A 55,815-nucleotide genomic window follows, 5' to 3' on the forward strand; every position below is an offset into this window, starting at 1 on the left:
CTCGGCCACGGCTTCCGGCTCGGCCGGCGCCTCAACCTCGGCCACGGGCTCCGGCTCGGCCGGCGTCTCCGCCTTGGCCTCTGCCTCGGCCTCCGCCGCAACCTCAGCCACGGCTTCCGGCTCAGTCGGCGCCTCAACCTCGGCCACGGGCTCCGGCTCGGCCGGCGTCTCCGCCTTGGCCTCTGCCTCGGCCTCCGCCGCAACCTCGGCCACGGCTTCCGGCTCAGCCGGCGCCTCAACCTCGGTCTCCGCCGCAACCTCGGTGACGGCCTCCGCCGATGCCTCCGGCTCGGTCGGTGTCTCCCCCCGGACCTCGATGTCCGGTTCGATCGTTCGTGACGCCTGCTTCGGGACGGTCACATTGTCGAAAGCAGCCGTTACCAGATCGTGTTCGTCGGTGTCCCCCGGGCGGGGTTCCGGGACCACCGCCGGGGTGGCCGGATCCGGTGCTTCCTGCTTCGGCGCCGGTTCCGGCGTCGGCTGCGAGGGGAGCTGGTCTGCACCCTCTGCCTCGGCGGGGCGCGGCTTTCGCGACCGGCCGAATGCGTTCCGCAGGAGAGTGAGAATGCCCATGTGCGCAACCCTTCGCGTGAGTTGATACCCGTCAATCGCTGGCCAGGACGGACACGTAAGGTTAGCGGCCCCAGGTTGCGATCTTGGGGAGGGTCGATGACTCCTGTCGGGCGTACGGCGGGCGAGTTCCGGTCCACTCTCAACTCCCCTCCAGTTCCTCTTGGTTCATCCATCGTTCATTCGGCGGCTGTTCGCGTGCACAACCCCGCCCCTAAGGTCACGTTCACGCCAAGAGATCGCAAGGGGAGAGTAAAGTGCGCAAGCCGCTGCCGATCGTCGACACGCCCGATGCCGCGCATCCTGGTGGGCGATCCGCCCTCACCTGCCGGTTCCGGTGTGGTAACGCCTGTTTCCACGAGGTGCCCAACACCAGCGCGAACGCCTACGTCGGCGATGTCATCGCCGGTGCCCTCAGCCGCCGCAACGCCATGCGGGCCGCCGCAGTCGTCTCCGTCGCCGCCGCGGCCGGGGGTGCCGGCGTCGCGGGGGCCCGGCCCGCTGCCGCCGCATCGCAGGGAGCCTCGGAACACACCTTCAAAGAGACCCCGGCACCGGCCTCCACCTCCGGCGCCCGCGGGCTGCGGTTCCGAGCCGTCGCGCCCGACAACGCCGACACCGTGACCATCCCGGACGGTTACGCCCAGAACGTCGTCGTCCGCTGGGGCGAACCCATCCTGCGCGGCGCGCCCGGCTTCGACCCGGACCGGCAGACCGCCGCCGCCCAGGCCGGCCAGTTCGGGTACAACAACGACTTCCTCGCGCTGCTGCCGGTGCCCGGCGAGCGGGGCAGGCAGCTCCTCGTCGCCAACCACGAGTACACCGACGAAGTGCTGATGTTCCGCGGCTACGACGCCGCCAACCCCACCCGTGAGCAGGTGGAGGTCGCCTGGGCGGCCCACGGGCTGTCCGCGGTCGTCGTCGAGGAGGACCGCGGGAGCGGGAAGCTCACCGCCGTACCCCGGCACCACCTCAACCGGCGGGTCACCGTCACCACCGAGTTCCGGCTGACCGGGCCCGCCGCCGGCAGCGACCTGCTGAAGACCTCCGCCGACCCGACGGGCAGGAAGGTGCTGGGCACCCTCAACAACTGCTCCGGCGGCACCACCCCGTGGGGCACCACCCTCCACGGCGAGGAGAACTTCAACCAGTACTTCGCCAACAGCGGCCGGGCGACGGACAAGCGGTACGGGGTCGGGACGGGGACGACCGAGCGGAAGTGGGAGCGGTTCGACTCCCGGTTCGACGTCGCCAAGGAGCCGAACGAGGTGCACCGCTTCGGATACGTCGTCGAGTTCGACCCGTACGACCCCTCGTCCACGCCCCGCAAGCACACCGCGCTCGGGCGGGTCAAGCACGAGGGCGCGACCGTGCGGCTCACCGACGACGGGCGGCCGGTCGTCTACACCGGGGACGACGAGCGGTTCGACTACTTCTACAAGTTCGCCGGCAGCAAGCGGATGCGGCACGGCAAGGGGCGTTCCGTGCGCGAGCACAATCTCTCCCTGCTCGACGAGGGGACGCTGTACGTCGCCAGGCTCACCGGTGACTCGCCCGCCATCGAGGTCGACGGCACGGGGAAGCTGCCGGGCGACGGGGAGTTCGACGGGAGCGGGGAGTGGATTCCGCTGGTGACCGCGACCGCGGAGGGGGCGGTGTCGCATGTGCCGGGGATGAGCGTCGAGGAGGTGCTCGTCTTCACCCGGCTCGCCGGGGACAAGGTCGGCGCGACCAAGATGGACCGGCCCGAGGACATCGAGCCGAACCCGCGCTCCGGCAAGGTGTACGTCGCCCTCACCAACAACACCAACCGCGGTCTGGCCGGCAACGCCCCCGCCGACGAGGCCAACCCCCGCAACGCCAACAAGCACGGGCACGTCCTGGAGCTGACCGAGCGCTGGAACCGGGCCGACAGCACCCGGTTCGCCTGGTCGCTGTTCCTGGTCGCCGGTGATCCCGAGGATCCCGCGACCTACTTCGCGGGCTTCCCGAAGGACGACGTCAGCCCGATCTCCTGCCCGGACAACGTCGCCTTCGACCCGCACGGCAACCTGTGGATCTCGACGGACGGCGCGCAGCTCGGCCACCACGACGGCCTGTTCGGCGTGGCCACGCGGGGCGACCGGCGCGGTGAGCTGAAGCAGTTCCTGACCATGCCGGTCGGTGCCGAGACCTGCGGTCCGCTGGTGCAGGACCGGCGGGTGCTGGTGGCCGTGCAGCACCCGGGCGAGATCGCCGGCGCGACGGTGGAGAGCCCCGCGAGCACCTGGCCGGACGGCCCCGGGAAGATCGTGCGGCCGGCCGTCGTCGCCGTGTGGCGCAAGGACGGCCGCGACATCGGCGTGTGAGAGAGGAACCGCGGGAGACACTCAGTGCGGGGACGCGATCGCCCGTGCCGCCGCCACCTCCTGGCGCAGGGGTTCCAGGACGCTGTCCGGTGGGCCGGTGAGGTCCGTGCGGACCGCGACCAGGGTGTCCGCCTCGCGGACGCCCTCCGCCAACTCGCGTAGCTGCAGGGCGATCTGGTCCACCTCGGCCCGGGGCGGGGGCGGTGCTCCGTGCCGTACCCGGACCCGGGCCGCCGTCGTCGCGTCGACGATGCGTTCCACGGCGACGACGAGCGGCCACCAGGCGGCGGCGCGGCGGCCGGTGGGCGGCGGCTCGGTCAGGGCGCGCTGGAACTCCGTACGGACGGTGGACAGGTCGCGGTAGAGGCGGCGGCGCATCCGGGCGCGGGCGGCCGGGTCCGCGCCCTCCTCGAAGGCCAGGTCGACATAGTCCGCGGTGTCCGCCACCGCGTCCGCGAGCCGGTCGCCGACCCCGGGTGCGCCAGCTCTCCGGCCAGAGCAGATACCCGGCGACGAGCGCGATGCCGCAGCCCATCAGGGAGTCCAGGAGGCGGGGCAGGAGCAGGCCGGTGCCCTGGTGGTTCAGTACGTCGGAGAGGAGCAGGATCACCGGGGTGACCGCGGCGGTCTGGAAGCCGTAGCCCCGGGGGGTGAGGGCGGGGATCAGCGGGGCCAGGAGCAGCATCACCGGGATGTCCGACCAGCCGCGCGGCACCAGGGTGAGGACCGTCGCCGCCACCACCAGGCCCGCCACCGTGCCCAGCGCGCGCAGCAGCGCCCGGGAGAACACCGAGCCGAAGTCGGGCTTGAGGACGAAGGTGATGGTGAGCGCGACCCAGTAGGAGCGCGGGACCGGGACCAGGGACACCAGTGCCTGCGCGATGCCGATGCACAGGGCGAGACGGATGCCGTAGCGCCAGGAGTTGGCGGACAGCACGACGTTGCGGGCGGCCCGGGCGGTGCGGATGCCGAGGGCGGCGGGGCGGCCGAGGCGGTCGTCGATACCGCGCGGATCGACGTCGGGGGTGGTGGCGACGTCGGCGACGTGCCGCAGGGCGTGGTCGACGGCCCGGGCGGTCTCGCTCTGCGGCTCGGGGAGGTCGAGTCGCGTCGGGCCGGTGTGGCCGGCGTCGATGGCGTCGGCGATCCGGTGGACCGCCGCGGAGATCTCGGGCGGCAGCGGTTTCCCGGCGAGCCGGGCGGCGGGAGCGGCCTCCACCACCGGGGTGATCGCGTTCAGCTGGGCGAGCATGCGCGTGAGCTCCCGGCTGCGGCCGCGGTACCGGGCGCGCCGGGCCAGGACCAGGTCGTACGACTGGTTCAGCGACTGGGTGACGGTGTGCCGGGCACGGTCGTACTCCTCGGCGTCGGACGTGCCGATGGCGGTGAGCTGGTCGGCGACCGTGCGGTAGGTGGCGGCGATCGCCGAGCGTTCCGGTACGCCCGAGCGCAGCGGCCAGGCCAGCAGGGCGAGCAGCAGGACCAGCAGGCCGCCGCCGGTCATCAGGACGGGTGTCAGCCACCAGGCGCCGGGCAGCGGCAGGCCCGCGCCGATCACGGAGTTGAGCAGAAGGAGGAGGCCGGAGACGGAGGAGACCGCGCCGATCGTCGAGATCATCCCGGAGATCAGCGCGATGCCGGTGATGACGACGACCGTCAGCCAGCCCTGGCCGTAGACCAGCGCGCCGAGGGTGACGCCGACGGCGCCGAAGAGCTGGGGGACCGCGATGTTGAGGATCCGCATCCGGTAGGCGTCGGCGGTGTCGCCGATGACCCCGGACAGGGCGCCCATGGAGGCGAGCGCGCCGTACGCGGGCTGTCCGACGGCGAGCCCGACGGCGAGCGGGAGGGCCATGCCGAGGGCGGCGCGGGCGAGGGCGGGCCAGTTGAGAGGTGGGGCCTGCTGGGGCCGGAGGTTCCTTACCAGCCAGTCGGGAGGGGTGAGGCCGATGGGGAACTCGCGGGACATGCGCCCATTATCGGCGCGGGTGCCGGTGAAGTGTGATGTCCACGACGAGGGCGCGGTGGTCGGTGTCGGACAGCCGCAGGAAACGGGCGCCGGTCGCCGAGAAGTCCCGGGAGACCAGGACATGGTCGATCTGGGCGCCGAACACGGCGGCGGTGGGGGCGGGCCAGCTGGCGGTACGGCCGGCGCCGCTGAGCCGGGCGCCGTCCCGCAGCCGGCCGGTGTCGAGGATGCGGCGGAAGGCCGCGTGGTCCTGGGAGGCGTTGAAGTCGCCGGCGAGGACGGTCGGGGTCGTGGTGTCGGCGGCGGCGAAGTCGCGGAGGCGGCCCAGCTCGCGGCGCCAGAGGGCGACCTGGCCGGGGACCGGGGGCATGGGGTGGGCGAGCTGGAGGCGTACGGCGTGACCGTCGACGTCGGCGACGGCACCGGGCATGCCCATCGTGCCGGGGACGCCTTCGGTGGCGCGGAGCGGGAAGCGGGACAGCAGGAGTGAGCCGGTCGAGCCGCCGGCGACGACGGCCGTGCGGTAGGGGTAGCCGGGCTCCTTGTCCAGCGTGGCCTGGCAGGTGTACTCGCACTCCTCCACGAAGACGATGTCCGGCTTCTGGCGGCGGATCTGCGGGACGAGAGAGGGGGTTCCGGCGCCGAACTCGACGTTCGAGGTGAGGACGCGGAAGGTGGCGAGCGGGGTGCCGGCCGGTTCGGCGCCGCTGCCGTACGGCTGGATGAACCAGCCGAGCGCGAGGAGCAGGGCGGCGCCCCAGACCAGACCGGGCCACCAGCGGGCGAGCAGGGTGAGCAGCAGACCGAGCAGGGTGGGGACCAGCAGCCAGGGGAGGAAGGCGAGGAGCTGGGGGACGGGGGTGACGGCGTCGGTGCCGGCGCTACGGCACCCGACGACGAGGGTCACGCCGAGGAGGAACAGGGCGGCCGCCCAGGTCGCGAGCCGGGTTCCGGGGCCGGGCGCCGTCGTCACCCGGCCGAGATTACGACCCTTCGTCCACCCGCGCCAGGAACTCCCCCAGCGCCTGGTTGAACTCCTCCGGGCGTTCCAGGTTCGGCAGGTGGGCCGCCGCGTCGATGATCCGGAGGGTGGCGTCGGGGAGGAGGGCGTGCATGGCCTCGGCGTCGGAGACGGGGGTGTACTCGTCGTCGGTGCCGGTCACCACCAGCGCCGGGACCGTGACCTTCGTCAGCAGGGGGCGGTAGTCGGGGCGTTCGGCCCGGCCGCGCAGGGCCGCCGCCGCGCCCTCGGGGTCGGTGGCCGTCATCATGCGGTGCACGTGGGCCTTCACCTCCGGGCGGGCGTAGGGCGCGACCATCTTCTCCAGGACCTCGTCGGCATAGCCCCGCATGCCCTCGCGGAGCAGGCGGTCGGCCATGGCGTTGCGGGCGAGCCGGCCCTGCGGTGTCTCCGGGGTGGGGAACGTGTCCGCGAGGACCAGGCCCCGCACGCGGTCGGTGCCGAACCGGTCGTAGCACTCCATGGCGATCTGGCCGCCCATCGACAGGCCCACGAGAACGCAGGTCTCCACCTTCAGCGCGTCGAGGAGGTCCTCGAGGTCCGCCGCGAAGCGGGAGAGCGGGGTGCGGCCGGGGGTGACCGGGGAGGCGCCGTAGCCGCGCAGGTCGGGGGCGATGACCCGGCGGGAGGGGCCGAAGGTGGTGCGCTGGGGGTGCCACATCGTGCGGTCGAAGGGGTGGCCGTGGATCAGGAGCAAGGGGGTGCGGGAGGTTTGGGGGTCAATGTCGTCGTATGCGAGGAAGGGGGGCATGTGGACGACCCTAGGCGCCGCCAACTTCTCGGTGCAATAAGATCTTTGCCCTCGGTGCAATGTGGACAGGGGGACGGGGCGTGGACGACTTTCGGGGGATCGCCGACCGGATCGCGCTGGACATCGCGCGGGGGCGGTTGCGGACCGGGCAACGGCTGCCTCCGCAGCGGGCGTTCGCGCGACGGCACGGGATCGCCGCCTCGACCGCCGGGCGGGTGTACGCCGAACTGGTGCGGCGCGGGCTGGTGGTGGGCGAGGTCGGGCGCGGCACCTTCGTCCGGGCCACCGAAGTCACCCCGCAGGGGCGCGCGCTGGTCGAGGACGGCACCGCTCGCGTCAACCTGGAGCTCAACTACCCCTCCGTGCCTGGGCAGTCGGAGTTGCTGGCGCCCGCCCTCGCGCCCCTGCTGCGGCCCGACGCGCTCGGCGACGCGCTGCGCACCGGCGCCGCCGACGGCACCCCGCGGGCCCGGGAGGCCGTCGCCGCGCTGCTCGCCACCGGCGACTGGCGGCCCGAACCCGGCCGCGTCCTCTTCACCGGCAACGCCCGGCAGGCCGTCGCCGCCACCCTGGCCTCGCTGGTCCGGCCGGGCGGCCGGGTCGGGGTCGAGCCGCTGACGTATCCGCTGGTCAAGGAGGTCGCGGCCCGGCTCTCCGTCACGCTCGTCCCGGTGGCGACGGATGAGCAGGGGCCCGTCGTCGAGTCCGTGCGCGCCGCCCACCGGTCCGCCCCGCTCTCCGCCCTCTACCTCCAGCCGACCCTGCACAACCCGACGTCCCTGACCGTGCCGACCGAGCGGCGGCTCCAACTCGCCCGGTGTGTGGACGACTTGGCGCTGCCGGTCGTGGAGGACCGGGTCTGGTCGTTTCTGGGCACCGGCCCCGAGCCGCCGCTCGCCGCGCTCGCGCCCGGCCTCGTCCATGTCGTCGACTCGCTCTCCAAGCGGGTCGCGCCCGGTCTCACCGTCGGGTTCGTCGTCGTACCGCGGGACCGGGTGGACGCGGTGGCGGCGGCCGTACGGTCCGGGGGGTGGGGGCCGGGGGCGTTCGCGCTGGAGGCGGCCGTGCGGTGGATCGGGGACGGGACCGTGGCGCGGCTCGTCGCGGCCAAGCGGACGCAGGCCGGGCGGCGGCAGGGGCTCGTCCGCGAGCTGCTCGACGGGTTCGCCGTACGGGCCGATCCGTGCGGGTACTTCGCCTGGTGGGAGCTGCCCGCGCCCTGGCGGGCGGACGGCTTCGCGGCGGCCGCGGCGGCGCACGGGATCGGGATCACGCCCGGCACCGCCTTCCGCGTCGACCCGAAACGGACCCCGGACGCGGTACGGCTCGGGCTCGCCTCGGCGGGCGAGCCCGAGCTGGTGGGGGCGCTGCGCACGCTCGCGGAACTCGCGGCGCACCGCCCCCTGGGACGTCAGTCCAGCAGTCCGTCGTAGTCGGGGAGCTTGTACGTCGTGTCGGCGTAACCGCCCGACAGGTCGGTGGCGTTGTTGCCGATGTTGGCGACGATGTCGTAGCCGTTCGCCTCGATCGCCTTGCGCTGGGAGGTCTTGAAGTCCGCGATGGACTCGGTCAGCAGCTGTGCGACCGTCCGCGCGTAGAGGCCGTCCACGGGGTAACCGACCGAGGTCAGGTTGGACTTGGTCACCAGGTTGAACAGGTCGCTGCGGGCGCTGACGAAGAACACGCTGACGCCCTTGGCGTGCGCGTCCTGGGCGAGGGGGAGCACCGGCGGGGTGGCGGGGACGGTGATGCCGCCCTCGAAGTAGGTCTCCAGCGAGGTGTTGTCGATGTCGAGGACGATCGCGAGCTTGGCGCCGGAGGTGTTGGCGGCGGCGGCACGGGAGTCGATGTAGCTCTGCGCGGGGCCGGTGACGGCGGCGACGTCGGACAGCCACTGGGCCTCGGTGACGTCGGCGGCCTGCGCCGGCAGGGCGGCGGCGATCGACAGGGCGAGGCCGGCACCGAGGACGACGGTGGCACGGCGCGCGGTGAGACGGATCATCGGGTGGGGGCTCCTCAGCTCACGTCGGCCGCCGGTGTTCCGTACCGGTGGCCGTCGTTCCGCCACGGTGCCCGGCCGGGACGCCCACCGTGTGTCCGCCGCTGGAGCGGCCGGTTACGGGATGGGCATGTTCTGGCCGGCAGGCTGTGAATCCGCCCTGAGGGAAGCGGAATCGGGCGTGTCGGGGGCCGGTTCCTGCTCCCCGCCGCGACGCCGGCGGACGTGTCCGGCGAGCCAGGCCAGCGCGGCCACCGTCAGGCCCAGGCCCAGCAGCAGCCAGGAGACCGTGCGCAGGGTGGACGTCAGGGCGTCGTAGACGGCGGCCGCGGCCGGGTGCGAGACGTCGGACGGCAGACCGGCCAGGGTGAGCCGGCGGCCGACGGTGAGGGCGAGCCCCAGCAGGGCGCCGCCCAGCGCCGTACCCAGCGCGGTCGCCAGCACCGCACGGCGGCGGTGGACGGCGACGGCGACACCGCCGACCGCGAAGACGACGGCCGCGACGGGCAGCCAGAAGCCGGCGACCTCAAGCACGTGGAACCCCTTCCGGAGTCGGTCCAGTTCCGCCGCCGGAAGTACCGCGACGGCCGTGTGCTGGACCGGGATACGGGCCGCGAGCGGCACATGGTCCTGGGTGAGCTGGTCCTTGACCTGGGCGGTGACCGGGGCGAGGTCGACGGTCACGGCCTCCTCACGCTCGTCCTGGAGCGCGCGCAGGACCGCGTCGTGGGTCGCCCGGTTGCCCGCGTCCCAGGCCAGCCGGAACGCCCGGGTCTGGGTGAAGGAGCGGACCGCCTCGCGCACGAAGGGTGCCACCGTGCCCTGCATCGGCCGGCCGACGTCCACCTCGCGCATGATGCCCTCGCCGACGGTGTCCGCCACGGCGTCCCGGACGTCCGGGTCGTCGGCGAGCGGCGCCATCGAGCTGACGTACTGTCCGGTGTCCGCCAGCCCGTAGGCCGCCCAGGCCGCCAGCGCGCCGAACGGCAGCAGCAGACAGGACAGCGCGATCAGCAGGGCCGACAGGGCGATCCGGAGACTTACGGCCCGGGTGCGCCGTACGGGCCGCGCGGGCCCTGGCGGCACTGGGGGCACTGAGGGCACGCTTCCAGGCAAGCCCCTGAGGGCAGGTCAGGCGAGCGGGGTGACTGCATCCGGGGCACGGCGGGGCGTCAGGTCGAGCCGAACGGACGACACGGCGGCCAGGGGCGGGCGGCCGGGCGCCGGAAACCCTTGGGGCGCCGCGCTCCGGTGGAGGGCTGGCCCGAACGGGTGTTTCCTGGTTCTGCGGAGGTCTCCTGCCTGGCGGAGTGGCCGGAGTGGCCGAACGGCCGGAGCGGCTCCGCAGGGGTGCCGCGGGGTGCCCTCGGGCGGCCCGGCGGCCGTGAGGGGAAGCAACCCGTGAGGGAAAAAGGGGAAACGCGTGGGCCCCGGCCGGCACGGCCGGGGCCCACGCGTGGGCGGGTGCGGTCACCGGATGCGATGGCCCACCGCGTCCTCGTGCGTGTAGAACCGGTAGAACATCACGACGAAGGCCACCGCCGCGACCGCCAGGGACATGCCGGTGGAGCGCAGGATCGACTCTCCGCTCTGGCTGTACAGGAACCCGAAGGCGATCCCTATGAACGCCGTCCACATCAGCGCGTGCACCTCCCGCCGCAGCCGCGGGGCGATCGTCAGCACACCGAACAGCACCAGCGCGAAGACGATCGCGGTCACGAAGCCGAACAGCAGGTTCCAGCCGGTGATGGGGCCGCCGCTGCGCCGGTTCGCGGCCGCCCAGTAGCCGTAGATCAGCCCGGTCACGACCGGGAAGGCCACTCTGGCCATGAAGTGGGTGTGCGGGCTGAAGATGTCGGGCGTGGGGCCGCGCCGGGGCATACCGCCGGTCGTGGGTGCCGCTTGAGCCATGAGAGTGCTCCTCTCTCCTCGCCCCCAGGTTCCAGAGCACACCTGCGGGTACCCCCTGGCAAGTCGGCCGTACGAACCGGGTACGACGGCCACGACATGCGGCGGGTCCCGGAGCGTGTTTCCCTGACTGTCGTGACCGACCACCCGGCCCCGCGGCGGTGGCAGGATCTGCCGCGCCGGCAGCCTCTGCAGTGGGCCCGGGGCCGGAGCTTCTCCTGGGCGGCGCCGTTGCTGCTGCTGGCCGGGATCACCGCGGTCGACCTCAACACCACGGAACGGTTCCGGATCATCTCCTGGATCGTGCTGGTCCCCGGGATCGCGGCGGCGATCTGCGGGGTCTGGGCGACGGCCGTGTTCGCGGTGCTGGCGGTCCTCGACTACATCGCCGTGGACAGCGTCTGGCCGCACCAGTACCAGGCCGGGCTGCCCGACTTCATCCTGGTCGCCTTCGCCGGGCTGCTGGCCATACTCGCCTGTGCGGTCCGGGCGGGCAGCGAGCGGCGGCTGCTGCACATGCGGGACATCGCCGAGACGACCCGCCGTACCGTGCTGCGTCCGCTGCCGCCGGGGTGGGCGGGCCTCGACCATGCGGAGGTCTATCTCGCCGCCGACACGGTGGCCCGGGTCGGCGGCGACTTCTACGACATCCAGCCGGGCCCGCACGGCACCCGGGTGCTGGTCGGGGACGTGCAGGGCAAGGGGCTGGGCGCGGTGGAGGCGGCGGCCGCGCTGCTGGGCACGTTCCGTGAGGCCGGCTATCACGAGAAGGACCTGGCGACGGTGGCCGGCCGGCTGGAGACCCGGATGCTCCGCCACCGGGGCCACACGGTCGCGCTGGGCCGCGACGACGGCGACCGGTTCGCCACGGCGGTGCTGCTGGGCTTTCCGCCGGGCGTACGGGACGCGGTGGAGATGGTCAACTTCGGCCACGAGCCGCCGCTGGCGGTGGGGCCGACGGGGGTACGCGCGCTGCCGCAGGGCGACGGACTCCCCCTGGGCATGGCCGAGTTGGCGACGGCCTCCGGCCTCCCGCCGACCCGCACCGTCACCCTCGCCGCCGACGAGACCCTCCTGGTCACCACGGACGGCGTCACCGAGGCGCGGAACGCGGACGGCGAGTTCTACGCGCTGCCCGAGGAGGCCGCCCGGGCCGCCACCTCCGACCCGGCCCTCCTGGTCGCCCACCTCCGCGACGGCGTACTGCGGCACAGCCGGGGCCGCCTCTCCGACGACACCACGATCTTCGCGATCCGCAGAACGGCGACGCCCTGACGGGCAACGGCGAGGCGCGGAACGCGGTGGCCGTCAAGAGGCCCGCGGGCACAGGCCCCCGGCCGGTCGTGCTCTCCCGCCTCCCGGAACACTCCCATCCCACCCCAAACCTCTCCCACACCCTCCGCTTTGCAGGCGCAGCGGTTACCGTGCTGACGTAAGTGGACCTGGGGAACAAAGGGGAGGGCCGATGCCCGGAACCGTGCTGCTGCTCGCGGCCTCGCCGACCGGCAAGGGGTGTCTGGTGGACGCGGCCTCCGTGCTCCCCGTGCTCGCGGCCGTCCCCCCGGCGATACTCTCCGGCACCGACACCGCCAACGTCGTCGAACTCGCCGACCCCCTGGAGCCGCAGGCCGTGCTGACCCGGCTGCGGGCCGCCGCGGCCGCCCCCGGCCCGCTGACCTTGTTCGTCACGGGCCAGCTGCACCTGGACCGCAAGCAGCGGCTGCCGCATCTCGCGCTGGCCCGGACCACGCCCGCCACCGTCCGCTACACCGGCCTGCCCTGGCACTGGATCCGGGAGGAGCTGCGGTTGCGGCCGGCCGGGGCGACCACGCTCGTCCTCGATCTGCACGCCGACCACGAGACCTGGGAGTGGCTGCGTACCGTGCCCCTGGATTCCGGGCGCAACAACGCCGTGCACGGGCGTATCGCACCGCCGCCGGCCCGGCGGGAGGTCGCGGCGCCGTCGTACATGAAGGCCGTGGCGACCGTGCTGCGCAGCGGGCACCGGCCGCCGATGACGCAGTTGCACCAGCAGGTGCTCGCGCGGCTCGGCGCCGAGGCCGCCGGCAGCATTCTGTTCAGCACCCACACCCCGGACAGCGGGGATCCGCACGACGTCATCAGCACGGCCGCGCGGGGCGGGCGGTACGCGGAGGCGGACGGGCTCGCCGCCCGCTGGGAGGAGGCCGCCGCGCGGGCGCACGGGCCGGCTTCCGAGGACGCCCTGCACTGGTCCGAAGTACGGGCCGACCTGGCGATGTTCGCGGGGGACGCGGCGCGCAGCTGCCGTACCTGGCTGACCGTCGCGCACGCCCGGCTGGCCGCCGGGCAGCCGGCCGACGCACCGGCCGTCGAGACGGCCGTGGACCGGGCCCACCACCAGTGGGGCGCCATCAAGGACGCGGCGCGGGCCCGTGAACTCGGGCCCGCGCTCGCGGAGTTGAGACTCAGGGTGCCGGGCCGCCGGGAAGGTGCCCTGGACCATGTCCAGCAGCATCTGCGGCAGCTTCAGACCAGCTGAGTCACCGGTACTAGCTCGTGAAGGTGAAGTACTTCCACGCGCCGTAGGTCGTGGAGTTGACGGTGTCGCCGGACGGGCCGTTGATGTAGTCGGAACGGACCCGGAAGCGCCAGCCGACGTCGTCCTTGTGGCTGCCGGTGAACTCGACCTGGGAGATCCCGCTGGTGGCCAGTGCGAAGTACTTCGAGTCGTCCGAGTACCACGTGCCCTGGTAGTAGACCTGGAAGTCGAACCGCTGCGAACGGCCGGTGTAGTAGGCCATCTTGGTGGTGAACAGCGGGTTCTTGGTCTTGTGGAAGACGTAGTACTTCTGCCCCCACGCGGTCTTCGTCTTGTACTGGCGGGTGACGGTCATGGAGACGCTCACCTTGGCGCCCACCGAACTGGAGACCGACCGCGGCTGCCAGCGGGCGTCGCCCGTGAACTTCGCGGTGACCTTGGTGTCACGCTTGAGGTCCAGAGTGGCGGACAGGTTGCCGTGCGAGTCGACCTTGCCGGACTTGACCAGCTTGTTGGGCTTGTCCGAGCCGAACGGGTCGGCCCAGATCTCCACTGTGCGGTTCTTGTACGTCGTCCCGAGGTGGGCCGTGAACTTCACGTCCTGCCCGTACGCGTACACCTTGCCGTTGTTGTTCAGCGTCAGCGTCGGCTTGGCGCGGGAGACGTCCACGGTGTCCTTGGCGGCGGCGGCCGTGTGGTCGGCGTCGCCCGCGTAGGAGACCTGGTACGTCACCTTGCCGCCGGCCGGCGGGGTGTCGGTGAAGGAGTAGGTGCCGTCGGCCTTGACCGTGACGGCGGGCAGCGCCTTGCCGTTCGGGGACTCCAGGTCGGTGCGGGTGACCGCGAGCTGGGTGCCGGCCGGGAGCGGGGTCGTCGAGGTGACCGTGCCGGTGACGGTGAGCTGCTTGGCGCGGGTCGCCGTCGCCGGGGCGTTCACCGTGACGGTGGTGGCCGCCCGGCCCGGGGTGTCGTACTCGCGCAGGGAGTACACGTCCGCGTCGTTGTACGTCACCGCGAACAGCCGGGAGCCGTCCGGCGTCCAGGCCAGGCCGCCGTCGGCGAGCGTGTCGGCGCCGCTGGACGTGCCCGTGTTGGGGAAGTCGTAGGTGCGCACGGCCTCGCTGCTGCCCGGGTGGAAGATGTAGACGTCCGGGTCGTACCAGGCGAAGCTGCCGCCCGCGACCGTGCCGTCGGGCGCGATGGCGACCGCGTTCGGGTAGGCGGTGCTGGTGTACTTGCCGTCCTCGCTGAGGTCGGAGGTCTTGTACACCTGGTGGTAGTACGGCGCCCCACTGGCCACCACGACGTCCTTGCCGTCGGGGGTGACCTGGAGGTCGTTGACGTTGCTGCCGTCGGTGCGGATGTGGGCCAGCTGGGTCGCGGTGCCCGACGAGACGTCGTAGGAGGTCAGCGAGGCGGGGCTGGTGTCGCGGTCGCCCGCGACCAGGATGTCGGTGCCCGGTGCCGCGTCCAGGACGGGAGCCGAGTACCAGCTGTTGTCCTGGTTGAGGGTGACGTCGTGCTGGTCGTTCGTCAGGTCGACGGAGCCGATGTTGCCCTCGGCGGAATCGCCGTAGCCGAACCACAGTTTGCCGTCCGCGAGGGCGACGCTGCGCGGCTTGTCGCCCACGGCGTAGCGGGCGGTCTCGGCGTCGGTGGCGGTGTCGATGACGGCGACGGCGTCCAGGTCCCGGACGGCCGCGTAGAGGGTGCCGGAGTCGGCGGACAGCTCAAGGCCGGTGACACCGGAGAGGTCGGTGGTGAGCTGCTTGAGCACGTTGCCCGAGTAGTCGGTCACCACGATCTTGCCGTTGCTCGGGTCGCTGATGAAGACCTGCTGGTGGACGCCGTCGACGACGATGTCACCGGTCGACTTGACCGGCAGCGGGGCGCTGGTGTCGGCGAAGGCCGGTGTGGCGGCCAGGGCCGCGGAGCTGAAGAGGACCGCCAGGGTGGTGGCGGCCGTGACGGTGCGGGTGCGCATACGCACGCTGATTCGAACCCCCCGGATCGAACGAAGTGGGTGCCACGGACCGCGGCCCACATGTGTGCGTGTGCAGTGGGCCGCGTGTGGCGGATGCGATGAAGACTAGGACATGCCACTGACAACCAGCACCGGGGTTCCTCCGCCGCGGTTCGGGCCGGGCGTATGCGCCGAAGCCGGCTTCACCTGGGCGAGCCGGTCGTCGAACCGGGAGCGGGAACGAAGTGCCCCCGGCGGGACGGCGGTTGTCCCGTCGGCGGGTGAGAGGGGTCAGCGGGGGGCGTGTTCGGCGGTGGCCGGGGCGGTGGAGCGGGAGCCGTCGTCCGTCGCTCTGGCCGGGCCCGCGTTCGCGGCCGTGATGAGTGCGGCCACCGCGATCACGGCAGCTGCCACACTACGGACGGTGGGGGTCCCCCCGATCGAGCGAAGCCGGGAGTGGGGGAGTGCGGTGGGGCGTGCGGATGTGCGTCCGAGCACGGCGACCTCGCAACGACAGGGGCGGGTTAAGCGTGTTTAATTCGCCGTTTAACCTAGGGGCTTACAGAGCTCAACGGCAAGGGGTCCAGGGGGAGTTGGGGGGAGTGACAGAATGCAGGAACGGGACGATCCGGTGACCGTCGGGCGGCGGGTGCAGCAGCTGCGCACCGAACGGGGGCTGACCCAGCGGCAGCTGGCCGAGCCGGCCTACACACCGGCCTACATCTCCACACTGGAGGCCGGGCGGGTACGGGCCTCCGACGAGGCGCTGCGGCACATCGCCGGGCGGCTCGGCGTCGGCTTCGAGGAGCTGGCCAGCGGGCGCCCCGCCCATCTCGCCACCGACCTCAGGCTGCGGCTCACCGAGGCCCAGCGCACCCTGGCCACCGGCGCGGCCGAGGAGGCCGCCGCCCTGTACGCCGCCCTCTTCGAGGAGGCGGAGGCGCACGGGCTGACGGTCGAGCAGGCCACCGCGCTGCTCGGGATGGGCGAGTGCGCCCTGGACACCGGCGAGCTGGGCCGGGCCCGGGAGTTCTTCGAACGGGCCGAGCTGTGGACGGCCGACGAGCCGCTGCCGGTGCGCGTCCCGGCGATCCGCGGCCGGGCCGTCAGCCACTATCTGGCCGGTGAACTCCGCTACGCCGTCTACCTCCTTGAGACCACGCTCGACGAACTGAACCGCAGCGGGCTGCATGACCCCGACGCGCTCCTGCTCCTCTACGCGTCCGCCATCGGCCCGTACATGGACATGGGCGCCCACGCCCGCGCCGCCCAGGCCGCCGAACTCGCCCTCGCCCTCGCCCCGCAGGCCGGCGACCCCGCGCTGATCGCCCGGATGCACCGCTCCGTCGCCCGCACCCTGCTCGCCGAGGGCCGGGTCGCGGAGGCCGACGCCTCGCTGGCCAAGGCCGCCGAGCTGTACCGCCAGCTCCAGCTCCGCACCGAACTCGCCAACTGCCACTGGATGCGTGGCTACGTCTGCGCCCAGAACGGTGAACTGGAGCGCGCGGAAGGGGAGTTGCGAGAGGCCCTGGCGATGCTGTCGGAGACCCGGGCGGCCCTGTACCGCAGCCAGGCCGCCGTAGAGCTCGCCGACGTACTGCACCGCCGGGACAAGTCCGAGGAGGCCGCCGCACTGCTGAACGACGTGCTCGGCGACTTCTCCTCCGAGCGCGGCGCGGTCCACGCGGCCGCCGCGCACCGCCTGCTCGGCATCATCGCCGAGGACGCCCGGGAGACGGAGGCCGCGGAGGAGCACTACGTCCGCGCCCTGAGCCTGCTGGAGCGGGCGGGCGCGGCCGGCGACCTGGCGGACCTGTGCCGGCTGCTGGGGGATCTGCTGCGCCGCACCGGCCGGGTGGAGGCGGCCCTGGACGCCTACCGCACGGGCCTCGGCCACCGTACGGCCCCCGGCACCACGACCCTGGGCCCGGCACCGGCCCAGCCGCCGCTGTAGGGGCCGCCGCTACCGTCCGGTAGTTGTCGCACGATCGACAGCAGGGCCCACCTGACGGGCGAGTCCCACCTGCGCGGCACACTGACGCCGGGCCGCTGGGCGGACTTCACGGTGTGGGACCGGGACCCGGCGAACGCGGCGGGCGATGCGCTGCGGGACCTGAATCCCGTTCACACTTTCGTGGGCGGGGTCGTAGCGCCCCGTTGGGGGCGCGGGGCTGTATCGATGTGCGGCTCCGCCGCGTGGGCGCGACCAGCCCCCACCGGAGCTGCACCCGACACACAGCCATCTCTGTGCCGATCAACAGCCCGATTCACTAGCGTCCCCCGCGTGCAAGACCAACGGACAGTAGCCGACGGCCTGCGTCTCCTGACACGGGCCGTCGTCCACGTGGTCCTCGGCGGCACCGCCCTCCTCGCCATCGCGACCGTCGCCTCCGTCCTCGGCCCCACCCTCGCCCTGGACCTCTACACCCCACCGGTCGCCGCCTGGTGGACCGTGTTCACGGCGGTCGCCGTCCAGGGCGTCCCCTTCCTCCTCCTCGGCACCGTCGTCTCCGCGGCGATCGGCGCCTTCGTCCCGGCACGGGTGTTCACCCGCCTCCTCCCCCGCAACCCGGCCCTCGCCGTCCCCGTGGCGGGGGCCGCCGGCGTCGTACTCCCGGGCTGCGAGTGCGCCTCCGTCCCGGTGGCCGGCAGCCTGATGCGCCGCGGGGTCGCCCCGGCCGCGGCCCTCGCCTTCCTCCTCTCCGCACCGGCCATCAACCCGGTGGTGCTGGTGGCGACCTCGATCGCGTTCCCCGGCCGGCCCGAGATGGTCCTGGCCCGGCTGCTCGCCTCCCTCGGCACCGCGGTGGTGATGGGCTGGCTGTGGGCACGGTTCGGCCGCGCCGAGTGGCTGCGCCCGCCCCGCCCCGCCCAGGACTCCCACGCCACCGGCGCCCGTGCCTTCGTCACCGGCCTCCAGCACGACTTCCTGCACGCCGGCGGCTTCCTGGTGCTGGGCGCGGCGGCCGCGGCGACCTTCAACATCGCCGTGCCCAGATCGGTCCTGGACGTCTTCACGGGCTCCGCGTGGACGGCCGTCCCCCTCCTCGCCGTGCTCGCCGTCGTGCTGTGCGTGTGCAGCGAGGCCGACGCCTTCGTGGCCGCCTCGCTCAGCGCCTTCCCGGCCACGGCGAGGCTGGCGTTCATGGTGGTGGGCCCGATGGTCGACCTCAAGCTGATCGCCCTCCAGGCGGGCACCTTCGGCCGGGGCTTCGCGCTCCGCTTCTCCTCGGCGACCTGGCTGGTGGCGCTGTCGTCGTCCGTGCTGGTGGGGTGGTGGCTGCTGTGAGCCGTTACGGCGGACCGGTGCTGCTCTGCCTGGTCGGCGCGGCGGTCCTGCGGATCACCCTCTTCGGCGACCTGTACCTCAGGTACGTCCAGGCGTCCCTGCGCCCGTACCTGATCACCTCCGGCATCGCCCTGATCCTGCTGGGCCTCACGACGGCGGTCCTGAAGAGCCTCACGGTTCAGGACGAGGACCACCACCACAACCACGGCCCCCGGATCGCCTGGCTGCTCACCCTCCCCGCTCTCGCCCTGCTCCTCTTCCCGCCGCCCGCGCTCGGCTCGTACAGCGCGGAGCGCGAGGCGGCGCAGCGGGCGGCGCAGGGGGTCGGGGCCTTCCCGGCGCTGCCCGCCGGGAACCCGGTGCCGCTGACGCTCGCCGAGTTCAGCTCACGGGCGATCTACGACAGCGGGCGCTCGCTGACGGGCCGTACCGTCCGCATGACGGGCTTCGTCACGTCCGGCTCCGACGGTGGCACCTGGTATCTCACCCGGCTGATGGTCACCTGCTGCGCCGCCGACGCCACCACCAGCAAGGTGGAGATCAGGGGCGAGGACGCGCCGCTCACCGACACCTGGGTCACCGTCACCGGCATCTGGCACCCCAAGGGCAGGCTGGGCTCGGACGCGGCCTGGCCGCCGGTGCTGGACGCGAAGTCGGCACACACGGTGCGGCAGCCGTCGGACCCGTACGAGACGCCGTAGCCCGTTCGGCTCCGGTGACCGGGTCGTGCCGCCCCGCATGACGGACGGTGGCAACCGTAGGTACCGGCACACGAACCCCCCCCCGGCATTCACCGGCGTACGAAGGGAACCCTCCCGCCCATGCGTATCGATCTGACAGGACGCACCGCACTGGTCACCGGCTCCACGCAGGGGATCGGTGCGGCCATCGCCGTGGGGCTCGCGCGGGCCGGGGCCCGCGTGGGCGTCAACGGCCGTGACGAACGCCGGGTGGCCGACAGCGTGCGGGCGCTTTCCGAGCAGGCCCCCGGCGCCGACCTGGTGCCGGTGGCCGCCGACGTCTCCACCGACGAGGGCGCGGCCCGGGCGACGGAGCTGCTGCCCCGGGTGGACATCCTCGTCAACAACCTGGGGGTCTTCGGGGCCGCCGACCCGTTGGAGCTCAGCGACGACGAATGGCGCCGCTACTTCGAGGTCAACGTGCTCGCCGCCGTACGACTGACGCGGCTGTATCTGCCGGGCATGACCGAACGCGGCTGGGGGCGCGTGCAGTACATCGCCAGCGACTCGGCGGTGGCCATCCCGGCGGAGATGATCCATTACGGGATGTCGAAGACCGCGCTGCTGGCGGTGAGCCGCGGCTTCGCCAAGAAGGCGGCCGGTACGGGCGTGACGGTGAACTCGGTCATCGCGGGCCCCACGCACACCGGCGGTGTCGAGGACTTCGTGTACGGACTCGTGGACCGGGAGCTGCCGTGGGAGGAGGCGCAGCGGAGGTTCATGCGCGAGTACCGGCCGCAGTCCCTGCTGCAACGGCTGATCGAGCCGGAGGAGATCGCCCACATGGTCGTCTACCTCAGCTCCGAGCAGGCGTCGGCGACGACCGGGGGCGCCCTGCGGGTGGACGGCGGTTACGTCGACGCGATCCTGCCCTGACCGTCGGGACCGGGGGCCGGGTGCTACGCCTGTGCCCGGCCCTGTTCCCGTACCTGGGCGAGGCGCCGGACGCCGATGTCGAGGGTCTGTCCGGCGGTGTCCGTCGGGAGGGTGCCGAGGGCGCCGGCGGTGAGGACGATCGCGTCGTCGCCGACGCGGACGACGGCGACGTCGACGGTGAGGGTGGTGGGATCGTCGTCCGGGGAGGGCTGTGCGGTGAGGGTGACCCGCAGCCCCTGCCGGGCCTCGCCGAACTCCGGCAGCCGGGAGTCGGCGACCTGGACGGTCTCGGTCCCGGCCGAGGTGGTCTGCGCGGCGAACTGCCCGCAGACGCCGGGCACCGCCCGCAGCCAGGCCAGGGTCCGGTCCACGTCGGCGGCGCGGCTCGCGTAGACCTGGTAGCGGAGCTGGGCGTCGTCGTCGCCGTCGTCGAGGACGGCGACGGCGTGCGGGCCGGCCGGTTCGAGCAGCTCGTCGGCGTAGAGGGCGTCGAGCAGGCGCTGGCAGTCGGGCTGCCCGGCGACGGCCTTGAGCAGACCGTCGTGCCAGGTGGCGGTGGAGTCGCCGGCCGTCCACGGCACCCCGAGGTCGGCCTCGCCGATCAGCGCCGACTGGGCCTGCCCGGGGGTGAGCGCCGGGGTGCCGGGCGAGGCGGCCGGGCTGGCGGGAGCGGGGGCGGCCCGCTCGGCGGCGGTCGCGTTCGCCGCCGGGGAGGCGCCCGGAGCGGACGTTTCCGGCGGCGGGCCGGCCGTACAGGCGGAGACGGCGAGCAGGCCGGCCACGGCAAGACCGGAGGCGATGACTCTCATGGCGGGGCCTCTCCGGGAACAGGAGCGGTGGGACGCGTGAGATCACGCCATCACCACTGGCGCCCGCCTACCACCGCTCCGGTCCGTCCGGGTGAGCGTCCCCGTTCGCTGACCACCCGACGTCCAGCTACGCCGGGGCCACCCCTCTGTGTTCGGTCCATGCCTGACACGCGTCGACCATGGCCATGAGCCAGTCCGCTTCGGGCTTCCGGCCGACAGCGGCCCGGTACATCCGGAGGTTCGCGGCGGCGAAGGCATCGACCGCCTGCGGGGCCGCCTCACGCCATGCGGTCAATCCCTCTGCCCACTTCTCGGCACGGTCCGGCGTGTGCCCGGCTGCAATGAGCTGGAGCACCAGGAGAGCAGGATCGATGAACCCCGCGCCCCGGGTCGGCCACGCCCAGTCCACGGCCCACACCCGCCGCTTCACGACGAGGAAGTTGCTCGGATTGATGTCCGTGTGGAGAAGCGAGTCACCCCGGAACAACTCGGCCACCGAGCTGTCCGAGGCAAACCGGTCCCATCGCGTCTCGGGCCAGTCCTGGGCGATCCGCGGAAGGGGCAGCCGGCCGATCTCGCCGATTACGTCGACCACCAGGGGCAGGTCAGGCGAGTCGGGAGCGAAGTCGGACGACCGGCCGTCGACCACTTCGAAGCCCAGGACCGACCAGTCTTCGGCTTCCACGTCCCACAGCAGGTGCGGGGAGATGTGCCCGAGGTAGGCGTTGATCCGCCTTTCCCTGATGAGAGACTCCCGCCGGCCGCCCGGCCGGTTGCGCATGGCCTTGACGAAGAAGGGACCCCTGGCGCAGTCGACCACGGCCGTCAGATCCGAGCTGAAGCCGCGCTCGGTCCTGTGGATCCCGGCCACAGGGCCCGTGTGTTCCTCGATCAAGGGGAGGATCGCGGATTCGGCAAGAGCGGCGTCCATGGTCCGTTCAGTTCCTCGGGGTGCACTCACTTCCGGGTGTCCCCGGAGAGCACTCGTCGTCGGTGTCGGGAGTACAGGGTCGGGCGTCGTCGTTGTCCGGGCCGCAGGGGCTGTCGGGGCCGCAGCTGCGGGGAGCCGCCGATGTTGCGCCCCGCTCGAACGGTCGCGTTGGCCTGTGCGATCTCGGGGCCGCCGAGGATAGCGCCCAGGGGCGCATCCTGGACGTTTCCCACGCTCAGCCATGTGGAGAACACGCACGGGGAGACCGAGCCGCTTGGACTGATGGACGCGCGCCCGTCCCCGCATCGCCCGCAGAGGCCGTCCGTGCACGGCTCCTGCCCGTTCGCCCCGCGCCCGAAGGGTCGGATGTGATCGACGCGAACGTTTCGCACGCCCAGGGCCGCCAGCTCCCGCTTCGTCTCCTCTCCGGTGTCGGATGGATCGGGGACGATCACAGACACTCGGATCGGGATGTTCTCCGTCACCGCCTTCACGATGTTCGCTCGGGTGCGGGCGTGACTGTTCCGCCCGGTGACCGCGTTGTGTGCGTTCCTGGCCGTAGTACGACGTGGCCAGGCTGACGTTCTCCCGCCGGAGCAGGCTCCACCAATTCTCGTTCAGGTGGACCATGTTGCTGTACACCTCGACCGCCAGACCGAGCTTCAGCGCGTGCGCGATCAGGGTCGGCGCGTCGGGGTGCATGGTGACCTCACCCCCGGTGAATGCACTCGGGGGACACCGGCCGCGGCGGCTTCGTCGAGCACGCGCGTCTGTGCTCGCCCAGGCCCACGAGCACATCGACGTGTTGGTGTATGCCGCCGTCTTCCTGCATGAAGCGTACCCGCGGCTCAACGACCTGTTGCGAGAGCGAGCTGCCGACGGGTGTGCTGTCCGTGTCGCGATCGGTGATCCGGACAGCGTGAATGTCCAACAGCGCGGCGCGGAGGAGAAGTTCGGCCACGGGATCGAGTCCCGGTGCCGCCTTGCCCTCATGCACTATCGCCCCCTCGCCGGGGTACCCGGCATCGAGGTGCGGACCCACGCCACCACGCTCTACAACTCGATCTATCGTGCGGACGACCAGGTACTGGTCAATGCCCACATCTGGGGCATCAACGCCTACGGTGCTCCCGTGTGGCATCTTCGGCGCAGCGGAGAGGGCGGCCTGTTCGACACCTACGCCGGCAGCTTCGACGCGGTGTGGGAGACCGCGACGCCGGTGACGGAAGGGTGACCATGGCACGGACCGAGTACTACGACGACCCGGCAGCACCGGAGCCGAACAGCTTGGTGGTCGCCGCGTCCGCAGTGGTTACCGACCGCGAAGGACGCATCCTCCTTCAGCGCCGCCGGGACAACGACCTCTGGGCGCTACCCGGCGGCGGCATGGAGATGACCGACTCACTCCCGGGAACGGCCGTCCGCGAGGTGAAGGAGGAAACGGGTCTGGACGTGGAGATCACCGGGCTCGTGGGCACATATACCGACCCTCGCCACATCATCGCCTACTCGGACGGCGAGGTGCGCAGGCAGTTCAACGTCTGCTTCATCGCCCGCATGGTCGGCGGCCGACTCACGATCTCGGACGAGTCCACGGAGTTGCGGTTCGTCCAGCCGGAAGAGATCCCCCAACTGCCGATGCACCACACGCAACGGCTCCGGATCCGTCACTTCCTGGAGCCCCGTGAGCGGCCCTATCTCGGCTGACGACGGCAAGACCGGGGCGGGGGCAGGAGCGCGGGTTGGTCTGGTGTGACGGAAGTCCGCATCCGGCTCGTCCTAGTCGCTGCGAGTCCACGCCTGATGCGCGAGGCCAGGTCGAATCGCTGCTACACCATCGCTCGGAGGTGACGGCAACCCTGACGGCAACGACGGCACACAGGCGCACATGATCGCCAACCTGTGCGAACGGAGTGAGGGGCCGCAGGCAGCCTTCATAGCGTGCTGCCCGCTCCTACGGATCAGAAGGTTGCAGGTCTGCGAGCGAAAACAGGTGCAGTGAACCCTGTGCGGACCACGGCCCCCGCGCGAGGCGGGAGGCGGGAGGCCGGGGGGTACCCCCTCCGCCCCGGGGGGACGGTGTCGAAGGGGGCCCGTGCGAACTGGGGGAGCAGGCTGGAAAACCTTTCGTCAGGTGGCCGGTCTTGTCTTTAGTGTGTCCCGCATGAAGCGCGCCCTGCCGTGTCCGTTCCGTACGACGACGCCGGAGACCGTCCCGGCGCGCTGACATCCGACCTGTCCGAAGCCCCGGGAGAACGTCCCGGGGCTTTGTCGTGTCGCGGACCGTTCGCCTCTTTGACGAAGGAGCTCCGCCATGCAGGACCACCGCCGACTCGGCCGTGAACTCGACCTGTTCGACACCGACCCGCTGATGGGCGCGGGCCTGCCCTACTGGCTGCCCGACGGGGCGGTCGTACGGCACACCCTGGAGGAGTACGTCCGGGACGCGGAGCGGCGGGCCGGGTACCGGCACGTGTACTCGCCCGTCCTCGGCAAACGCGAGCTGTACGAGATCTCCGGGCACTGGTCGCACTACCGCGAGGACATGTACCCGGCCATGCGGGTGGGGGCGGAGGAGGTCGTGCTGCGGCCGAGCCTGTGCCCGCATCACGCGCTGATCTATCGGTCCCGGGCCCGCAGCTACCGGGAACTGCCGCTGCGGATCGCCGAGGTGGGGGCCATGTACCGCGCCGAGCTGTCCGGTGTCCTCGGCGGGCTCACCCGGGTGCGGGCCATCCAGCTCAACGACGCCCATATCTTCTGCACCCTCGACCAGGCCGTCGAGGAGGCCCGCGCCGCCCTGGAGCTGATCGCCCGCGCCTACGCCGACCTCGGCATCAGCGCCGTACGGCACCGGCTCTCGCTGCCCGGCGAGGGCGGGAAGTACGTCGCCGACCCGGAGTTGTGGCAGCGGGCCACCGTGCTGCTGCGGCAGGTGCTGGACGGGGCGGGCGTGGCGTACGAGGAGGCCGAGGGGGAGGCCGCGTTCTACGGCCCGAAGATCGACGTGCAGATCGCGGACGCGGCGGGGCGGGAGTCGACCCTGTCCACCGTGCAGATCGACTTCCACCAGCCGGAGCGGTTCGATCTGCGGTACGTCGGGGCGGACGGCGGCAGGCATCGGCCGGTGATGGTGCACCGGAGCGTGATCGGGAGTGTGGAGCGGGCCGTCGCGCATCTTCTCGACGTGCACGGCGGGGCCTTCCCGGCCTGGCTGGCGCCGGTGCAGCTGCTGGTCCTGCCGGTCGCCGAGGCGCAGCTGGCGCAGGCCGGGGCGCTGGTCGCGGCGGCGGTCGCGGACGGGCTGCGGGCCGAGGCCGCCGGTCCCGAGCGGGGCAGTCTGGGCGCGCGGGTGCGCGACGGCAGGCTCGTGCCGTACCAGGCGGTGATCGGCGAACGCGAGGCCGAGGCGGGGCTGGCGGCCCTGCGGCTGCGGGACGGACGCCGGGTGGGTGCCGTGCCGGTGGCGGAGCTGGTGCGGCGGATCGGGGAGCGGGTGGCGGGGCGGGGGACCGGGCTGTGGGACGAGTCAGGGGCCGGGTGCGGGTGACGGGGGAGGGCGGCCGTCAGGTGAGGGCGGCCGCTGCCTCGCGGAGGTCGGTGAGGGCGGCGCGGGCCAGTTCGGGGAAGGGCTGGTCGTTCGCCGGGGTGATCCACCGGGCGAAGGCCGTGGCGAAGGCGCGGATGCCCAGGTCGGCGGCGAGGCTCGCGGTGGGGTCGGGGACGCCGCGGCGGCGGAGGGCGTCGGTCAGGGTCGCCGCGAGGTCGAGCTCCTTGAAGGCCAGGCGCTCCCGCAGTTCGGTGTGGCCGGCGACGACCGCGCTGAGGCGGGGGCCGAACGCTCGCTGTTCGGGGGTGAAGGACGCGGTCAGGGCGTCCAGGGCCGCGGCGACCGCCTCCAGCGGGGTCGCGGCGGCCGGTGCGGCCTCGGCGCCTTCCGTGAGGAGGCGGCCGTGCACCTCCTGCCCGGCGAACAGCACCTCGCGCTTGTCCGGGAAGTGCCGGAAGAAGGTCGTCTTGGTCAGTCCGGCCCGCTCGGCGATCTGGGCGACGGTGGTGCTGTCGTAACCCTGCTCGCCGAACAGGTCGATCGCGGCCTGCACGAGTCGCTGTCGTGCGTTCGGTTCCCATCGAGCCATGAAGACAGCCTAAGTGATGTGACTCGGTACCGTCACGGTGTACGGTGACGGTACCGAGTCACATCACCTTCTTCTCGTTCCCGGGAGAGCTGTCATGCGTGTCTTCGTCACCGGCGCCGGCGGTCATATCGCCTCCGCCGTCATCCCCGAACTGCTCCGGGCCGGGCACGAGGTCGTCGGCCTCGCCCGGTCCGACGACTCCGCCGCGGCGGTGGCGGCACTGGGCGCCGAGGTGCGCCGCGGTGACCTCGCGGACCTGGACGGGCTGCGGGCGGCAGCGCGCGACGCCGACGCCGTCGTCCATCTCGCCTTCGACCACGCGGCCATGGCCGCCGGGGACATGGCCGGCGCCGCGGCCACCGACCTGGAGGTGACCCGGGCGTTCGGCGAGGTGCTCGCCGGTACCGGCAAGGCCCTCCTGGGGATCGGCATGGGGCGCGACGGCAACGAGCACGTCGCACAGGCCCTCGACGCCAACCCCCGGTCCGCCACCGGGCGCCTGATCGGCGAACTCACCGGACAGGGCGTGCGTACCGTGCTGGTCGGGATACCGCCGGTCGTGCACAGCACCCTGGACCGGAGCGGGTTCCTGCCGATACTGATCCGGATCGCCCGGGCCACGGGGGTCTCCGGCTATGCCGGGGACGGCGGGAACCGGTGGTCCGCCGTGCACACGCTGGACCTCGCCCGGCTCTACCGGCTGGCGCTGGAGCAGGCGCCCGCGGGAGCGCAACTGCACGCCGCGGCCGAGCAGGGCGTCACGGTGCGGGAGATCGCCGAGGTGATCGGGGCGCGGCTGGGGGTTCCGGCCGAGAGCATCCCGGATGAGCGGGCCGCCGGGCACTTCGGGTTCTTCGGTGCGCTGATCACCTACGACATGCCGTTGAACAGTGAGCGGACGCGGGAGCTGCTGGGGTGGGAGCCGAAGGAGGCCGGGCTCGTGGCCGACCTTGAGGAGGAGCACTACTTCAAGGACGCATGAGCCGGGGCAAGGGGCGACCGCCGGTGGGCCGGTGCGGGTCCGCCCGCTGGAACGTTCCGTCCGCCACATAGAGTCAGGGCTGACGGAAGGAGCCCCCCGTGACCGGTCAGCCCATCCCCGTGATCATCGACTGTGACACCGGTGTCGATGACGCCCTCGCCCTGCTGTTCGCCGTTCGGCATCCGGGGATCGATCTGCGGGCGGTGACCTGCGTCGCCGGGAACACCGACGTGGACGGGGTGGTCCGGAACACGCTGACCGTGCTGGAGCGGGCCGGGGCCGGGGACGTTCCCGTCGCGCGGGGGGCCGAGCGGCCGCTCATCGAGGCGGCCCGGTCGGCCCGCCATGTGCACGGCACGGACGGCATGGGGGACCTGGGCCTGCCCGCGCCCGCCCGCCGCCCCGCCGACGTCGACGCCGTCACCCTGCTCCGCCGCGAGATCCTCGCCTCGCCCCGCCCGGTGACCCTCGTCCCGACCGCGCCGCTCACCAACATCGCCCTCCTGCTGCGCACCCACCCCGAGGTCACCGGCAACATCGAGCGGATCGTCTTCATGGGCGGCGCGGTCGCCACCGGGAACGCCACGCCGGTCGCCGAGTTCAACGTCTGGCACGACCCCGAGGCCGCCGCGGTCCTGCTCACCGCCGGAGTGCCGATCACCATGTACGGCCTGGACGTCTTCCAGCGGGTCGTGGTGCCGGGCGCGGAGGTGCGGAGGCTGCGGGCGAGTGCGGAACCCGGCGCCCGGCTCGCCGGTGACCTGCTCGCGCACCGGCCCGCCGCGCCGGACCCGGACGGCGACGACCCGGCCGGCGACGACCCGGCCGGCGGTCTCGGCGACGCCGGCGCGGTCTGCGCCGTCGCCGACCCGGCCGGCCTGACCACCCGCCGGCTCCCGGTCGAGGTCTCCCTGGCCCCGGGACCGACCCGGGGCCAGACCGTCGTCGACCGCCGCCCCCGGCCGGGCGAGGCCGAGATCCACGGCGGCGGCCGGGAACAGGCCCTGGTGGACGTGGCCCTGGACGTGGACGTGGCACGGTACGTGAAGCTGTATCTGGAGACGGTCGTCACCGACTAGGTCGGCGGTGGTGAAGACCGGCGGTGACGACGGCCGAGGGCGACGAAGACCGAAGGCAACGAAGACCGAGGGCCGAAGGCAGTCCCTCGCGGTGTCGGTCTCCTACGACGGCGGCCGGCACTGGACCGGGCTCGCCGTCAGCCACGGCCACGTCACCTACGAGAACCCGGCGAAGGGCAGGACGGTGTCTTTCAAGCACCGGATCGCCGACAGGAAGGGCAACGCGTCGGCGGTCACCGTGTACGACGCGTACGCCGGGAAATGACACCGGCACCCGGAAGCCACGGCTCGGACGTGCGGGAGCGGAACCGTGGCCTCGACCGCCCCTTCGGCCGGGGTCCGGTCCGGCACGTCGAGAACCGCTGAGCCGCGTCCGTACGGGTACGCCCCAGCCGCTCAAGGCGGCTGGGGCGTACCCGTGTGGGTGTGCGGGGCCTCGGGTCAGGCGCGGGTCGCCTTACGGCGTCGGGTGGCGACGACGATCGCCGCGCCGCCGGCCAGCAGCACGGCCGCGCCGCCGGCGATGATCGGGGTGGTGGAGCTGGCGCCGGTGTGGGCGAGGTCGCCGCCACCGCCGGAGTCGGTGCTCGGGGCCGACGCGGGGGCGGTCGTCGACTCGGAGGCGGAGGCCGACGGGGTGGCCGTGCCGGTCGACTCGCTCTCCGAAGGCGACGGGGTCTCCGCGGGCGGCGGGGTGGTCTCCTCGGCCGGGGTCGACTCCGAGGCGGAGGGCGACGGGGACGGGGACGACGACTCGCCGGTCGCGCAGTCCTTCGTGCCGCCGTTCCAGGACGCGATCAGCTTGTCCTTGATGACCGCGTGGTCCGGGCCGGCCGGCAGGTCGCCGTGCTCGAAGCCGTCGTTCGCGTCCTTCTCGCCGTCGAACTTGACCGCGCCCCGGTACAGGTCGATCTGCGCGAAGCAGCCGGCGTCCGGGACCGCGATGTCGAGGGAGTCGGTCTGGCCCTGCTTGACCGTCACCGAGTCGAAGTCGACGAAGATCTGCTCGCCCGAGGTGGCGAAGGTGGCGCCGTGGGCCAGGTAGGAGGCGAGCGAGGCGGTGCAGCTCGCGGCGTCGGCGGCGGCGCGGACCTTGATGTGGACCTTGCCGTCGTCGGTGACCTTCAGGTTCTGGTCGTCGACCTTCACCGAGTCGAAGAAGTTCGAGCCGTCCACCGAGAACTGGCACTTGTCGGTGCCGGTCTCCGTGCCGGCTCCGGTGCCGGGGCTGTAGTGGCCGCCGGACTTCCAGCCGTCACCGCCCGGGGTGCCGTGCGCGAAGGCGCCGGACGCCCCGGCGACGGAGGCGGCACACAGGGCGAACGACGCGAGGCCCGTCCCCAGCAGGCGGTGCGCGGTGACATGTCTGGTTATGGACATGGATATCCCATCGTGGATCTCGCGAGGAGAGCAGCGGAGGCTGCGGAAAGCGAAGAAACACCAGGCTCATTGGTCACATGCGCCACGGTGTGCGCCCATGGTCGTGTGACGTGCCGAAGCCTGTCAACCTGCCCTGAATCAAGAGACGTTCGGAGCTCATCACAACTCCCTCACACGGGGAATGATCCGCTCCGGGCGGTGTGAAGGTTCGCTTTCTCGGCAATCTGGACAGACTTGTTCTCGGTTTCCCCCCGCTCGCATTCCGTCCCGCCCGAAAGGAACACGCGTGGTCGACCTCTCCTCCCGGAACCCCGACTGGTGGCGCCAGGCCGTGATCTACCAGGTGTATCCGCGCAGCTTCGCCGACGCGGACGGCGACGGGCTGGGTGACCTCCGGGGCGTCACCGAGCGGCTGTCCCATCTGGGCTCGCTCGGCGTGGACGCCCTGTGGCTCAGCCCGTTCTACCCGTCCGAACTCGCCGATGGCGGCTACGACGTCGCCGACTACCGGGACGTCGACCCGCGCCTTGGCACCCTGGACGACTTCGACGCGATGGTAGCCGAGGCGCACCGGCTGGGCCTGAAGGTGATCGTCGACATCGTCCCGAACCACACCTCGCATCTGCACCCCTGGTTCCAGGAGGCGCTGCTCGCGGGTCCCGGTTCGGCGGCCCGCGACCGCTACGTCTTCCGGCCCGGCCGCGGCGAGCACGGCGAACTCCCGCCCTCCGACTGGCAGTCGGTGTTCGGCGGCAGCGCCTGGCGCCGGGTCCCGGACGGCGAGTGGTACCTGCATCTCTTCGCCCCCGAGCAGCCCGACCTGAACTGGGCGCACGAGGAGGTCCGCGCCGACTTCCGCACCACCCTGCGCTTCTGGTCCGACCGGGGCGTCGACGGCTTCCGCATCGACGTGGCGCACGCCCTGGTGAAGGACCTCGCCGAACCACTGCGGGACGTGGCGGAGTTCGGCGCGACCGGCGAGGAGGCGCTGGAGCGGGTACCGCCCGGCACGCACCCCTACTGGGACCGTGACGAGGTGCACGAGATCTTCCGGGACTGGCGCAAGATCTTCGACGCCTACACCCCGCCGCGCACGGCCGTCGCCGAGGCCTGGGTGCCCGGCGCCCGCCGCGCCCTGTACGCCCGCCCGGACGAACTCGGACAGGCCTTCAACTTCGAGTACCTCCAGACCCCTTGGGACGCGGACGCCCTCCGTGAGGTCATCACCGGCTCCCTCGCCACCGCCCGCGCGGCCGGCGCCTCCGCCACCTGGGTGCTCTCCAACCACGACGTCGTACGGCACGCCTCCCGGCTGATGCTGCCGCCGGGTACGGACGAGAACGCCTGGCTGCTGTCCGGCGGCCGGGCGCCGGAGGTCGATGCTTCTCATGGTCTCCGCCGGGCCCGCGCCGCCACCCTGCTGATGCTGGCGCTGCCCGGATCGTCGTACGTCTACCAGGGTGAGGAACTCGGGCTGCCCGAGGCCGCCGACCTGCCCGCGGCCGTCCTCCAGGATCCGGTCTGGGAACAGACGGGCCATGCCCGCAAGGGCCGCGACGGCTGCCGGGTGCCGCTGCCGTGGACGGCGGGCGGACCGTCGTACGGCTTCGGGTCCGGCGGTGCCTGGCTGCCGCAGCCGGAGTGGTTCGCGTCGTACGCCGTCGAGACGCAGGCCGGTACGGCGGGCTCCACCCTGGAGCTGTACCGCACCGCGCTGCGGCTGCGCCGCAAGCTGATCGAGGGCGAGACGCTGACCTGGGCCGAGGCGCCGGAGGGGGTGCTGCACTTCGCCCGGTCGGAGGGCTGGCGGTGCGTCACGAACGTGTCGGACGCGCCGGTGCCCCTGCCGCCGGGCGAAGTGCTGCTGGCCAGCGTGCCGCTGCCGCTGGACGGCACGCTGCCGCCCGACACCACGGTGTGGCTGGGCGCCTAGCCGGCGGTGGGGCTGGGGGTCGGGGAGGCGCCGGCATTGCCGTCGGCGTTGCCGGTGCCGACGCCGGCACCGCTGCCCGTGAAGCCGTTCTCCCCGGGCAGCGCCGGCGGGCTGGTCGTGCTGTTGACCGGCGGGGTGAGGACGACCTGCGGCTGGCCCGCGTCCGGAGGCGGCGGGGTCAGATCGGTGGCCGGCAGCTTCGGCGGGGTCGTCTCCTGGAAGAGGACCGACGGGAAGTCGACCAGGCCGGTCTGCTCCATCACCGTGATGTGGTCGAGGACCGTGGCGTTGGCCTGGTCGGCCAGGATCCGCACCAGGGTGTTCTCGGTGGTGGAGCGGATCTTGGCGATCGTGTTGAAGATCGAACCGTGCGTGACCCGCAGGATGTTGGCGAAGTCCGTGTCGAACTTCTTGCCGCTGTCGGCGTTCAGGGTGTTGATGAACCCCTGCTGCTGCGGAGAGGGCAGGTTCGGGATGGTGATGTTGAGCATGGGCGCGATCTTGCGGCAGCTGGCGTCCAGCGCCGCGTGGCCGTCGATCAGGTGCTTGCTCGCGGTGAGGACCGCCTGGCTCTGGCCCTTCTTCAGGCCGATCTGGCCCACGGGGTACTCCCACAGTCCGGCCGCGCGCACCTTCACCACGAAGTCACGGTCGCCTTCGGTCAGCGGCCCCCACTGGGTGTTGGCGATGACCCGGGTCGTGTCGCTGGACACGGTGTTCACGCCCAGCATGCTCGGGTACGCCAGTGCTGCGAGGGTCAGGCTGAGGGCTCCGCCCACGAAGAGCGTGCCCGTCGCGTTCCGCGAAAAGCGCACCGGTGCCTCCTGCCGGTCGGGGGTCCCGCGCAGGGGCGGGGTCGGTCGCCCATGAATACGGACGGGGGAAGGGCCGGAAACCTTTTGGTTTGGCAAAGAACTTGTGAGGCCTTGCTCTGCCGGAGGGGCCGCCTCCCCATGTCTTGCCCACGGGAGGGTGATGACTTCCTCTGGTCAGTGTGGCCATGACAAAGCCGCGGGCTAGCTTCGCCGCATGCCCCCACAGCCACCATCCGCGCGCGTTCCCCGCGGCGCCGCTCCCGGCCAGGGTCCTGGCCGGGGTCCCGGCCGTGGCCCCGCCGCGCTGCCCGTACTGCCCTACCGCAAGCCTTCCAAGGGCCGCGACTACTGGGTGTTCGACGACGTCCTGCCGGACGTGGACGCCGTACGCGAGCGCTGCCTGGCCAAGGACGACTGGGTCCAGGGATACCCGTACACCTCGGAGACCTGGCCCGGACTGCGCACCATGCCCGGCCTCGAACCCGCCGAACTCGCCGTCGTGGAAGGCCTGGTGAAGCAGGCGACCGGCGCCGGGAAACTGTGGGTGCAGCAGGCGCCCGGCGGCGGCACCCTCAACCACAACTGCGTCCAGGTCGTCGGCGAGGGCGAGAGCGAGCCGCGCCCGCACACCGACTCACGGGCGCTGTGCCGGTACGCGGCGGTGCTGTATCTCAACCCCGGTGTCGCCAAGGACTGCGGCACCGCCTTCTACCGCCAGTCGCTGCCCGGCGGCCGGCTCGGCGGCAACGTCGTGCAGGCCCCGCACAACAATCTGGTCGAGGCCCTGGGGACCCGGTTCGTCCCGGGCGACCACTTCGAGGAGGACGTCCGCGTCCCGCACAAGTACAACCGGCTGCTCCTCTACAACGCCAACCTCGTGCACAGCGCCACCGGTTACGCCGGCAAGACGCTGGAGGAGAAGCGGATGACCGCCGTGTTCTTCTGGATGGCCTGATCCCGTAAGGGAGTTGAGCCGCCGGATTCGGTACCGGATTCTGTAACGGCGGGCGTGACACGACCACGACGGTCCCGTGACGGCGAACCCCGAACTTCCCTGCCCGGGACCGCATCGAAAGAGGTGTCCGGCAGAGAGCCGGGAAGAACACCACCGCTGGGGGACCCCATGTCGAACCGTCGCCGCAACCTCCGCAAGACCGCCGCCGCCCTGACCGGCGCCGCCGCGCTGATGGCCCTGCTGACCGCGTGCAACGGCACCGCGACCGGCTCCGTCACCTCCGACGGCGGTACGGCGGCTCCGGCGGCGGGCGACGCGACGGACAACGGCGGCTCCACGGGCTCCAACGGCTCGACCGGCTCCGGTTCCGGCTCCGGTTCCGGCTCCGGTTCGGGTTCCGGTTCCGGGGCTACGCCGGCCGGGAACGCCGGGTCGGGGAGCAGCACGGGTGGGAGCACGGGCTCGTCCACCTCGGGCGGTTCCTCGGCCTCCGGCGGCTCGGTGGCCGCCGCCTGCCAGGCCTCCGGGCTCGGCTACTCCTGGGCCGACTCCGGCAGCGGCACCGGCCAGCAGAAGCACGCGGTCGTGGCGCTCACCAACAAGAGCGGCCACTCCTGCACGCTCTACGGCTTCCCGGGCGTCGACCTGGTCAACAGCGGTCAGCAGTGGTCGCTCCAGCGCACGAACGCCACCCCGAAGCGGATCAACCTGGCGAACGGCGCCTCCGCCAACTTCACGATCACCTTCCTGGTGCCGGCGCAGGGCGACTCCACCACGTTCACGCCGACCACGGTCGTCGTCACCGCGCCGGACCAGCGCACCTCGTACGACCTGCCGTGGCACGGCGGTGCCGTGGTACTCCAGGACGGCGCGACCCACCCGGGGACGTACGTCGGCCCGGTCGGTGAGTGACGGCCGGGGTCCCGGGTGCCACCGCGTCGTGGGGCTCGGGTTCACCCGTTCGGAGTAACCCCCGTGGTGGCGGGCCGAGGTCGGCCGGATCGTCGTACCCATGACACAGCAGACGCATCCGGCACCCGCCCCGGCCAGCGGCTGGACCACCGGCGGTGTCGTCTTCGCGGGGGTCCTCCTGCTGATCAACGGCGTCTTCGCCATCCTGCAGGGCATCTCCGCCATCGCCACCGACGACGTGTACGCCCGCATCCACGACTACGTCTACAAGATCAACCTCACCGGTTGGGGCTGGATCCTGTTGATCCTCGGCGTACTCGGCGTCATCGCGGGCGCCGCCCTCCTCAAAGGCGCCCCCGGCTGGGCCCGCGGGGTCGGAATCTTCCTGGCCGCGCTGAGCATGCTCGCCCAGTTCCTGTTCCTGCCCTACGCGCCGATCTGGGCCCTCATCATGATCGGCATCGACTTCTTCGTGATCTGGGCGCTGGCGGTGTACAGGCCGGAGCACGTCTGACCTCTCGGGGTCACCCCGCGTCGCGGACGCAGCGGAAGCCGGTGTGGCCGGTGGAGCTGTCGGGGGTGTTGGCGGTGCGGGCGGCGACCCGGTAGCGGTTGCAGTACGAGGCGTGGCACAGGTGGGAGCCGCCCCGGATGACCCGGGCGCTGCCGTGCTCGGTGTGAGCGCCGTGGCCGGGGTCCGTGCCCTGGCGGGTGTCCGTGCCGTGGCCGGTCGTCCACCGGTCGGCGCACCACTCCCACACGTTGCCGGACACGTTGTGGAGGCCGTACCCGTTGGGCGCGAAGGCGTCGACGGGGGCGGTGCCCCGGTATCCGTCGGCGGCGGTGTTACGGGTGGGGAAGGTCCCGCGCCAGATGTTGCACCGGTACTCCCCGTCCGGGTCCAGCTCGTCCCCCCAGGGATAGCGGGCCTGTTCCAGACCGCCCCGGGCCGCGTACTCCCACTGCGCCTCGGTGGGCAGCCGCTTGCCGGCCCAGGAGGCGTAGGCGGCGGCGTCGTACCAGGAGACATGGACGACGGGATGGCGGCCGAGCCCGTCGAGCCCGCTGCCCGGCCCGGCCGGCTGGTGCCAGGCGGCCCCCGCGACCGCGCACCACCAGGGCGTCTCCGGCGGCCGGGGTGCGCCCCGGCGCAGCGCGGCGGGCAGGAACCCGGCGAAGACGTACGACCAGCCCAGCCGTTCGGCGTCGGTGACGTACCCGGTGTTGGCGACGAACGCGGCGTACTCGTCGTTGCTCACGGCGCAGGCGTCGACGAGGAACGGCGCCACGCGTACGGCCCGTACCGGCCCCTCCCCGTCTGCCGGAAAGCCGTCGGCGTCCTCGGCGCCCATGAGGAACTCCCCACCGGGGAGCGCGACCATGCCGGTGCTCCCGGGGCTGTCGCCGGGTCCGGAGAGAGGCGGCCGGGCTGTCGAGAGGTCCGCGGGGGCGGAGGGCGCGCAGCAGGCGGACGGCGGACGGGTGGACTCCATGTGCGGAGTGTGCCGCAGGCACCTGTGGCGAGGGGAACGAATGCGACCCGGATCACGGCGCGCGCGGGGCCGCTCGGCGGCGGGCGAGGAGCCGCGGCACCGTACCGAGGCGTCGTGGCGCCCTTGCTGCCTCCCAGCCAGCGATAATCCCCCCATGGCACCCCCCTCTGCCGCCGAACTCCCCCGCAGGACACCGGCCGCCACGTGAACCTCCACCTCAGCGAGTTGCACCGCCGCCTGCTGCCGGACCTGCTGTCGGCCGGCGCCGCGTACCCCCTCGCCCTGACCGGCGACTACGCGGCCCAGGCCCACGGCCTGTTCGACCGCCCCGGCCGCACCCTGGAGGTCGCCACCCAGCACCCGGCGCCGATGCGGACGATCGCCGAGACGGTCGCCGCGGTCCTGCGCGACCACGGCTGGCGCGTGGGCATGCGCGAGACGGACCCGCTCTCCGCCCAGCTCATCGTCACCGACGCCGTGTCGGAGGAGGCCGGCGAGGTGGACCTCCTCAAGGAGGCCCTGTGGCATCCGCCGGTCCGGACGGAACTCGGCCTGACCCTCTCCCTCGAAGACACGGTCGGCATGCGGGTCTGGGCGCTGACCGACCGGGGCCTGCCCCGCGACCTCCTCGTCGTGCACGCGGCGGCGGACCGCTGGAGCCTCCCCGACCTGGAAGACCTCGGCCGCCGCCACGCCCGCGACACCTTCGACCTCACCGACCTGCAGTCCCGTCTGACGGGCACGGAGTGGATCGACGACCGGGCGTTCACCGCGCACGGCCTGGACGAGGAGGGTGTCACCGAACTCCGCCTGTGGGCCCAGGCCTGGGCTGACGACATCGCGGAACGGCTGATGGAGGCCCAGCCGCCCGAGGAATGACACCTGCCGGCGTGCCGGGCCAGGCCGGCCGGATGGGCTGCCCGGTCGACGGCGCGCTCGTGCTGCGGCCGTTCTCCGGAGAAGAGCGGCCCCACGGAGCGTCAGCCCAGTGTCAGCCACCGCACACCCAGCCGTTCGACCCGCGCGGTCTCCGTCGCGTCGAGCGGCTCGCGCCCAGTGGCCTTACGCACGAACTTCTTCTGGTCCCAGCCGAGTTCGCGTAGTGCGCTTATGTGGTTCGGGCCGAGCAGCAGCTCCAGCACGACGTCTGCGGCCTGCCGGGTCAGCCACGGCTCGCGCCCCAGCGCTTCGGCCAGGTCCAGACCGTGGACGGCGACCTCGACCACCCGGGTGACCAGGAACTCCGACAGGAGCATCGCGTCCCCGTGACGGGTCCACACCACGCGGCCCTCGGGCTCGGCACGGCACAGCCGGTCCACCCGCTGCCAGGTCGCGTGGAAGTCGTCGGCGAGCGCGGCACCGCCGGCCTGCCCGGCCGCGTGATCCTGGGCCAAGGCGATGCGGGCCGAGTTGGTCTGCGGGGCGAAGCGGTCGTCGGGCCGGTAGTACTCCACCGCGGACACCTCGGCCTTGTCCGGCGGCGGAGCCTCCAGCATGCCCGGCACCCACGCGATCACCACGCGGACATGGCCCAACAACGCGCGCACGGGCCATGGTTCACACCGCGTCGGAAGATCCCACTCCGCCTCCGACAGACCCGCGACCGCCTGGGAGAGCTCCCCGGCCTCGAGGCGAAACGCTTCCAGCACCCGACCCTGGTTCATGACGACCAAGCTAACGACGACTTCCACCCCGCAGGGTCGTGAGCCGGGAAACGGGCTCGTTCATCGCCGTCGGTGCCAGCCGCTGATGTCAGGGATCGGGCGACCGGTCCTCTGTCGGACACACCAGGCACGCAGACACACCCTGCACGCCGACGCGGCCGCGGGATCCGATGGCCACTTCGGCAGCCCCCGCCCCAGCCCCTGTCACCTGCTCCGCTCCATGCACCACCACCTGCCCCAGCTCCCGTCCCGGCTGTCGTCGACTCAGGCACCGTGGAGCGGGCGTGGGTCCCGGCGTCCCGGCGGAGCGTCCGCCCGGCCGCTCATGCCGGCCGGGTGACCTGCCCGGCCCCCGGCTTCCGTGCCGCCAGGAACTCCACCACCGCCAGTGCGAGGAGCAGGCACAGGGCGATGCCGATCACCACCCAGCCGGTGGGGTACGACCACAGCAGGTAGACCAGCAGGGCCACGGCGACCAGGAGCCAGCTGATCCAGGTGCGGTAACGGCGTACGAACGGCCCGACCGGACCGGTGCGCAGGCCGGCGTGGTCGGCGGTACCGCGCACCGCGCCGATCCCGGCGGTCCACAGCCGCCGTACCAGCCCGGCGTACCGGCCCGGCCCGGTGAGCCAGGCGCCCAGGGCGACCACCACGGCCAGGGCCACGACCATGCGCACGGTGGTCCGGAGGAAGTGGACCAGCGCGTCGTAGACGGCGGCGGCCGCGTCCGGGGAGACGCCGGCGGGCAGCCGGTCAAGATAGATCACCCGGAACACGCTCAGCCCGATGCCGAGGATCCCGGTGGTGACGGCGACGCCGATGCAGCCCGCGACCAGGGCCCGGCGGCGCCGGACCGACAGCAGTACGCCGACGGCGACCAGCAGGACGGCCAGCACCGGCAGCCAGTTCCCGGCGAGCTGGAGCAGCCGTACGTAGGTCTTGACCTTGTCGATCTGGTCGGACTTCGCCAGGGTGAAGTCGGCATGCACGGCGGGGATGTGCTCGGCGGGGGTCAGGCCCGCGTCGACGAGCCGCTGTTTGACCTGGTCCACGAGGGGACCGAGGGCGAGGGTGACGGTGTCGTTCTTCAGCTGGACCGCGCCGCCGCCGCTGCCGGTGAGGGCCTTGTCGAGGGTGCTGTGGACTCGGCGGTTGGCGTCGGTCCAGACGGTCCTGAAGGCGTCCGACGCGGCGACCTTCCGGGCCTGGTCGTGGACGAAGCTGCGTACGGCCCCTTCGAGCGCGCCGCCCAGCTTGCCGCCGAGCGCCTGTTGCAGCCGGGGCCGGTCGGCGGGGGCCACGTCGGCGAGCAGGGCGGGCAGGTCGAGGCGGGTCATCAGCGCGTCGGTGGCCCGGTTCGCGACGGCGTCCTGCACGGCGGGGTTCGAGGCGAGCGGGGCGACGGTGGCGACGTAGCGGTCGGTGTCGCCCACCACGTCGGCGGCCCACGCGGCGACGACGGAGAGCGGGGCGAGGAGACAGCCGAGGACGATGAACACGGCGCCGAGGAGTGACCTGCCGTGGTGCCGGGGAGACCGCCGCGCCCGCTCCTTCTCCAGAGCCGTCAGCCGCCCCCGCAGCTCCTCCAACTCGGTGCGCTCAGCACGGTTGTCCGTGGGTGCGTCGCCGTCCTCCATCCGTGCCTCCTCCTCGCCGACGACCGGGCCGCGTGCCCGGCGTCGAACGGAGGCTGAGCACGGGCGTGCCGAACATCGGCGCCGCCGCGGCGGACGCGGCCACTGCCAGCCTCACCCGGCGCGTCCGCGCCCACGAGCGCATGAAGGCCGTACGGGTGAAGCAGCCCCCGTCACCGGCTCGCCTGCTCCTGCGCCCGCTTCGCTGCCCGAGTCCGCCAGTAGGAGTAGCCCTCCGCACCGAAGCCGGCGAGGGCCAGCGCGAACCCCACCCAGAACAGTGGCAGGTTCTTCCACCTCACATCACCGAGCATCGACAGGCCGATGCCGAGGATGGGCAGAAAGACCGAACCGGCCTCCCACCACTGCCCCTTACGGGCCTTGACGACGGCGGAGCACAACCCGAGCACGAAGACCAGCGCCATGAACGCGATCACTATCCGCATAACGGCAGTGTGACGTGTGCTTCTGTCATGCGGTCAACGGGAGCTGGGCCGTTGGGTCCCGGGTCAGCGGCAGTACTCGGCGCCCGCGCACAGGGCATGCACATGGACCGGCGCGGCCTCGCCGCCCTCGATCCGCTCGTCGCAGGCCAAGCACATCGTGATGCCGGTGAGTGCGTCGAAGTGGTCGCACAGGCCCACGACTGACCGGGCCAGCGGTCTGACCCGCTCGATGTCACCGAGCACGCCCGTGTTTTCGGTCTCGACGAGATGCCGTCGCGCCTCGCCGACCCTTGCCCGGACGACCTTCGCGGGCCCGTCGTCCTCGGGACGGCCGCTGGTGAGTTGCTCGATGTGCGGGATCAGCTGCCACAGGAACCGGCGAAATTCCTGGGCGAACAGTTTCACGGTCTCGCGGCCCAGGGGGAGGGTCTGATCGAGGAGCCAGGTCGCCGCGACACGCATCGCGACGGTGCGGAGAGCGGGCCTGTCGCTCGGGTCGGGCTGCTCGTTCCGGCAGCGTCGGCACGTGCAGGGCGGTAGCGGGGTGTCCGGCGGCGGATCCTGGCCGTGCCGGATGCTCACGGTCCCGCGATCCTCGACGACCGTGCCTTCGCAGTTCACCCGGTACACGCGCATCGTCATTTTGGTTGGGGGCTCTGCGGGGGCTGGGGCTTGCATGGCATCCGTTCCCATCCACTGGTTCTCAGCCGTGCAGACATGGTGGGAGCGGGCAACGGTCACAAGTACCCCGGCGAGGGGTACTCAGGGTGGTGCGCTCAGGTGGCTGCACACCACTCGGCGAAGTTCGTGAGGCTCTCGGAGTCGGCGCGCTTCAACCGCCGGAGCGTGCCGGCGTCCTCGCGGACCCATGGATGTTCGCGGGTGTGCTGCGGGGCGATCCGGCGGGCGGTCTTCAGCGACTCGAACGCGTGGCCCGCGCGTCCGGACCAGAGCTGGGCACGGGCGAGTTCGATGTAGAAGCCACTGCGGCGCTCGGCCGGAAGGTCTTCGGGCGGTGCCCACTCGCGGGCGATGTCGAGGGCACGGCCTACGTGCTCGTCCCCGAGACCGACGGCGAGCGACACCTCGTGGATGCGGACGGAATCGGGGCCGAACGCGGTGCCGTAGTAGACCCCCTCGGGCACCCGGTCGGCCAGCGCGCGGGCATCCGCGAGGTGAGCCCACGCGGCCGAGGCGTCACGCGCACGGCCCGCGATGACTGCCGCTCGCATGTGAAGGGCTCCCCTCATAGCGGTCTCCATCCGCTTGTCCGGCGCGGGTGAAGCGTCCAGGGCCAGTTCCAGGGCGCGCAGTCCAGCCGGGTAGGCACGGGCGGCGAAGAAGGTTTCCGTCCGCACGTAGGCGACGGAGGAGGCGAGCAGCGGATCGCCCGTCTCGGGAACGGCCCACCGCATGAGTTCGACGAGGCGCGCGGACAGATCCCGGGCACCGAACTTGTAGGCGACGGCATCCGCCGATCGGTAGCCGCTGACGAGGAGTTCGGCCAGTTCCGGTCGATCGTCCGGAGCGGCCCGGTGGTAGGCGCGGGCCATTTCGACAAGCAGGTCAGGGACCTTGCGCACGATGCGCGTGTACTGGGCGGCCAGCCGCCAGCGCATGGCCTCCGCGACGGCTGCGTGGAGAACGGGGACGGCACGGACCGATCCGTCGTCCGGCACGTCGTAGGCCGCGATCGCGGCGGACAGCGCGGGCAGCGCTTCCTGAACGGTGCTGTGGACGGGGCCGCGATCGGTACACAGCCGACCGGGGTCTACACCGAGGGTATCCGCGATGGCCACCAGAGTGGCGTCGGTGACACCGCGCTCACCACGCTCGATCTTTCGGACGGTACCGAGGGAGACGCAAGCTGCCTCGGCGAGCTGCTTCTGTGTCATCTTCGGGCGTACGACGCTTCGGTAGTAGGCGATGCGCCTGCCTAAGCCGTCGTGGGGGAAAGCGGACATGTGGACCTCCGGTTCAACCCGCGATGATCGAGACGAGCTGGGTGAGGGTGTCGATCCGCCAGTCCGCGGCCGCCGTCACCTCCGGGTCGTCCGCCCACAGATGCCCCCAGGGGCCACGGCGGATGTGTGCCGCCCGCAGTCCCGCGGCCTTGGCCGGGAAGATGTCGTTGGCCGGGTGGTCGCCGACGTACAGCGTCGCTCCCGGCCCGGCCTGCGCCACCTCCAGCACCCGCTCGAAGAACTCCCGCCGCGGCTTGGCCACGCCCCAGTCCCCCGACGTCACGATCAGGTCTGCGGGCAGGCCGAGAGCGCGCAGCAGATCGCCGGCACGGGATGTCTGGTTCCCGGCGATGATGACGCGAACCCCGAGTCCGCGGAGTTCGGTGAGGGCGGGGCGGACGTCGTCGTACAGATCCGTCTCGTCGAGAGCCTCGCCGCGTCCGGCCGCCTCACGGGCGTGGTACTCGGCGGCGACGTCGATGCCGGGACGGGCCAGCCGCAGGGCATCCGAGTTGTCACGGCCCTGGGCAACCACCGCACCGACGAGGGCGGAGAGGGTGTGACGCGGGATGCCGAGCCAGTCGGCCCACGTGTACCAGTACCGGTCGTCGCGGGTGATGGTCTCGCCCACGTCGAGTACGACGGTCTCAATCACCCTGAAAGCGTACGGCCTCTTCCGGGGGCACCTAGATGCCCGGGACGAATCGGCGTAAGGCGGCCCCGAGTGATCGAATCTCCCGGTACCATCCGTGCCGGAGCTGTGCTGAGCTCGGCATTGCCGAGTCTCGCTCTGTCCCTCTCCGCAGCCGTCATCTGCAAGGTTCTGGCATCGAAGTTGACTGACGACGACCAGGGCATGGAGACGACCGACGAGGAGAACCGTATGGCTGATGTATCGAAGTCGAGCAGGATGAAGCAGTGGGCCAGCGCCTTTTGTGACGTACTGGGAGACCTTGCGGTCGGCTTCGCGGGCGGGGCAGTGTCGAGCTGAGCACAGCTCCTTCGGTGCACGGTCGAGTCGGGTACGACCCGTCAGTCCAGCCACACCAGCAGCGCGTCGTCCGCTCCTGCGGCAGCCTCGAAGAACAAGGTGAGGCCGTCGAACCAGTGACGTCCCCACCCGCGCCGACGCGGGTCGTGGACCAGTCCGAGTGCGGGGTCGGTACGACGGTGACGGAGCCGGTGCCGCTGGGGCGCCGGCGGTACGGGTGGCGTCCGCGCCGTACCGGCACTGCCTGGGCATATCAACTGTGCCTCACCTGTCCCAGGGTGGTAACGGCCATGGCTCCCCGTGCCGGAGACAGGCCAGGATGACCCGGTGAGTGAAGACATGGTCTCCCTGAGCCCCGTCCGGACCACCGGGGTCGTCGCCTCCTCCGCGCTGCTGCTCGCCGGTGGTGCCTGGTTCGTGCGGGCGGTGTGGGATCTGCGGTTGGCCGGGGCCGGAGTGCCCGCGGGCGGGGTGCCGGACCAGGGGGGCGGGCGGCACCGGCCGCTGACCTCCCTGGAGAACGGGTATCACCTCGTCAGTTCCGCCGGGGGTGTGCTGACCGTCGTCTGCGCCGTCGTCTTTCTGATGTGGCTGGGGCGGGTGCGCGACAACGCGCGGCTCCTGTCCGGGCAGGCGCCCCGGTACAGCGGGATCTGGGTTCTGGTCGGCTGGGTCATCCCCATCGGGAATCTGTGGATTCCGCGCCGGATCGTCGGCGACGCGTTCCGGGACAGTGCACCCGAACGGCGGTTGCCCTGGGTCGTCAACGTGTGGTGGGGGTTCTGGCTGGTCGGTCTGGTGAGCGGGGTCGGGCTGATGGGCAGCGACTCCGCCGACGAACTCATCGCCCGCGCCTACGACGACGTCTGGCCGCTCGTGCTCTCCGACCTCGCGCTCGTCGCGGCCGCCGTCGCGGGCGCGTTCGTCGTGCGGGCCGTCACCCGGGCGCAGGCGGGGCCGGAGAACGAGGGGATCGTGCCGGCCGGGTCGCACGTGTGAAGTCGGGGGCGGCGCGGTACGGAGCTAGGTACGACCTCGCCGCCTCAGCCGTCAGGAGTCACGTCGTGAGCAGTGTCGCCATCGTGGGTGCCGGGCCGGGGCTGGGGGCCGCCGTCGCCCGGCGGTTCGGGCGGGAGGGGTACGGCGTCGCGCTGATCGCCCGGGACGGGGAGCGGCTCGACTCGATCGCGGAGGAGCTCTCCGGCCTCGGCGTCGACGCCCGCGGGTTCGCCGCCGACGTACGGGATCCGCTCGCCCTCGCCGCTGCCCTGGAGCGGGCCGCCGAGGAGCTCGGGACCGTCGAGATCCTGCAGTACAGCCCCGTCCCGCAGCGGGACTTCATGCGGCCCGTGCTGGAGACCACCCATGCGGATCTGCTCGGGCCGGTCGAGTTCTCGGTGTACGGGCCCGTCGCCGCCGTGCAGCAGGTGCTGCCGGGGATGCGGGAGCTGGGCCGGGGCACCATCCTGCTCGTCAACGGCGGTACGGCCGTCATCCCGCATCCCGACCGTGCCGGGACGTCCATCGCCTTCGCCGCCGAGAGTGCCTACGGGCATCTTCTGCACGACCGGCTCGCCGGGGAGGGGATCCATGTGGCGCAACTGGTCATTCCCGGGGCCATCGTCGCGGGGCACGCCCGCAAGGATCCCGCGGTGCTCGCCGACACGCTCTGGACGATGCACCGCGACCGGCACGGATTCCGGCACTACGCCGACGACCTGGAGGGATAGTCCGTAGCGAGGGCTGGACGGTAGCCCCCGCCGGGCGGGATGGGCCGATCTGCGCGAACATCATTTGTGGGTCAATATGGTGTTCGGCCCGATTGCTCCTCTCAGGGAGCCAGCGATGGCTAAAGGGGGCCAGCGATGGCGGTGGAAATACCTCCTCTCCTCAAGCCCTCCCGGCTCAGAAGCCGTGGAGGCCTGCTCGGTGAGTGCCTGGCAGAGTTTCTCGGGACCTTCGTCATCCTCTCGTTCGGAGCCGGTGTCGTGGCGATGGCCGTCGCGGCACTGCCCGGGTCGGGGCGTGCGGAGACCGCCACGACGGTCTTCCTGGCCGCCGGTGACTGGCTCCTGATCGCCTGGGGCTGGGGCCTGGCCGTGACCTTCGCCATCTACGTGGCCGGCGGTGTCAGCGGCGCCCATCTGAACCCGGCGGTGACGCTCGCGTTCGCCGTCCGCCGTAAGTTCCCGTGGGCGAAGGTGGTGCCCTACTGGGTGTCGCAGGTGCTGGGCGCCTTCGCCGGGGCCGCGTTGGTCTTCCTCGTCTACCACGACGCGATCAACGCGTTCGACGCCGCGTCGAAGCCGCCGAAGGTGGGCGGGCACACCGAGGCCACCTTCTCCATCTTCGCCACCTTCCCGGCGCCGTACTTCCACGGCGGGATCTGGGGTCCGCTGATCGACCAGATCGTGGGAACGGCGTTCCTGGTCATGTTCGTCGTCGCGGTCGTCGACCTGCGCAACACGGCCGTGGGCTCCAACCTCGGCCCGTTCGTCATCGGCCTCGCCGTCGCCGCCATCGGCATGTCCTACGGCGCGAACGCCGGCTACGCCATCAACCCGGCCCGCGACTTCGGGCCACGGGTGCTCACCTGGCTCGCCGGGTGGAAGAGTTACGCGTTCCCGGGCAACGGGGCCTGGTTCACCGGCTATTGGTGGGTCCCGATCGTCGGCCCGCTGATCGGCGGGGTGGTCGGGGTGCTGATCTACGACCTGTTCATCGGCGATGTCCTGCACGCCCGGCTCAAGGCGGGCGAACTGCCGGAGCCGGGCCGGACCCGCCCGACAACCGACGAGCCGTAGTTCGGGGCGGTGGCGGGCACCGTCAGGGCTCGGGTTTCTCCGGGCCCTGGCCGCCGCCCTGTTCGCCCAGCCGCCGCACCAGTTGCTGGGCCTTCGAGACGCCGGTGTCGATCTGCTCGGTGTACTTGCCGTCGGTGCGTCCGTCGGCCAGGTCGCCGGCCTTCTCCAGACCGGTCTCGATGACGTCACCGTGTTCCTCGGCGAGTTCCTCGGCCTTGTCCGTCGCCTTGTCCGTCAGGTTCTTCAGTCCATCGAACATGCGGGAATCGTCCCCGGCGGGAGCCGGCCGCGGCAAGACGGCACCCGGGGCGTTCGGCAGGGCGTGCGGTGGCCGGCAGGGCGTGAAGGAAGCGTTCGGGCGTTCCCTGCGGTGGGTGACGGTGGAGACTCGACGGGCAAGCACGTCACGCACCCCTGGAGACGACGCCATGAGCATCAGCCCCCTCCTGACCGGCCTGACCGGGAAGCTCCCCGAACTGCGGGCGCTGTACGAGGATCTGCACGCGCATCCGGAGCTGTCCTTCGAGGAGGAGCGGACCGCGGCCCTGGTCGCGGAACGGCTGCGGGAGCAGGGCTGGGAGGTCACCGAGCGGGTCGGCGGCACCGGGGTGGTCGGGGTGCTGGCCAACGGGGACGGTCCCGTCGTCCTGCTGCGTGCCGACATGGACGCGCTGCCGGTGCGGGAGGAGACCGGGCTGCCGTACGCCTCGAAGAACGACGGGGTGATGCACGCGTGCGGGCACGACATGCATGTCGCCTGGCTGCTGGGCGCGACCGGGCAGTTGGCGGCCGCGCGGGACGGCTGGCGGGGGACGGTGGTGGCGGTGTTCCAGCCGGCCGAGGAGGTGGGCGGGGCGCCGAAGATGCTCGCGGACGGGTTCGCCGAGCGGTTCCCGCGGCCGGACGTCTGCCTGGCCCAGCATGTGGCGGCCGCGCCGGCCGGGCTCGTCGGGACCCGGGCGGGCGCGCTGATGGCGGGTGCGGACAGCATGCGGGTCACGCTGTTCGGGCGGGGCGGGCACGGGTCCACGCCGGAGGCCACCGTCGACCCGGTGGTGCTGGCCGCCGCCGTGGTGATGCGGCTGCAGACCGTCGTCTCCCGGGAGGTGGGCGCGGGCCAGCAGGCCGTGGTCACGGTCGGTTCGATCCACGGCGGCACCAAGGAGAACATCATCCCGGACACCGTCGAGCTGAAGATCAACGTGCGGTCCGCCACGGCGGTCGTACGGGAGCGGGTGCTGGCGGCGGTCGAGCGGATCGTCCGGGCCGAGGCGGCCGCCTCCGCCGCGCCGAAGGAACCGGAGATCGTCCCCATCGACTCCTTCCCGGTCACCCACAACGACCCCGCCGCCACCGAGGCCGTACAGACCGCACTGGCCGCCGAATTCCCGGGCCTCACCTTCGAGTTGACCTCACCGATCCCCAACAGCGAGGACTTCGGCGCCTTCGGTACGGCCCTGGGGGCGCCCTCGGTGTTCTGGTTCGTCGGCGGCGCCGACCACCAGCTCTTCGCGGACGTCGACCTGGAGGCCCTGGTCCGCGACGGCATACCGCCGCAGATCCCCTCCAACCACTCCCCGCGCTTCGCCCCTGTCCCGGAGCCCACGATCGAGACGGGCGTACGGGCGCTGCTCGCGGCGGCGGGCCACTGGCTGGCTCCCTGACCCCCGCCCTGGACCCCTACTGGCGCGAGGCGCCCTGATCCAGGGCCGGGCGCAGATCGGCCCGCCGGCGGATGCCCAGCTTCTTGTACGTGTGGGTGAGATGGGTCTCCACGGTACGGCGGGCCAGATGGAGCAGGGCCGCGATCTCCACGTTGGTGCGGCCCTCGGCGGCGAGCTCGGCGATCCGGCGCTCGCTGCCGGTCAGGGAGGCGGTGCCCGTACGGCGTCTGGGGGAGCGGGCGCCGCCTTTCCGCAGCATCCCCTCGGCCAGCTCCACCAGCCGTACGGCACCGAGGCGTTCGGCGTGCTCCACGGCTTCCCGCAGGCAGTCGCGGGCCCGGACGCCCTCGCCGGCGGCGGTCAGCTGGCGGCCCAGGGCCAGCAGGGCCAGCGCCGGCTCGGTACCGGCGGGCCCGCCGCCCCGCAGGAGCGCCACGGCCTCCTCGGTGAGCTCCAGCCCCCGGCGGCCGCCGGTCGCCGCACCGAGAACGCGCAGGGCCCGGCCCACCGTGCGCGGGGTGTCCCAGACCCGGGCCAGCCGCAGCTCCTCCTCGGCCAGGGCGATGGCTTCGAGGGGGCGGCCGAGGGCCAGCCGGCACTCGGCGGCGGCCGTACGCCAGGGGGTGACCACCGGGCTGATCACCTCACGGGCGGACTGGCGGCGACCGCACTCCAGGAAGTCGTGCAGCGCCGCCGCCGGATCACCGGCGGCGGCCCGCACCACTCCGCGCGCGTAGAGGAACCGGTTCAGTTCCCAGGAGTCCGGCGCTTCCCGCAGGTCCAGCCCGGCGACCAGGCTCTCGGCCTGTGCGGTGCGGCCGGTCTCCACCAGCGCGATCAGGGCATGCGCATGGGCGTTGCCGGGCGTGACCGACTCGGGCACGGCCGCCGGATGCGTGTGGTCGGCGCGGGCCGCCGCGATGTCCGAACGGCTGTTGAGCAGGGCCTGGTGCATGGGGTGCAGCAGGTCGGGGCGCTGGCCGGCCAGCCCGCGGGCCACCAGCCGGTCGGCCTCGTCGAGTTCGTCGGCCCACTGGGCGACCGTGGCCGCGGTACCGACCAGGAACGGTTCGGTGAGCGGGTCGGTGGGTTCGGCGAGCAGGGTGCGCAGCCGCCGCATGGCGTCCCGGGCCGAGGTGAGGCCCGCGGACGCGGCGTGCCGCACCAGCAGGGCCTGCCCGGCCGTGCCGACCAGCTCCGGGGAACGCTCGGCGGTCTCGGACAGCCGGCGGTAGACCTCCTGCCGTATCTCCTGGTCCTGGTCGGACAGGAGGACGGTGGCGGTGTGCAGGGTGCGCACCAGGTCGGGGTGGTCGTTCAGCTCGCCGTCCACGGACCGCAGCAGCTCGACGGCCTTGCGGGTGCGGCCCCGGCCGGTCAGCGCGGTGCCGAGGGCGACGGCCGCGCGCACCCGGTCCTGCGGGGCGGCGGGCAGCCGGACCGCCTCGGCGAGCCGGGGGATCGCCGCGGAGGAGCGGGGCGCCGCGTACTCCAGCGAGCCCAGCTCGGTCAGCAGCCGCTGACGGCGGTCGTCGGAGAGGGGTTCCTCCAGGGCCCGGCGCAGATAGCCGACCGCGTCCGCGGCCCGGCCGTCGCAGAGGGCGAGCGCGGTCGCGTCCTTGAGCAGGGACAGCGCCCAGGGGGCGTGCACCGGGCCGGTCGCCAGCAGCTGGCGGGCCACGGCCTCGGCGGGCGCGTCCTGGCGGAGCATGGCTTCGGCGATCGCCCGGTGCGCGGCCCGGCGGCGGGCCGCGGGCACACCGGCGAGGACCGCGTCGCGCAGCAGGGGGTGCGGGTAGCGGGGGCGGCCGTCGGTGCCGGGGGTGAGTAGGCCGAGGTTGGTCATGGCGGTGAGCCAGCCGGCCACCCGCGTCGGGTCGGCGCCGGCCAGCTCGGCGAGCAGGGGTGTGATGTCGATCTCCGGCAGTTCGGCGCCGGTGTTCTCCTCCAGTACGGCGAGGGCGCGGGCCACCTCGGTGGTGGCCGGTCCCGCACTGTCCAGCCACCAGCGGACGGCGGCCGGGTACGCGCCCGGGTACAGCGCGGCGGTGGCGGTGGGCACCGCCGGGTGCCGGGCCTCGCGGAGGTCGTCGAGCAGGGCGCGCAGGAGCAGCGGGCTGCCGCCTGCGGCGCGCACACAGTCGTCCACCCAGGTCCGGTCCGCGTCCGGGAAGGCGTCGCGCACCCGGCGGGCCGCGGCCTCCGGGGTGAAGGGAGCGAGGGTGTGGGTCCGGACGAGCGCCGGGGGGAGGGTGTGGGCGAAGCCGGGGGTGGGCGGATCGAGATCGTACTGGCTGCGTTCGCCGACGACCAGGAGGATCGGTAAGCGGTCTATGTAGCGGGCGGACTCCACGAGCCAGCGGTGCGAGGGGGCGTCGGCGAGGTGCACGTCGTCCACGGCGACGAGCAGCGGCGAGTCCTCGGCGTAGGCGCGCAGCACGCGCCACAGTCCGGCGGCGGTCGCCCGCTCGTCGCCGTCCACCGCGAGATCGGCGAACTCCGGGACCGGGCCGAGGAGTTGCAGGACGGTGGCGAAGGAGATGGCGGTGTCGGCGGGCGAACAGCGCGCGCGGAGCGTTTTCAGCCCGAGGCCGGCCGCGTGCTCGGCCGCGGCCTCCAGGACGCCGGTACGGCCGGTTCCGGTGGCGCCCCGCAGCAGCACGAGGCGGCCGGTCCCGGACCGCGTGCGCTCGGCTTCCTCGGCCAACAGGTGCATGGCGTCGGCGAGTTCAGGGCACGAATGCATCATTCCTGGCTCCTCGCGGTGCGCTGGTGGGTTCGGGGGGTTAGAGGGGGTGGGGGTGGGAGAAGTTGTGGGGAGGTGTGGCGACCGGCGGTTCTGTTGCGAGGTCGGCACAATTCGGGGTGCTTGGGGCCTTGGATCGCTGCGGGCCGGTGGGGGTTGTTCGCGCAGTTCCCCGCGCCCCTCTCAGGCCGGTTCACTGGTCCCACCCTCTTGGGGGCGCGGGGCTGTGTTCGATATGCGGCTGCCGCCGCGTGGGCGCGACCAGCCACGACGCACCCGCAGTCGCCCACGGCCCCAGGCACCCCCCACATCTCGTGGTCCCTGTCGTGGTCGTCCACGATTGTCGTTGCCCCTTTGGTCCCACCAGGCTGGGTATTCCCGCCCGTCACCGTTCCCTCAGGGGTGACGGGCACGTGGACATAGGGGAAGCGGTTGATCAGCAACAGCTCATTAGCGTCGGTCACCCGCACGCCCGTCGCGGTGTACGCACCGGACCCGATCTCCCGTGAAGGCGCGCTCAGCCAGTTGCGCCGGCACCCGGAGATCGAGTTGCGCGACGAGTCCGAGACCGGCCCCGGCACGGTCGCGCTGCTCATCAGCGACAGCCTCGACGAGCCGGAGCTGACGCGGCTGCGCCGCGTCGTGCGCAGCGAGGGCGCGCGGGCCGTGCTCGTGGTCGGGGCGCTGCGCGAGACCGAGCTGCTCGATGTGATCGAGTGCGGGGTCGGTGCCATCGTCTGGCGGCACGAGGCCACCGAACTCCGGCTCGTGCAGGCCGTGCTGGCGGCCGCCCGCGGCGACGGCGACCTGCCCGCCGACCTGCTCGGCCGGCTGATCAGCCAGGTCGGCACCCTGCACCGCAGCGCCGCCGGCCGCCCGGGCGCCCCGGCCTCCGGGCTGTCCGCCCGCGAGGTGGACGTACTGCGGCTGGTCGCCGAGGGACTCGACACCGGTGAGATCGCCAGCAAGCTGTCCTACTCCGAGCGCACCGTCAAGAACGTCATGCACGGGCTGACGACCCGGCTGCATCTGCGCAACCGGGCACACGCCGTGGCCCATGCCCTCCGGGAAGGCTACATCTGACCGAACGGGCAGCGCCCACCGGTTCCCGGGCAGTGCGGTCTGCCCGGCCGTTCCTGCGGGCGCGGCGGGGGCGGAGGGCAGGATGGACACGAGTGCGGACAGGTCCATGGGGTGGTGAGTACGGCGTGATCCACGAGGTGGACCAGGTGCTGCGGAACCTGCTGACCGGCGGTGCGCTGGAGGGTTCCGGCATCGACGTCTCCTTCGACGCCCCGACCCGCGACTGGGCGGCCCGCCGCAACGGCCCGGTGATCAACAGCTATCTGTACGACATCCGGGAGGATGTGAAGCGGCGTCAGCGCGGGCACGTCGACGTCCGGGACGACCGGGACGTCGTCGTCAAGCGCCGGCAGCCGCCCCGCTGGTTCCGGCTGTCGTACCTGGTGACGGCGTGGACCAAGCGGCCCGAGGACGAACACCGGCTGATCAGCGCCGTGTTGGCGACCCTGATCCCGAGGGAGCTGATCCATCCGGGCGAACTGCCGGACTCCCTGCGCGCACTGGGTCTGACCGTGTCCCTGTCGGTGGCCGGTATCCAGACCGAGGCCCGCTCCCTGGCCGAGATCTGGTCCGCGCTCGGCGGCGAGCTCAAGCCGTCCCTGGACGTCGTCATCACGGCACCCTTCCCGGCGTACCCCGAGTACGACGCCGGTCCGCCGGTCACCGAGGGCGCCGCCGTCCGTGTCCGTGGGGGACTGGAGGAGTCCGCCCCGGTCCTTGAGGAGCGGGCCCACCGGCCCGGCCAGGTCGCCGAGGCCAAGGCCGCCCGGAGGACCCGGGCGTGACCCTGGACGTCTCCCTGACGCCGGTCGCCCCGCTCCTCGCCCGGCTGTCCGGGCTGCGGGACCGGGCCGCCGCCCTGGTCGCCCACCGCTCGGCCGGCGACCCGACGGCCACCGACCCGCTGCGCGGCCTGTACCTCTCCGAGGAGGCGGTCAGGCACTTCCTGCGCCCGGAGACGCCCGCCGAACTCCCCTCCCTGGAAGAGGACTTCACCGACCGGCTGGCCGAGCTCGCCGGCCGTCTCCGCCTCGCTCCCCTCGACACCACGATCCTGCTCATCGCGCTCGCCCCGGACCTGGACCGCACCTTCGAGCCGCTGTACGGCTACCTCAACGACGACGTCGGCCGCCGCCGCGCCACCATCGCCCTCGCCCTCGACCTGTACGGCGTTCCCGCCCACCTCGCGCAGGCCCGCGCCCGCTTCCACCCCACCGCCCCGCTCACCGCGCTCGGCCTGCTCACCGTCGACGAGCCCGAACGCCCCTTCCTCAGCCGCTCGTTGCGGGTCCCCGACCGGGTCCTGTCCCACCTCCTCGGCGACGACACCCCGGACCCGGCCCTGGCGGGGCACCTGCGCGCACCGTCGTACGACAGCGAAGCCGGTGCCGAGGAGGACGAGGAGTTCGTACGGCGGCTGGCCGGGCGGATCGCCGCCGGGCCGCTCTTCGGGTACCTGCGGGAGCGCCGGGAGGGCGAGGGGCTCGGCTGTGCGACGGCCGCGCTGCGGCTGGCCGGGGTGGAGGTCCTGCACTACACCGGCCCCGGGGAGCACCTCCCGGAGGTGCTCCGGGAGGCCCGGCTGGGCGGCCGGGCGGTACTCGTCGAGGCGGCCCAGCCCCGGGAGTTCGCCCGGAAGCTGAGCGAGGCGGGCGACGTCACCGCGCTGATCACCAGCCCCCACCCCTACGACCCCGAATGGTGCGACCACCGCGACCCCCTCGTCCTGGAGGCGCCGTCCCGGCGCGCCGCGCCCGTGGACGCCTGGGCGGCCGTACTGCCCGACACCCCCGGCTTCGACCTCGCGGCCACCGTCGCCCCGTACCACCTGGGCGGCGACCGGCTCGTCCGCGCGGCCCGGGCGGCGCAGGCGCTGGCCGCCTTCGACGGCACCCCGCTGGCCGCCGGCCATCTGCGGCTGGCCGCCCGCCAGCAGTCGGCGTCCGGGCTCGAACAGCACGCCCGCCGGATCCGGCCGGCCGTCGACTGGCGGGACCTGGTGCTGCCCGAACGCCCGCTCACCGAACTGCGCGAACTGGCGCTGCGCGCCCGCCACCGCGACCGGGTGCTCGGCGACTGGCGGCTGAGCGCGGGCGGCGGCCGGGGCCGCGGAGTCCTCGGCCTGTTCGCCGGTGAGTCGGGCACCGGCAAGACCCTGTCCGCGGAGGTGGTGGCCGCCGAACTCGGCCTGGACCTCTATGTCGTCCAGCTCTCCTCGGTCGTCGACAAGTACGTCGGCGAGACCGAGAAGAACCTGGAGCGCATCTTCACCGAGGCCGACCGCACCGACGCCGTGCTGCTCTTCGACGAGGCCGACGCCGTCTTCGGCAAGCGCTCCGAGGTCAAGGACGCGCACGACCGGTACGCCAACCTGGAGTCGGCCTATCTGCTCCAGCGCCTGGAGGCCTTCGACGGCATCGCGCTGCTCACCACCAACCTGCGCGCCAACATCGACGAGGCCTTCACCCGCCGTCTCGACCTGGTGATCGACTTCCCGTTCCCGGACGAGGAGCAGCGGCTGGCCCTGTGGCGGCACGGGCTGGTGCACGTACCGAGCGAGCCGGACATCGAACTCGGCCCGCTCGCACGCGACTTCGAGCTGTCCGGCGGCGCCATCCGCAGCGCGGTGGTCACCGCCGCCTACTTCGCCGCCGGCTGCGGCGAGCCGGTCACCGCGGCGAACCTGCTGGAAGGCGCCCGGCGCGAGTACCGCAAGGCGGGGCGGTTGGTACCGGGCACCTGGTGACCGGTCCGCTAGTCACCCGACGGGGGCACGATCTGCCACTCCTGGTCGTCCGTGTTCGAGCAGTAGTACAGGGTCAGGTTGGTGTCGTTGGCGCCGGTGCTGTAGCCGGCCACGTCCAGGCAGAGGTTGTTGCTGGCGAAGTTGCGGATCCAGTAGGCGCCGCTGGGCTGCTTGTCGATCCACCACAGCTGGTTGTCGGCCTTGGTGCCGTCGCACTTGTACTCGGTGATCGGCGACGACAGCTTGGCCGACCCGTAGCTGGGCAGGTCCATGCACAACTGGTCCTTGACGTTGCGGATCTGGAAGAGCGCGGCCGAGCCCGGCCCGTCCTTCGAGTAGCGCACCTCGAGGTTCCACAGCTGGTTGTCCGCGGTGGTCTCGTTGCAGGTGTACTCCCGCACCGGGCCGTTGCCGGTCCCCTTGTCGTAGCCGGGGATGTCCGCGCACTTCTTGGTCGTCGTGTTGCGCAGCAGGACGTTGTACACCGGTACGACGGGCTTCGGGACCTTCTTCTTCGTCGCCTTCGGGGACGGCTGGGCCTGGCCGCCGCCCCCGCCCGCCTGGGTGTCGGACGAGCCGTTGTCGTCCTTCGGCTGCTGCTCCACCGGGGACGGGGACGGCGCCGGTGCGGCGGCGAGGGGTGCGCTGGCCGAGGGGCTGGGTGCGAGGGAGCTCACCCCGGCTTCCTGGGTCTGTTCCTGGGCGAGGCTTCCGACGTGGGGTTTGTAGCTGATCCAGATGAGGGCGAAGGTGATGGCGAGGGCCAGGAGGGTGCCGAAGAGGGTGGCGATCCACCGGGGCAGGAAGCCGCGCTGGATGTAGGTGCCGTCCACAGGCTGTGGATTGACGCCCGCCCGCTGGACGGTGAGCCGGTACGGCCGTTGTTCCTTCGGTCCGAACCAGATGATCCGCCGGGGTTTGAGGGTGGCTTTGATGAAGGCGGCGCGGCCTGGTTCGATCTGGACGTTGCTGGGGTGGATGTCGTAGGCGAGTTGGTCGCCGTTGTCGTTGCCGCCGATGGAGGCGGTGAGTTTGGTGTTGCCGAGGTTGTCGATGGCGAGCTTGGGGCGGCCTCGGAAGCGGCCCTTGACCGTGGGCGGGACCAGTTCGGCCCGTACCTCGGTGAAGGGGGTGATGGTGAGGTTGCCCTCGGGGACGGTGACGGCCTCGGGGTGTTCGGTCGGCGTGATGCGCACCGCGTACGGGTTGGGGCCCGCTGTCGCGTCGGAGGTGCGGGGCGGGGCGAAGGTCAGCTCGACCGTGCCCGTGGTACCCGGGTAGAGGCGGAGCGTGGGAGGCTCGACGGTCGTCCAGGGGGCGACGGGGCCCACCGGTTCGAAGCTGTACTCGTCGACTACGTCACCCGTGTTGCGCAGCCGCAGCCGTACCCGGGTCGAGGCGCCCGGGTCGACGGTCGCGGAGGCGGGTTCCAGGGAGGTCCAGAGAGTCATGCGGGCACCGTCAGCTTGAAGGCTTCCAGCCAGAGCGTGTTGTCGAGGGTGCCGACGAAATCAAGTGCGTTGTTGTCGCTGCGGGCACCCTGGCACCACTGGCCGCCCCAGTCGTGGTTGCGGACCTTGGCGTAGTTGCAGCCCTGCCCACTGCCGACGTTGAAGGCGAAGCCCTCGATGTAGGGGTCGGCCGCCTTCGTGCTGCCGATGTAGTTGTCCTTGCCGTCGGGCATGATCGCCGTCCAGTTCGGGTTCCACTTGCCCTTGCCGTCCGTGGACTGGGGGTTGTAGACGAAGGCGTTCGCGGCGGAGCCCTGGACGCCGTACACCGCGAGGTTGATGGCCTTGATCGGGGTGTTCTTGCCGACCGTGCCGGCCATGGTGCCGTCGCAGACGGGCTTCTGCCAGCCGGTGCCCTGGACGTAGGCGCGGTAGCAGATGTGCCGCCCGGACGGGTCGGCGGCGGCGAGGCGGTTCACGGCGGTCGCCGCGGTGTCCTGCTTGGGCTTGGCGGTCACGGTGGCCGTCGCACCGCCGCCGCCTCCCCCGCCGCCTCCGCCTCCGTTGCCGCCGTCCCCGGCGTCCGGAGTGACGGGCGCGGTGGAGGCCGTGACACTGGGCGCCGGCGGCGGGGTCGGGGTGGCCGAGGGGCTGGGCGCGAGCGAACTCACCCCGGCCTCCTGGATCTGTTCCTCGGCGAGGCTCTTGACCTGCGGCTTGTAGTTGAACCAGATCAGGGCGAAGGTGATGGCGAGGGCCAGCAGGGTGCCGAAGAGGGTGGCCAGCCAGCGGGGCAGGAAGCCGCGCTGGATGTACGTCCCGTCGACGGATTCCGGCGTGAGCCCCGAGCGCTGGACGGTGAGCCGGTACGGCCGTTGTTCCTTCGGTCCGAACCAGATGATGCGCCGGGGTTTGAGGGTGGCTTTGATGAAGGCGGCGCGGCCGGGTTCGATCTGGACGTTGCTGGGGTGGATGTCGTAGGCGAGTTGGTCGCCGTTGTCGTTGCCGCCGATGGAGGCGGTGAGTTTGGTGTTGCCGAGGTTGTCGATGGCGAGCTTGGGGCGGCCTCGGAAGCGGCCCTTGACCGTGGGCGGGACCAGTTCGGCGCGCAGCTCGGTGAAGGGGGTGATGGTGAGGTTGCCCTCGGGGACGGTGACGGCCTCGGGGTGCTCGGTCGGCGTGATGCGCACCGCGTACGGGTTGGGGCCCGCTGTCGCGTCGGAGGTGCGGGGCGGGGCG

51 protein-coding genes and 2 pseudogenes (1 of these 53 only partly in view) are annotated in these 55,815 nt (G+C 72.4%); 27 read left to right on the forward strand and 26 right to left on the reverse strand.

Going from position 1 to position 55,815, the window contains the following annotated elements; genetic code table 11:
• Nucleotides 1-573, reverse strand: a pseudogene (locus tag ACGFZQ_RS31615) (Toxic cation resistance protein); the annotation flags it as partial.
• A gap of 254 nt (nt 574-827) precedes the next feature.
• On the opposite strand from ACGFZQ_RS31615, the gene ACGFZQ_RS31620 reads away from it, so the two are divergent.
• Nucleotides 828-2,918, forward strand: coding sequence for a PhoX family protein (locus ACGFZQ_RS31620; RefSeq protein ID WP_393843174.1), 2,091 nt, complete (start codon nt 828-830; stop codon nt 2,916-2,918).
• A 21-nt stretch (nt 2,919-2,939) separates the two neighbouring features.
• Here ACGFZQ_RS31620 and ACGFZQ_RS31625 read toward each other — a convergent pair.
• From ACGFZQ_RS31625 to ACGFZQ_RS31635, 3 genes and pseudogenes are all read right to left on the reverse strand, one after another.
• Nucleotides 2,940-4,887 (reverse strand): annotated as a pseudogene (locus tag ACGFZQ_RS31625) (FUSC family protein).
• Between the two features lie 7 nt (nt 4,888-4,894).
• Nucleotides 4,895-5,860, reverse strand: coding sequence for an endonuclease/exonuclease/phosphatase family protein (locus ACGFZQ_RS31630; RefSeq protein WP_393843175.1), 966 nt, complete (start codon nt 5,858-5,860; stop codon nt 4,895-4,897).
• 10 nt (nt 5,861-5,870) lie between these two features.
• Nucleotides 5,871-6,659 carry an alpha/beta fold hydrolase gene (locus ACGFZQ_RS31635; protein WP_393843176.1) on the reverse strand — a complete coding sequence of 263 codons (789 nt, stop codon included), beginning with the start codon at nt 6,657-6,659 and terminating at the stop codon, nt 5,871-5,873.
• Nucleotides 6,660-6,739: 80 nt separating this feature from the next.
• Between ACGFZQ_RS31635 and ACGFZQ_RS31640 the strand changes: the two genes are divergently transcribed.
• Nucleotides 6,740-8,092: a PLP-dependent aminotransferase family protein gene (locus tag ACGFZQ_RS31640; protein ID WP_393843177.1), complete on the forward strand. Its 1,353-nt coding sequence runs from the start codon at nt 6,740-6,742 to the stop codon at nt 8,090-8,092.
• On the opposite strand, the gene ACGFZQ_RS31645 is transcribed toward ACGFZQ_RS31640, so the two are convergent.
• From ACGFZQ_RS31645 to ACGFZQ_RS31655, 3 genes are all read right to left on the reverse strand, one after another.
• Nucleotides 8,071-8,661, reverse strand: coding sequence for an HAD family acid phosphatase (locus tag ACGFZQ_RS31645; protein WP_393843178.1), 591 nt, complete (start codon nt 8,659-8,661; stop codon nt 8,071-8,073). The two genes, ACGFZQ_RS31640 and ACGFZQ_RS31645, sit on opposite strands and share 22 nt — an antisense overlap.
• Nucleotides 8,662-8,775: 114 nt before the next feature.
• A complete protein-coding gene (locus ACGFZQ_RS31650; RefSeq protein ID WP_393843179.1) occupies nt 8,776-9,744 on the reverse strand; it encodes a hypothetical protein in 969 nt (322 codons plus the stop codon).
• 384 nt (nt 9,745-10,128) lie between these two features.
• Nucleotides 10,129-10,569 carry a hypothetical protein gene (locus tag ACGFZQ_RS31655; RefSeq protein WP_393843180.1) on the reverse strand — a complete coding sequence of 147 codons (441 nt, stop codon included), beginning with the start codon at nt 10,567-10,569 and terminating at the stop codon, nt 10,129-10,131.
• A 96-nt stretch (nt 10,570-10,665) separates the two neighbouring features.
• Between ACGFZQ_RS31655 and ACGFZQ_RS31660 the strand changes: the two genes are divergently transcribed.
• Together ACGFZQ_RS31660 and ACGFZQ_RS31665 are read left to right on the forward strand one after the other, a co-directional pair.
• The gene (locus ACGFZQ_RS31660) at nt 10,666-11,841 is read left to right on the forward strand and encodes a PP2C family protein-serine/threonine phosphatase (RefSeq protein ID WP_393843181.1); all 1,176 of its coding nucleotides are present in this window, start codon (nt 10,666-10,668) and stop codon (nt 11,839-11,841) included.
• Between the two features lie 190 nt (nt 11,842-12,031).
• Nucleotides 12,032-13,087, forward strand: a complete 1,056-nt coding sequence (locus tag ACGFZQ_RS31665; RefSeq protein WP_393843182.1) for a hypothetical protein — start codon at nt 12,032-12,034, stop codon at nt 13,085-13,087.
• Nucleotides 13,088-13,097: 10 nt separating this feature from the next.
• Here the strand turns inward: ACGFZQ_RS31665 and ACGFZQ_RS31670 are convergent, their stop codons facing one another.
• Entirely contained in the window at nt 13,098-15,071 is a 1,974-nt protein-coding gene (locus ACGFZQ_RS31670; protein WP_393843183.1) for an Ig-like domain repeat protein, read from the reverse strand.
• Between the two features lie 270 nt (nt 15,072-15,341).
• Nucleotides 15,342-15,464, reverse strand: a complete 123-nt coding sequence (locus ACGFZQ_RS31675) for a hypothetical protein (protein ID WP_351738298.1) — start codon at nt 15,462-15,464, stop codon at nt 15,342-15,344.
• A 196-nt stretch (nt 15,465-15,660) separates the two neighbouring features.
• Here ACGFZQ_RS31675 and ACGFZQ_RS31680 point away from each other — a divergent pair, with 196 nt between their 5' ends.
• From ACGFZQ_RS31680 to ACGFZQ_RS31695, 4 genes are all read left to right on the forward strand, one after another.
• Nucleotides 15,661-17,004: a helix-turn-helix domain-containing protein gene (locus ACGFZQ_RS31680; RefSeq protein ID WP_393843184.1), complete on the forward strand. Its 1,344-nt coding sequence runs from the start codon at nt 15,661-15,663 to the stop codon at nt 17,002-17,004.
• A gap of 330 nt (nt 17,005-17,334) precedes the next feature.
• Entirely contained in the window at nt 17,335-18,339 is a 1,005-nt protein-coding gene (locus ACGFZQ_RS31685) for a permease (protein ID WP_393843185.1), read from the forward strand.
• Complete coding sequence (locus ACGFZQ_RS31690) at nt 18,336-19,040, forward strand: TIGR03943 family putative permease subunit (RefSeq protein ID WP_393843186.1); 705 nt, start codon at nt 18,336-18,338, stop codon at nt 19,038-19,040. The genes ACGFZQ_RS31685 and ACGFZQ_RS31690 overlap by 4 nt, the downstream gene beginning before the upstream one ends.
• Before the next feature lie 120 nt (nt 19,041-19,160).
• Nucleotides 19,161-19,955, forward strand: coding sequence for an SDR family NAD(P)-dependent oxidoreductase (locus tag ACGFZQ_RS31695; RefSeq protein WP_393843187.1), 795 nt, complete (start codon nt 19,161-19,163; stop codon nt 19,953-19,955).
• Nucleotides 19,956-19,978: 23 nt separating this feature from the next.
• On the opposite strand, the gene ACGFZQ_RS31700 is transcribed toward ACGFZQ_RS31695, so the two are convergent.
• The 3 genes from ACGFZQ_RS31700 to ACGFZQ_RS31710 form a co-directional block, all read right to left on the reverse strand.
• Nucleotides 19,979-20,764 carry a hypothetical protein gene (locus tag ACGFZQ_RS31700; protein ID WP_393843188.1) on the reverse strand — a complete coding sequence of 262 codons (786 nt, stop codon included), beginning with the start codon at nt 20,762-20,764 and terminating at the stop codon, nt 19,979-19,981.
• Nucleotides 20,765-20,891: 127 nt separating this feature from the next.
• A complete protein-coding gene (locus ACGFZQ_RS31705; RefSeq protein ID WP_393843189.1) occupies nt 20,892-21,695 on the reverse strand; it encodes a phosphotransferase in 804 nt (267 codons plus the stop codon).
• Between the two features lie 26 nt (nt 21,696-21,721).
• Nucleotides 21,722-22,189 (reverse strand): SPASM domain-containing protein, encoded by a 468-nt coding sequence (locus tag ACGFZQ_RS31710; protein ID WP_393843190.1) that lies wholly within the window; start codon nt 22,187-22,189, stop codon nt 21,722-21,724.
• Nucleotides 22,190-22,323: 134 nt separating this feature from the next.
• Here ACGFZQ_RS31710 and ACGFZQ_RS31715 point away from each other — a divergent pair, with 134 nt between their 5' ends.
• The 3 genes from ACGFZQ_RS31715 (at nt 22,324) to thrS (ending at nt 25,245) form a co-directional block, all read left to right on the forward strand.
• Entirely contained in the window at nt 22,324-22,929 is a 606-nt protein-coding gene (locus ACGFZQ_RS31715) for a transcriptional regulator (RefSeq protein ID WP_393843191.1), read from the forward strand.
• Nucleotides 22,930-22,931: 2 nt separating this feature from the next.
• Nucleotides 22,932-23,402, forward strand: coding sequence for an NUDIX domain-containing protein (locus ACGFZQ_RS31720; protein ID WP_393843192.1), 471 nt, complete (start codon nt 22,932-22,934; stop codon nt 23,400-23,402).
• Nucleotides 23,403-24,009: 607 nt separating this feature from the next.
• Nucleotides 24,010-25,245: a threonine--tRNA ligase gene (gene thrS / locus ACGFZQ_RS31725; protein WP_393843193.1), complete on the forward strand. Its 1,236-nt coding sequence runs from the start codon at nt 24,010-24,012 to the stop codon at nt 25,243-25,245.
• A gap of 16 nt (nt 25,246-25,261) precedes the next feature.
• Here thrS and ACGFZQ_RS31730 read toward each other — a convergent pair whose 3' ends face one another.
• Nucleotides 25,262-25,834: a TetR/AcrR family transcriptional regulator gene (locus tag ACGFZQ_RS31730; RefSeq protein WP_393843194.1), complete on the reverse strand. Its 573-nt coding sequence runs from the start codon at nt 25,832-25,834 to the stop codon at nt 25,262-25,264.
• A 94-nt stretch (nt 25,835-25,928) separates the two neighbouring features.
• Between ACGFZQ_RS31730 and ACGFZQ_RS31735 the strand changes: the two genes are divergently transcribed.
• The 3 genes from ACGFZQ_RS31735 to ACGFZQ_RS31745 all read left to right on the forward strand — a co-directional run bounded on the left by ACGFZQ_RS31735 (nt 25,929) and on the right by ACGFZQ_RS31745 (nt 28,160).
• A complete protein-coding gene (locus ACGFZQ_RS31735) occupies nt 25,929-26,816 on the forward strand; it encodes an NAD-dependent epimerase/dehydratase family protein (RefSeq protein ID WP_393843195.1) in 888 nt (295 codons plus the stop codon).
• A gap of 98 nt (nt 26,817-26,914) precedes the next feature.
• Entirely contained in the window at nt 26,915-27,895 is a 981-nt protein-coding gene (locus tag ACGFZQ_RS31740) for a nucleoside hydrolase (protein WP_393843196.1), read from the forward strand.
• 91 nt (nt 27,896-27,986) lie between these two features.
• Nucleotides 27,987-28,160, forward strand: coding sequence for a hypothetical protein (locus ACGFZQ_RS31745; RefSeq protein WP_393843197.1), 174 nt, complete (start codon nt 27,987-27,989; stop codon nt 28,158-28,160).
• 176 nt (nt 28,161-28,336) lie between these two features.
• Here the strand turns inward: ACGFZQ_RS31745 and ACGFZQ_RS31750 are convergent, their stop codons facing one another.
• On the reverse strand, nt 28,337-29,275 hold the full coding sequence (locus ACGFZQ_RS31750) for an LAETG motif-containing sortase-dependent surface protein (protein WP_393843198.1): 939 nt from the start codon (nt 29,273-29,275) through the stop codon (nt 28,337-28,339).
• 286 nt (nt 29,276-29,561) lie between these two features.
• Here ACGFZQ_RS31750 and ACGFZQ_RS31755 point away from each other — a divergent pair, with 286 nt between their 5' ends.
• Entirely contained in the window at nt 29,562-31,208 is a 1,647-nt protein-coding gene (locus ACGFZQ_RS31755) for an alpha-amylase family glycosyl hydrolase (RefSeq protein ID WP_393843199.1), read from the forward strand.
• On the opposite strand, the gene ACGFZQ_RS31760 is transcribed toward ACGFZQ_RS31755, so the two are convergent.
• Nucleotides 31,205-31,987 (reverse strand): DUF4142 domain-containing protein, encoded by a 783-nt coding sequence (locus ACGFZQ_RS31760; RefSeq protein WP_351738632.1) that lies wholly within the window; start codon nt 31,985-31,987, stop codon nt 31,205-31,207. The genes ACGFZQ_RS31755 and ACGFZQ_RS31760 overlap by 4 nt on opposite strands.
• Before the next feature lie 250 nt (nt 31,988-32,237).
• Between ACGFZQ_RS31760 and ACGFZQ_RS31765 the strand changes: the two genes are divergently transcribed.
• The 3 genes from ACGFZQ_RS31765 (at nt 32,238) to ACGFZQ_RS31775 (ending at nt 34,404) form a co-directional block, all read left to right on the forward strand.
• Nucleotides 32,238-32,978, forward strand: coding sequence for a DUF6445 family protein (locus ACGFZQ_RS31765; RefSeq protein ID WP_393843200.1), 741 nt, complete (start codon nt 32,238-32,240; stop codon nt 32,976-32,978).
• 168 nt (nt 32,979-33,146) lie between these two features.
• Nucleotides 33,147-33,890, forward strand: coding sequence for a DUF4232 domain-containing protein (locus tag ACGFZQ_RS31770; protein WP_393843201.1), 744 nt, complete (start codon nt 33,147-33,149; stop codon nt 33,888-33,890).
• Between the two features lie 100 nt (nt 33,891-33,990).
• On the forward strand, nt 33,991-34,404 hold the full coding sequence (locus tag ACGFZQ_RS31775; protein WP_393843202.1) for a hypothetical protein: 414 nt from the start codon (nt 33,991-33,993) through the stop codon (nt 34,402-34,404).
• 10 nt (nt 34,405-34,414) lie between these two features.
• Here ACGFZQ_RS31775 and ACGFZQ_RS31780 read toward each other — a convergent pair whose 3' ends face one another.
• A complete protein-coding gene (locus ACGFZQ_RS31780) occupies nt 34,415-35,383 on the reverse strand; it encodes a formylglycine-generating enzyme family protein (RefSeq protein WP_393843203.1) in 969 nt (322 codons plus the stop codon).
• Between the two features lie 204 nt (nt 35,384-35,587).
• On the opposite strand from ACGFZQ_RS31780, the gene ACGFZQ_RS31785 reads away from it, so the two are divergent.
• Nucleotides 35,588-36,262: a hypothetical protein gene (locus ACGFZQ_RS31785; protein WP_393843204.1), complete on the forward strand. Its 675-nt coding sequence runs from the start codon at nt 35,588-35,590 to the stop codon at nt 36,260-36,262.
• Between the two features lie 101 nt (nt 36,263-36,363).
• Here ACGFZQ_RS31785 and ACGFZQ_RS31790 read toward each other — a convergent pair whose 3' ends face one another.
• From ACGFZQ_RS31790 to ACGFZQ_RS31815, 6 genes are all read right to left on the reverse strand, one after another.
• Complete coding sequence (locus tag ACGFZQ_RS31790; RefSeq protein ID WP_393843205.1) at nt 36,364-37,047, reverse strand: maleylpyruvate isomerase N-terminal domain-containing protein; 684 nt, start codon at nt 37,045-37,047, stop codon at nt 36,364-36,366.
• A gap of 323 nt (nt 37,048-37,370) precedes the next feature.
• Nucleotides 37,371-38,684, reverse strand: coding sequence for a hypothetical protein (locus ACGFZQ_RS31795; protein ID WP_393843206.1), 1,314 nt, complete (start codon nt 38,682-38,684; stop codon nt 37,371-37,373).
• A 170-nt stretch (nt 38,685-38,854) separates the two neighbouring features.
• Nucleotides 38,855-39,127, reverse strand: a complete 273-nt coding sequence (locus ACGFZQ_RS31800) for a hypothetical protein (protein ID WP_393843207.1) — start codon at nt 39,125-39,127, stop codon at nt 38,855-38,857.
• 63 nt (nt 39,128-39,190) lie between these two features.
• Nucleotides 39,191-39,589: a DUF6415 family natural product biosynthesis protein gene (locus ACGFZQ_RS31805; protein WP_393843208.1), complete on the reverse strand. Its 399-nt coding sequence runs from the start codon at nt 39,587-39,589 to the stop codon at nt 39,191-39,193.
• A 314-nt stretch (nt 39,590-39,903) separates the two neighbouring features.
• The gene (locus ACGFZQ_RS31810; protein WP_393843209.1) at nt 39,904-41,091 is read right to left on the reverse strand and encodes a helix-turn-helix domain-containing protein; all 1,188 of its coding nucleotides are present in this window, start codon (nt 41,089-41,091) and stop codon (nt 39,904-39,906) included.
• Nucleotides 41,092-41,104: 13 nt separating this feature from the next.
• The gene (locus ACGFZQ_RS31815) at nt 41,105-41,746 is read right to left on the reverse strand and encodes an HAD family hydrolase (protein ID WP_393843210.1); all 642 of its coding nucleotides are present in this window, start codon (nt 41,744-41,746) and stop codon (nt 41,105-41,107) included.
• 69 nt (nt 41,747-41,815) lie between these two features.
• Here ACGFZQ_RS31815 and ACGFZQ_RS31820 point away from each other — a divergent pair, with 69 nt between their 5' ends.
• The 4 genes from ACGFZQ_RS31820 to ACGFZQ_RS31835 all read left to right on the forward strand — a co-directional run bounded on the left by ACGFZQ_RS31820 (nt 41,816) and on the right by ACGFZQ_RS31835 (nt 44,886).
• On the forward strand, nt 41,816-42,082 hold the full coding sequence (locus tag ACGFZQ_RS31820) for a hypothetical protein (protein WP_393843211.1): 267 nt from the start codon (nt 41,816-41,818) through the stop codon (nt 42,080-42,082).
• 327 nt (nt 42,083-42,409) lie between these two features.
• On the forward strand, nt 42,410-43,081 hold the full coding sequence (locus ACGFZQ_RS31825; protein WP_393843212.1) for a DUF4328 domain-containing protein: 672 nt from the start codon (nt 42,410-42,412) through the stop codon (nt 43,079-43,081).
• A gap of 65 nt (nt 43,082-43,146) precedes the next feature.
• On the forward strand, nt 43,147-43,812 hold the full coding sequence (locus ACGFZQ_RS31830) for an SDR family NAD(P)-dependent oxidoreductase (protein ID WP_393843213.1): 666 nt from the start codon (nt 43,147-43,149) through the stop codon (nt 43,810-43,812).
• A 135-nt stretch (nt 43,813-43,947) separates the two neighbouring features.
• Nucleotides 43,948-44,886, forward strand: a complete 939-nt coding sequence (locus tag ACGFZQ_RS31835; protein WP_393843214.1) for an MIP/aquaporin family protein — start codon at nt 43,948-43,950, stop codon at nt 44,884-44,886.
• Between the two features lie 22 nt (nt 44,887-44,908).
• On the opposite strand, the gene ACGFZQ_RS31840 is transcribed toward ACGFZQ_RS31835, so the two are convergent.
• The gene (locus tag ACGFZQ_RS31840; protein ID WP_393843215.1) at nt 44,909-45,145 is read right to left on the reverse strand and encodes an antitoxin; all 237 of its coding nucleotides are present in this window, start codon (nt 45,143-45,145) and stop codon (nt 44,909-44,911) included.
• Between the two features lie 169 nt (nt 45,146-45,314).
• On the opposite strand from ACGFZQ_RS31840, the gene ACGFZQ_RS31845 reads away from it, so the two are divergent.
• The gene (locus ACGFZQ_RS31845; RefSeq protein ID WP_393843216.1) at nt 45,315-46,550 is read left to right on the forward strand and encodes an amidohydrolase; all 1,236 of its coding nucleotides are present in this window, start codon (nt 45,315-45,317) and stop codon (nt 46,548-46,550) included.
• 16 nt (nt 46,551-46,566) lie between these two features.
• Here the strand turns inward: ACGFZQ_RS31845 and ACGFZQ_RS31850 are convergent, their stop codons facing one another.
• Nucleotides 46,567-49,299, reverse strand: a complete 2,733-nt coding sequence (locus ACGFZQ_RS31850) for a LuxR C-terminal-related transcriptional regulator (protein ID WP_393843217.1) — start codon at nt 49,297-49,299, stop codon at nt 46,567-46,569.
• A gap of 429 nt (nt 49,300-49,728) precedes the next feature.
• On the opposite strand from ACGFZQ_RS31850, the gene ACGFZQ_RS31855 reads away from it, so the two are divergent.
• From ACGFZQ_RS31855 to ACGFZQ_RS31865, 3 genes are all read left to right on the forward strand, one after another.
• Nucleotides 49,729-50,379, forward strand: a complete 651-nt coding sequence (locus ACGFZQ_RS31855) for a response regulator transcription factor (RefSeq protein WP_351738423.1) — start codon at nt 49,729-49,731, stop codon at nt 50,377-50,379.
• A 125-nt stretch (nt 50,380-50,504) separates the two neighbouring features.
• On the forward strand, nt 50,505-51,164 hold the full coding sequence (locus ACGFZQ_RS31860; protein WP_393843218.1) for a DUF4255 domain-containing protein: 660 nt from the start codon (nt 50,505-50,507) through the stop codon (nt 51,162-51,164).
• Entirely contained in the window at nt 51,161-53,125 is a 1,965-nt protein-coding gene (locus ACGFZQ_RS31865) for an ATP-binding protein (RefSeq protein WP_393843219.1), read from the forward strand. The genes ACGFZQ_RS31860 and ACGFZQ_RS31865 overlap by 4 nt, the downstream gene beginning before the upstream one ends.
• A gap of 8 nt (nt 53,126-53,133) precedes the next feature.
• Here the strand turns inward: ACGFZQ_RS31865 and ACGFZQ_RS31870 are convergent, their stop codons facing one another.
• Both ACGFZQ_RS31870 and ACGFZQ_RS31875 read right to left on the reverse strand, forming a co-directional pair.
• A complete protein-coding gene (locus ACGFZQ_RS31870) occupies nt 53,134-54,576 on the reverse strand; it encodes an RICIN domain-containing protein (RefSeq protein WP_393843220.1) in 1,443 nt (480 codons plus the stop codon).
• Nucleotides 54,573-55,815: the 3' portion of a hydrolase gene (locus ACGFZQ_RS31875; RefSeq protein WP_393843221.1), read on the reverse strand. 206 nt of this gene lie beyond the right edge of the window; 1,243 of the gene's 1,449 nt are visible here — the last part of the coding sequence; its start codon lies beyond the right edge, outside the window — the gene reads right to left on this strand; the stop codon is at nt 54,573-54,575. The genes ACGFZQ_RS31870 and ACGFZQ_RS31875 overlap by 4 nt, the downstream gene beginning before the upstream one ends.

This window comes from Streptomyces sp. NPDC048254 (assembly GCF_043201895.1).
In the GTDB taxonomy this organism is placed as follows: Bacteria; Actinomycetota; Actinomycetes; order Streptomycetales; family Streptomycetaceae; genus Streptomyces.

Bases quoted from the DNA above. Each gene is read 5' to 3' on its own strand.
- ACGFZQ_RS31635 (WP_393843176.1), bottom strand. From the start codon at position 6,659: ATGCCCCCCTTCCTCGCATACGACGACATTGACCCCCAAACCTCCCGC.
- ACGFZQ_RS31645 (WP_393843178.1), bottom strand. From the start codon at position 8,661: ATGATCCGTCTCACCGCGCGCCGTGCCACCGTCGTCCTCGGTGCCGGC.
- ACGFZQ_RS31655 (WP_393843180.1), bottom strand. From the start codon at position 10,569: ATGGCTCAAGCGGCACCCACGACCGGCGGTATGCCCCGGCGCGGCCCC.
- ACGFZQ_RS31660 (WP_393843181.1), top strand. From the start codon at position 10,666: ATGCGGCGGGTCCCGGAGCGTGTTTCCCTGACTGTCGTGACCGACCAC.
- ACGFZQ_RS31665 (WP_393843182.1), top strand. From the start codon at position 12,032: ATGCCCGGAACCGTGCTGCTGCTCGCGGCCTCGCCGACCGGCAAGGGG.
- ACGFZQ_RS31670 (WP_393843183.1), bottom strand. From the start codon at position 15,071: ATGCGCACCCGCACCGTCACGGCCGCCACCACCCTGGCGGTCCTCTTC.
- ACGFZQ_RS31680 (WP_393843184.1), top strand. From the start codon at position 15,661: ATGCAGGAACGGGACGATCCGGTGACCGTCGGGCGGCGGGTGCAGCAG.
- ACGFZQ_RS31695 (WP_393843187.1), top strand. From the start codon at position 19,161: ATGCGTATCGATCTGACAGGACGCACCGCACTGGTCACCGGCTCCACG.
- ACGFZQ_RS31700 (WP_393843188.1), bottom strand. From the start codon at position 20,764: ATGAGAGTCATCGCCTCCGGTCTTGCCGTGGCCGGCCTGCTCGCCGTC.
- ACGFZQ_RS31705 (WP_393843189.1), bottom strand. From the start codon at position 21,695: ATGGACGCCGCTCTTGCCGAATCCGCGATCCTCCCCTTGATCGAGGAA.
- ACGFZQ_RS31715 (WP_393843191.1), top strand. From the start codon at position 22,324: ATGTTGCTGTACACCTCGACCGCCAGACCGAGCTTCAGCGCGTGCGCG.
- ACGFZQ_RS31720 (WP_393843192.1), top strand. From the start codon at position 22,932: ATGGCACGGACCGAGTACTACGACGACCCGGCAGCACCGGAGCCGAAC.
- thrS (WP_393843193.1), top strand. From the start codon at position 24,010: ATGCAGGACCACCGCCGACTCGGCCGTGAACTCGACCTGTTCGACACC.
- ACGFZQ_RS31730 (WP_393843194.1), bottom strand. From the start codon at position 25,834: ATGGCTCGATGGGAACCGAACGCACGACAGCGACTCGTGCAGGCCGCG.
- ACGFZQ_RS31735 (WP_393843195.1), top strand. From the start codon at position 25,929: ATGCGTGTCTTCGTCACCGGCGCCGGCGGTCATATCGCCTCCGCCGTC.
- ACGFZQ_RS31750 (WP_393843198.1), bottom strand. From the start codon at position 29,275: ATGTCCATAACCAGACATGTCACCGCGCACCGCCTGCTGGGGACGGGC.
- ACGFZQ_RS31765 (WP_393843200.1), top strand. From the start codon at position 32,238: ATGCCCCCACAGCCACCATCCGCGCGCGTTCCCCGCGGCGCCGCTCCC.
- ACGFZQ_RS31770 (WP_393843201.1), top strand. From the start codon at position 33,147: ATGTCGAACCGTCGCCGCAACCTCCGCAAGACCGCCGCCGCCCTGACC.
- ACGFZQ_RS31775 (WP_393843202.1), top strand. From the start codon at position 33,991: ATGACACAGCAGACGCATCCGGCACCCGCCCCGGCCAGCGGCTGGACC.
- ACGFZQ_RS31780 (WP_393843203.1), bottom strand. From the start codon at position 35,383: ATGGAGTCCACCCGTCCGCCGTCCGCCTGCTGCGCGCCCTCCGCCCCC.
- ACGFZQ_RS31790 (WP_393843205.1), bottom strand. From the start codon at position 37,047: ATGAACCAGGGTCGGGTGCTGGAAGCGTTTCGCCTCGAGGCCGGGGAG.
- ACGFZQ_RS31795 (WP_393843206.1), bottom strand. From the start codon at position 38,684: ATGGAGGACGGCGACGCACCCACGGACAACCGTGCTGAGCGCACCGAG.
- ACGFZQ_RS31800 (WP_393843207.1), bottom strand. From the start codon at position 39,127: ATGCGGATAGTGATCGCGTTCATGGCGCTGGTCTTCGTGCTCGGGTTG.
- ACGFZQ_RS31805 (WP_393843208.1), bottom strand. From the start codon at position 39,589: ATGCGTGTCGCGGCGACCTGGCTCCTCGATCAGACCCTCCCCCTGGGC.
- ACGFZQ_RS31810 (WP_393843209.1), bottom strand. From the start codon at position 41,091: ATGTCCGCTTTCCCCCACGACGGCTTAGGCAGGCGCATCGCCTACTAC.
- ACGFZQ_RS31835 (WP_393843214.1), top strand. From the start codon at position 43,948: ATGGCGGTGGAAATACCTCCTCTCCTCAAGCCCTCCCGGCTCAGAAGC.
- ACGFZQ_RS31840 (WP_393843215.1), bottom strand. From the start codon at position 45,145: ATGTTCGATGGACTGAAGAACCTGACGGACAAGGCGACGGACAAGGCC.
- ACGFZQ_RS31845 (WP_393843216.1), top strand. From the start codon at position 45,315: ATGAGCATCAGCCCCCTCCTGACCGGCCTGACCGGGAAGCTCCCCGAA.
- ACGFZQ_RS31850 (WP_393843217.1), bottom strand. From the start codon at position 49,299: ATGATGCATTCGTGCCCTGAACTCGCCGACGCCATGCACCTGTTGGCC.
- ACGFZQ_RS31870 (WP_393843220.1), bottom strand. From the start codon at position 54,576: ATGACTCTCTGGACCTCCCTGGAACCCGCCTCCGCGACCGTCGACCCG.